The 56,226-nt window shown below is 56.6% G+C and carries 55 protein-coding genes and 1 pseudogene (1 of these 56 only partly in view); 24 read left to right on the top strand and 32 right to left on the bottom strand.

Annotation, left to right across the window (positions count from 1 at the left end):
- Positions 1-347, bottom strand: the beginning of a protein-coding gene (locus WKS99_RS12865) for an MATE family efflux transporter (protein WP_147573387.1). It extends 964 nt beyond the left edge of the window; 347 of the gene's 1,311 nt are visible here — the first part of the coding sequence; its start codon is at positions 345-347; its stop codon lies off the left edge, out of view.
- 334 nt (positions 348-681) lie between these two features.
- Here WKS99_RS12865 and WKS99_RS12860 point away from each other — a divergent pair, with 334 nt between their 5' ends.
- Positions 682-2,673, top strand: a complete 1,992-nt coding sequence (locus tag WKS99_RS12860) for a fructose-1,6-bisphosphatase (RefSeq protein ID WP_147573346.1) — start codon at positions 682-684, stop codon at positions 2,671-2,673.
- Positions 2,674-2,720: 47 nt separating this feature from the next.
- Here WKS99_RS12860 and WKS99_RS12855 read toward each other — a convergent pair whose 3' ends face one another.
- Positions 2,721-2,888: a hypothetical protein gene (locus tag WKS99_RS12855; RefSeq protein WP_340406390.1), complete on the bottom strand. Its 168-nt coding sequence runs from the start codon at positions 2,886-2,888 to the stop codon at positions 2,721-2,723.
- A 261-nt stretch (positions 2,889-3,149) separates the two neighbouring features.
- Between WKS99_RS12855 and WKS99_RS12850 the strand changes: the two genes are divergently transcribed.
- Entirely contained in the window at positions 3,150-3,956 is an 807-nt protein-coding gene (locus WKS99_RS12850) for an HAD-IIB family hydrolase (protein WP_186853143.1), read from the top strand.
- 40 nt (positions 3,957-3,996) lie between these two features.
- On the opposite strand, the gene WKS99_RS12845 is transcribed toward WKS99_RS12850, so the two are convergent.
- Positions 3,997-5,700: an S-layer homology domain-containing protein gene (locus WKS99_RS12845; RefSeq protein ID WP_340406388.1), complete on the bottom strand. Its 1,704-nt coding sequence runs from the start codon at positions 5,698-5,700 to the stop codon at positions 3,997-3,999.
- Between the two features lie 188 nt (positions 5,701-5,888).
- On the opposite strand from WKS99_RS12845, the gene WKS99_RS12840 reads away from it, so the two are divergent.
- On the top strand, positions 5,889-6,473 hold the full coding sequence (locus WKS99_RS12840) for a hydrolase (RefSeq protein ID WP_186853145.1): 585 nt from the start codon (positions 5,889-5,891) through the stop codon (positions 6,471-6,473).
- A gap of 159 nt (positions 6,474-6,632) precedes the next feature.
- On the opposite strand, the pseudogene tnpA reads toward WKS99_RS12840, so the two are convergent.
- The 3 genes and pseudogenes from tnpA to rplM form a co-directional block, all read right to left on the bottom strand.
- Positions 6,633-7,045, bottom strand: a pseudogene (gene tnpA, locus WKS99_RS12835) (IS200/IS605 family transposase).
- Between the two features lie 189 nt (positions 7,046-7,234).
- Entirely contained in the window at positions 7,235-7,639 is a 405-nt protein-coding gene (gene rpsI / locus WKS99_RS12830) for a 30S ribosomal protein S9 (RefSeq protein WP_147571081.1), read from the bottom strand.
- A 16-nt stretch (positions 7,640-7,655) separates the two neighbouring features.
- Positions 7,656-8,087, bottom strand: coding sequence for a 50S ribosomal protein L13 (gene rplM, locus WKS99_RS12825; RefSeq protein ID WP_147571082.1), 432 nt, complete (start codon positions 8,085-8,087; stop codon positions 7,656-7,658).
- Between the two features lie 276 nt (positions 8,088-8,363).
- On the opposite strand from rplM, the gene WKS99_RS12820 reads away from it, so the two are divergent.
- Entirely contained in the window at positions 8,364-9,128 is a 765-nt protein-coding gene (locus WKS99_RS12820) for a tRNA 2-thiocytidine biosynthesis TtcA family protein (RefSeq protein ID WP_262669948.1), read from the top strand.
- Positions 9,129-9,384: 256 nt separating this feature from the next.
- Here the strand turns inward: WKS99_RS12820 and WKS99_RS12815 are convergent, their stop codons facing one another.
- Positions 9,385-9,975: a DNA-3-methyladenine glycosylase I gene (locus WKS99_RS12815; protein ID WP_186853147.1), complete on the bottom strand. Its 591-nt coding sequence runs from the start codon at positions 9,973-9,975 to the stop codon at positions 9,385-9,387.
- A gap of 11 nt (positions 9,976-9,986) precedes the next feature.
- Positions 9,987-10,526, bottom strand: a complete 540-nt coding sequence (locus WKS99_RS12810) for a methylated-DNA--[protein]-cysteine S-methyltransferase (RefSeq protein ID WP_240286671.1) — start codon at positions 10,524-10,526, stop codon at positions 9,987-9,989.
- 298 nt (positions 10,527-10,824) lie between these two features.
- On the opposite strand from WKS99_RS12810, the gene ychF reads away from it, so the two are divergent.
- From ychF to WKS99_RS12790, 4 genes are all read left to right on the top strand, one after another.
- On the top strand, positions 10,825-11,913 hold the full coding sequence (gene ychF / locus WKS99_RS12805; protein WP_186853148.1) for a redox-regulated ATPase YchF: 1,089 nt from the start codon (positions 10,825-10,827) through the stop codon (positions 11,911-11,913).
- 119 nt (positions 11,914-12,032) lie between these two features.
- Positions 12,033-12,590 (top strand): chromate transporter, encoded by a 558-nt coding sequence (locus WKS99_RS12800; protein WP_147571088.1) that lies wholly within the window; start codon positions 12,033-12,035, stop codon positions 12,588-12,590.
- Positions 12,587-13,150, top strand: a complete 564-nt coding sequence (locus tag WKS99_RS12795; RefSeq protein WP_240286666.1) for a chromate transporter — start codon at positions 12,587-12,589, stop codon at positions 13,148-13,150. The genes WKS99_RS12800 and WKS99_RS12795 overlap by 4 nt, the downstream gene beginning before the upstream one ends.
- 79 nt (positions 13,151-13,229) lie before the next feature.
- Positions 13,230-13,793 (top strand): prolyl-tRNA synthetase associated domain-containing protein, encoded by a 564-nt coding sequence (locus WKS99_RS12790; RefSeq protein ID WP_147571090.1) that lies wholly within the window; start codon positions 13,230-13,232, stop codon positions 13,791-13,793.
- A 48-nt stretch (positions 13,794-13,841) separates the two neighbouring features.
- On the opposite strand, the gene WKS99_RS12785 is transcribed toward WKS99_RS12790, so the two are convergent.
- From WKS99_RS12785 to WKS99_RS12770, 4 genes are all read right to left on the bottom strand, one after another.
- Positions 13,842-14,546, bottom strand: coding sequence for a coenzyme F420-0:L-glutamate ligase (locus WKS99_RS12785; protein ID WP_340406379.1), 705 nt, complete (start codon positions 14,544-14,546; stop codon positions 13,842-13,844).
- 102 nt (positions 14,547-14,648) lie between these two features.
- Entirely contained in the window at positions 14,649-15,941 is a 1,293-nt protein-coding gene (gene mtaB / locus WKS99_RS12780) for a tRNA (N(6)-L-threonylcarbamoyladenosine(37)-C(2))-methylthiotransferase MtaB (protein ID WP_340406377.1), read from the bottom strand.
- Positions 15,938-16,273, bottom strand: coding sequence for a cupin domain-containing protein (locus tag WKS99_RS12775; protein WP_147571093.1), 336 nt, complete (start codon positions 16,271-16,273; stop codon positions 15,938-15,940). Before WKS99_RS12775 ends, mtaB begins: the two co-directional genes overlap by 4 nt.
- 56 nt (positions 16,274-16,329) lie before the next feature.
- Positions 16,330-17,748 carry an AAA family ATPase gene (locus tag WKS99_RS12770; RefSeq protein ID WP_340406374.1) on the bottom strand — a complete coding sequence of 473 codons (1,419 nt, stop codon included), beginning with the start codon at positions 17,746-17,748 and terminating at the stop codon, positions 16,330-16,332.
- Between the two features lie 243 nt (positions 17,749-17,991).
- On the opposite strand from WKS99_RS12770, the gene WKS99_RS12765 reads away from it, so the two are divergent.
- The 4 genes from WKS99_RS12765 (at position 17,992) to WKS99_RS12750 (ending at position 24,132) form a co-directional block, all read left to right on the top strand.
- A complete protein-coding gene (locus WKS99_RS12765; protein WP_340406372.1) occupies positions 17,992-18,993 on the top strand; it encodes an SH3 domain-containing protein in 1,002 nt (333 codons plus the stop codon).
- 104 nt (positions 18,994-19,097) lie between these two features.
- Positions 19,098-19,475 (top strand): BlaI/MecI/CopY family transcriptional regulator, encoded by a 378-nt coding sequence (locus WKS99_RS12760; RefSeq protein ID WP_340406370.1) that lies wholly within the window; start codon positions 19,098-19,100, stop codon positions 19,473-19,475.
- A 1-nt stretch (position 19,476) separates the two neighbouring features.
- Positions 19,477-22,065, top strand: coding sequence for a M56 family metallopeptidase (locus tag WKS99_RS12755; protein ID WP_340406368.1), 2,589 nt, complete (start codon positions 19,477-19,479; stop codon positions 22,063-22,065).
- Between the two features lie 144 nt (positions 22,066-22,209).
- Positions 22,210-24,132 carry an NAD(+) synthase gene (locus WKS99_RS12750; RefSeq protein ID WP_340406366.1) on the top strand — a complete coding sequence of 641 codons (1,923 nt, stop codon included), beginning with the start codon at positions 22,210-22,212 and terminating at the stop codon, positions 24,130-24,132.
- A gap of 96 nt (positions 24,133-24,228) precedes the next feature.
- Here WKS99_RS12750 and WKS99_RS12745 read toward each other — a convergent pair whose 3' ends face one another.
- Positions 24,229-25,158 (bottom strand): LysR family transcriptional regulator, encoded by a 930-nt coding sequence (locus WKS99_RS12745; RefSeq protein WP_186853155.1) that lies wholly within the window; start codon positions 25,156-25,158, stop codon positions 24,229-24,231.
- 200 nt (positions 25,159-25,358) lie between these two features.
- Here WKS99_RS12745 and WKS99_RS12740 point away from each other — a divergent pair, with 200 nt between their 5' ends.
- Entirely contained in the window at positions 25,359-26,300 is a 942-nt protein-coding gene (locus tag WKS99_RS12740) for a D-2-hydroxyacid dehydrogenase (RefSeq protein ID WP_147571100.1), read from the top strand.
- Between the two features lie 317 nt (positions 26,301-26,617).
- Here the strand turns inward: WKS99_RS12740 and ilvD are convergent, their stop codons facing one another.
- Positions 26,618-28,279 (bottom strand): dihydroxy-acid dehydratase, encoded by a 1,662-nt coding sequence (ilvD, locus tag WKS99_RS12735; protein WP_240286653.1) that lies wholly within the window; start codon positions 28,277-28,279, stop codon positions 26,618-26,620.
- Positions 28,280-28,386: 107 nt separating this feature from the next.
- Between ilvD and WKS99_RS12730 the strand changes: the two genes are divergently transcribed.
- From WKS99_RS12730 to WKS99_RS12715, 4 genes are all read left to right on the top strand, one after another.
- Positions 28,387-29,094 (top strand): FadR/GntR family transcriptional regulator, encoded by a 708-nt coding sequence (locus WKS99_RS12730; RefSeq protein WP_186853156.1) that lies wholly within the window; start codon positions 28,387-28,389, stop codon positions 29,092-29,094.
- A gap of 94 nt (positions 29,095-29,188) precedes the next feature.
- Positions 29,189-29,482: a zinc-ribbon domain-containing protein gene (locus tag WKS99_RS12725; protein ID WP_147571103.1), complete on the top strand. Its 294-nt coding sequence runs from the start codon at positions 29,189-29,191 to the stop codon at positions 29,480-29,482.
- Position 29,483: 1 nt separating this feature from the next.
- Positions 29,484-29,852, top strand: coding sequence for a DUF2085 domain-containing protein (locus WKS99_RS12720; protein WP_147571104.1), 369 nt, complete (start codon positions 29,484-29,486; stop codon positions 29,850-29,852).
- 625 nt (positions 29,853-30,477) lie between these two features.
- Positions 30,478-30,807 carry a hypothetical protein gene (locus tag WKS99_RS12715; RefSeq protein ID WP_147571106.1) on the top strand — a complete coding sequence of 110 codons (330 nt, stop codon included), beginning with the start codon at positions 30,478-30,480 and terminating at the stop codon, positions 30,805-30,807.
- 77 nt (positions 30,808-30,884) lie between these two features.
- On the opposite strand, the gene rpsR is transcribed toward WKS99_RS12715, so the two are convergent.
- The 4 genes from rpsR to WKS99_RS12695 all read right to left on the bottom strand — a co-directional run bounded on the left by rpsR (position 30,885) and on the right by WKS99_RS12695 (position 32,644).
- Positions 30,885-31,124: a 30S ribosomal protein S18 gene (rpsR, locus tag WKS99_RS12710; RefSeq protein ID WP_374740045.1), complete on the bottom strand. Its 240-nt coding sequence runs from the start codon at positions 31,122-31,124 to the stop codon at positions 30,885-30,887.
- Positions 31,125-31,168: 44 nt separating this feature from the next.
- Positions 31,169-31,651 (bottom strand): single-stranded DNA-binding protein, encoded by a 483-nt coding sequence (locus WKS99_RS12705; RefSeq protein ID WP_147571107.1) that lies wholly within the window; start codon positions 31,649-31,651, stop codon positions 31,169-31,171.
- Positions 31,652-31,663: 12 nt separating this feature from the next.
- The gene (gene rpsF / locus WKS99_RS12700) at positions 31,664-31,960 is read right to left on the bottom strand and encodes a 30S ribosomal protein S6 (protein ID WP_186853159.1); all 297 of its coding nucleotides are present in this window, start codon (positions 31,958-31,960) and stop codon (positions 31,664-31,666) included.
- Between the two features lie 198 nt (positions 31,961-32,158).
- Positions 32,159-32,644, bottom strand: coding sequence for a deoxycytidylate deaminase (locus tag WKS99_RS12695; protein WP_147571109.1), 486 nt, complete (start codon positions 32,642-32,644; stop codon positions 32,159-32,161).
- Between the two features lie 246 nt (positions 32,645-32,890).
- Here WKS99_RS12695 and WKS99_RS12690 point away from each other — a divergent pair, with 246 nt between their 5' ends.
- Positions 32,891-33,286: a hypothetical protein gene (locus WKS99_RS12690; protein WP_147571110.1), complete on the top strand. Its 396-nt coding sequence runs from the start codon at positions 32,891-32,893 to the stop codon at positions 33,284-33,286.
- A gap of 524 nt (positions 33,287-33,810) precedes the next feature.
- Here the strand turns inward: WKS99_RS12690 and WKS99_RS12685 are convergent.
- The 7 genes from WKS99_RS12685 to WKS99_RS12655 form a co-directional block, all read right to left on the bottom strand.
- Positions 33,811-34,767, bottom strand: a complete 957-nt coding sequence (locus tag WKS99_RS12685) for a hydroxymethylglutaryl-CoA lyase (RefSeq protein WP_340406355.1) — start codon at positions 34,765-34,767, stop codon at positions 33,811-33,813.
- A gap of 31 nt (positions 34,768-34,798) precedes the next feature.
- Entirely contained in the window at positions 34,799-36,097 is a 1,299-nt protein-coding gene (locus WKS99_RS12680; RefSeq protein WP_186853161.1) for a TRAP transporter large permease, read from the bottom strand.
- The gene (locus WKS99_RS12675; RefSeq protein WP_186853162.1) at positions 36,097-36,606 is read right to left on the bottom strand and encodes a TRAP transporter small permease; all 510 of its coding nucleotides are present in this window, start codon (positions 36,604-36,606) and stop codon (positions 36,097-36,099) included. The genes WKS99_RS12680 and WKS99_RS12675 overlap by 1 nt, the downstream gene beginning before the upstream one ends.
- Before the next feature lie 105 nt (positions 36,607-36,711).
- A complete protein-coding gene (locus WKS99_RS12670; RefSeq protein WP_340406352.1) occupies positions 36,712-37,794 on the bottom strand; it encodes a TRAP transporter substrate-binding protein in 1,083 nt (360 codons plus the stop codon).
- Entirely contained in the window at positions 37,785-38,714 is a 930-nt protein-coding gene (locus WKS99_RS12665) for a transketolase family protein (protein ID WP_186853164.1), read from the bottom strand. The genes WKS99_RS12670 and WKS99_RS12665 overlap by 10 nt, the downstream gene beginning before the upstream one ends.
- 22 nt (positions 38,715-38,736) lie before the next feature.
- Positions 38,737-39,552: a transketolase gene (locus tag WKS99_RS12660; RefSeq protein ID WP_186853165.1), complete on the bottom strand. Its 816-nt coding sequence runs from the start codon at positions 39,550-39,552 to the stop codon at positions 38,737-38,739.
- Between the two features lie 47 nt (positions 39,553-39,599).
- A complete protein-coding gene (locus WKS99_RS12655; RefSeq protein WP_186853166.1) occupies positions 39,600-41,036 on the bottom strand; it encodes an aldehyde dehydrogenase family protein in 1,437 nt (478 codons plus the stop codon).
- A gap of 267 nt (positions 41,037-41,303) precedes the next feature.
- On the opposite strand from WKS99_RS12655, the gene WKS99_RS12650 reads away from it, so the two are divergent.
- Positions 41,304-42,194 carry a LysR family transcriptional regulator gene (locus WKS99_RS12650; RefSeq protein WP_147571114.1) on the top strand — a complete coding sequence of 297 codons (891 nt, stop codon included), beginning with the start codon at positions 41,304-41,306 and terminating at the stop codon, positions 42,192-42,194.
- Positions 42,195-42,972: 778 nt separating this feature from the next.
- Positions 42,973-43,353 (top strand): hypothetical protein, encoded by a 381-nt coding sequence (locus WKS99_RS12645; RefSeq protein ID WP_340406348.1) that lies wholly within the window; start codon positions 42,973-42,975, stop codon positions 43,351-43,353.
- Between the two features lie 45 nt (positions 43,354-43,398).
- Here WKS99_RS12645 and WKS99_RS12640 read toward each other — a convergent pair whose 3' ends face one another.
- The 3 genes from WKS99_RS12640 to WKS99_RS12630 form a co-directional block, all read right to left on the bottom strand.
- A complete protein-coding gene (locus WKS99_RS12640) occupies positions 43,399-44,457 on the bottom strand; it encodes a PTS transporter subunit IIC (RefSeq protein WP_240286642.1) in 1,059 nt (352 codons plus the stop codon).
- A 122-nt stretch (positions 44,458-44,579) separates the two neighbouring features.
- Complete coding sequence (locus WKS99_RS12635) at positions 44,580-45,995, bottom strand: GH25 family lysozyme (RefSeq protein ID WP_240286640.1); 1,416 nt, start codon at positions 45,993-45,995, stop codon at positions 44,580-44,582.
- A 207-nt stretch (positions 45,996-46,202) separates the two neighbouring features.
- Positions 46,203-46,715 carry a transcription repressor NadR gene (locus WKS99_RS12630; RefSeq protein WP_240286638.1) on the bottom strand — a complete coding sequence of 171 codons (513 nt, stop codon included), beginning with the start codon at positions 46,713-46,715 and terminating at the stop codon, positions 46,203-46,205.
- A 185-nt stretch (positions 46,716-46,900) separates the two neighbouring features.
- Between WKS99_RS12630 and proS the strand changes: the two genes are divergently transcribed.
- Positions 46,901-48,346 carry a proline--tRNA ligase gene (gene proS / locus WKS99_RS12625; RefSeq protein WP_340406344.1) on the top strand — a complete coding sequence of 482 codons (1,446 nt, stop codon included), beginning with the start codon at positions 46,901-46,903 and terminating at the stop codon, positions 48,344-48,346.
- Positions 48,347-48,446: 100 nt separating this feature from the next.
- Here proS and WKS99_RS12620 read toward each other — a convergent pair whose 3' ends face one another.
- From WKS99_RS12620 to WKS99_RS12605, 4 genes are read right to left on the bottom strand one after another with little or no spacing between them, the layout of a single operon-like run.
- Positions 48,447-49,856 carry a DUF4340 domain-containing protein gene (locus WKS99_RS12620; protein WP_340406342.1) on the bottom strand — a complete coding sequence of 470 codons (1,410 nt, stop codon included), beginning with the start codon at positions 49,854-49,856 and terminating at the stop codon, positions 48,447-48,449.
- The gene (locus tag WKS99_RS12615; RefSeq protein ID WP_340406340.1) at positions 49,843-51,297 is read right to left on the bottom strand and encodes a GldG family protein; all 1,455 of its coding nucleotides are present in this window, start codon (positions 51,295-51,297) and stop codon (positions 49,843-49,845) included. The genes WKS99_RS12620 and WKS99_RS12615 overlap by 14 nt, the downstream gene beginning before the upstream one ends.
- Positions 51,297-52,160, bottom strand: coding sequence for an ABC transporter permease (locus WKS99_RS12610; protein WP_147571122.1), 864 nt, complete (start codon positions 52,158-52,160; stop codon positions 51,297-51,299). Before WKS99_RS12610 ends, WKS99_RS12615 begins: the two co-directional genes overlap by 1 nt.
- Positions 52,157-53,137, bottom strand: a complete 981-nt coding sequence (locus WKS99_RS12605) for an ABC transporter ATP-binding protein (RefSeq protein ID WP_262669895.1) — start codon at positions 53,135-53,137, stop codon at positions 52,157-52,159. The genes WKS99_RS12610 and WKS99_RS12605 overlap by 4 nt, the downstream gene beginning before the upstream one ends.
- Before the next feature lie 161 nt (positions 53,138-53,298).
- On the opposite strand from WKS99_RS12605, the gene WKS99_RS12600 reads away from it, so the two are divergent.
- The 3 genes from WKS99_RS12600 to WKS99_RS12590 all read left to right on the top strand — a co-directional run bounded on the left by WKS99_RS12600 (position 53,299) and on the right by WKS99_RS12590 (position 55,840).
- Positions 53,299-53,808 carry a hypothetical protein gene (locus tag WKS99_RS12600; RefSeq protein WP_340406335.1) on the top strand — a complete coding sequence of 170 codons (510 nt, stop codon included), beginning with the start codon at positions 53,299-53,301 and terminating at the stop codon, positions 53,806-53,808.
- A 98-nt stretch (positions 53,809-53,906) separates the two neighbouring features.
- Positions 53,907-54,581 (top strand): response regulator transcription factor, encoded by a 675-nt coding sequence (locus WKS99_RS12595; protein ID WP_147571125.1) that lies wholly within the window; start codon positions 53,907-53,909, stop codon positions 54,579-54,581.
- Positions 54,578-55,840 (top strand): sensor histidine kinase, encoded by a 1,263-nt coding sequence (locus tag WKS99_RS12590; protein WP_147571126.1) that lies wholly within the window; start codon positions 54,578-54,580, stop codon positions 55,838-55,840. The genes WKS99_RS12595 and WKS99_RS12590 overlap by 4 nt, the downstream gene beginning before the upstream one ends.
- Positions 55,841-56,226: the final 386 nt, after the last annotated feature.

Here is a 56,226-nt window from a genome sequence, read left to right as displayed (position 1 = left end):
GTGTCCTCCGAGGCGCCAAAGGCCATCAGGAGAGGCCGCTTAAACAGGGAGAAAAATACCGTCAGCACCGCGGCGGTGCCCAGCAGAAGGGTGGTAGAATTTCCAAGGATCTGTTCAGCCCCCTTCCGGTCGCCGGCCCCCAGCCGAATGGAGGCCAGTGGAGCCCCGCCCATGCCGGAAAAGGCGGCGAAGGCGGACACCAGCATCAGAATGGGGAAAGAAACCCCAAGACCGGTCAAAGCGGTTTTACCCACCACAGGGATATGGCCGATATAGATTCGGTCCACGATGTTATACAGCATATTGATGAGCTGGGCGGCGACTGCCGGGACTGCCAGCCGAAGCATCAATCCACCGATAGGGGCAGCGGCCAGAGCTTCCTCGCCCCTGTAATTACTAGACACGGGGACACTTCCTTTCTTGTTTCAAAGCACACATGATAAAGTTAAGAAAGCCGTAATAATTAGTATATCATGCCAGCCAAAAAAAGAAAAGAAACTTTCTGTGAACTTCGGCTCGGGACGCCATAGGAAATCAGATCGTCTCACTTAATTTGGATAATTTCCGCATACTATTTTGGTTTCTCTCTCTTTTTTTTCTGCCGCCTGGGGTGTAAAATGGGGGAGAATTTGAATATCCGGCTAATAAGTAGCCGGACGGGCAGAAAAAGGAGGCCGTTTTATGAAAACCAAAAAGACCTTCAAGCCAGATGAGCTGCGCTATCTTCGGCTCCTGGCCAGACAGTATCCCACGGTGCAGGCAGCCAGCACCGAGATCATCAATCTTCAGGCTATTTTGAACCTTCCCAAAGGGACAGAGCACTTTATTTCTGATATCCACGGGGAGTATGAGGCGTTCAACCATATCCTCAATTCCTGCTCCGGTGTGGTGAAGGAAAAGCTGGATGAGCTGTTTGGCACCAGCCTGCCCCGGTCTGAGCGGGATGAGCTGTCCACCTTGATCTACTACCCGGAGGAGAAGCTGGCCCTCATCGCCAAGCAGACCTCTGATCTGAATGAGTGGTACCGCATCACCCTACATCGTCTCATCGAGGTATGCCGCTGGGTATCCTCCAAATATACCCGGTCCAAGGTCCGGAAAGCTCTGCCCAAGGACTACGCCTATATCATCGATGAACTGCTCCATACCCATTATGACGAGGCGGACAAACGGGACTACTATGAAAATATCATCAACACCATCATCGACATCGACCAGGCCCCCAGCTTTATTGAGGCCGTGTGCGAGGTCATTAAGCGGATGGCGGTGGATCATCTCCATATTGTGGGCGATATCTTCGACCGGGGGCCACGGGCAGACGTGGTAATGGACGCCCTGTTGAACTACCACAGCGTGGACATCCAGTGGGGCAACCATGATATCCTTTGGATGGGGGCCGCCTCTGGCTCCCGGACTCTGGTGGCTACCGTGTTGGCTAACTCCATCCACTATAATAACTTGGATGTCATCGAAACTGGGTACGGCATCTCCCTGCGCCCCCTGTCCATCTTCGCTAACGAGGTATACAAGGACTGCGACACCCACCGCTTCGCTGTCAAGCTTACCGGCCCAGACGCCGACCAGTACAGCGAGAAGGACAAGTTGCTGTCCGCCCGGATGCACAAGGCCATCACCATTATCCTCTTCAAGTTGGAGGGACAGAAACTGGTCCGCTGTCCGGAATTTAATATGTCCGACCGTTTGCTGCTGGACAAAATCGACTATGACACCAAGTCTATTACCATTTCTGGCGTGACCTATCCTTTAGAGGACTGTGACTTTCCTACTGTGGACCCAGCCGATCCCTATGCCCTGACACCAGAGGAGAGCCAGGTCATTGACCAGCTCACCGCCTCCTTCCAACGCAGCGAGAAGCTGCAGCAGCACATCCGCTTCCTCTACTCCAAGGGCGGGCTGTACAAGGTGTTCAATGGCAATCTCCTGTTTCACGGCTGCATCCCCATGGCCGAGGATGGCTCCTTCCTGAAATTCACCATCGGCGGAAAAGAGCGCTCTGGCAGGGAGTTTTTGGACTACGCCGAGAAGACCGCCCGCAAGGCTTATTATGACAAGCCCGGTTCCCCGGAGCGGCAGTTCGGCATGGACTTCCTGTGGTGGCTCTGGGCGGGCCGGAACAGCCCCATCTTCGGCCGGGACCGAATGACCACCTTTGAGCGGCGGCTCATCAAGGATGAGGGCGCCTGGACCGAGCCCAAAAACTGCTACTACACCCTTTATAACGACCCGGAGGTGTGCGAGCGCATCCTGAAGGAGTTTGGCCTGGAGGGTCCCCATTGCCATATCATCAACGGCCATATCCCCGTCAAGGCCAAGAAGGGCGAGAGCCCCATCAAGGGCGGCGGCAGGCTCATCGTCATCGACGGCGGGTTCTGCAAGGCCTATCAGCCCACCAGCGGCATCGCTGGCTATACGCTGATCTACAATTCCCGGAATATCCGCATCGTGTCCCACCAGCCCTTTGAGGGCCGGCTGGAGGCCATTCGCTATAATCACGATATTGCCAACAACTCCCTCATTTTTGAGAGGATGGACGCCCGGGTTAAAATTGCCGAAACGGACATCGGTAAAAAGCTCCAGGCCCAGGCCAATGACCTTCGTCGGCTGCTGGAGGCCTACCGTGCCGGTGCGGTCACCGAGGACCACAAGGATTGACCCCTCTGTTTGAACTGGGACTGTCACGCTGTGACAGCCCCAGTTTTCTATTTTTTCACAAAGATGTAATAATACAGGTGGTCCACCGCCCCGGTGCCCTCAACCACGGACATCTCCTCATACCCCTCCTGAACCGCCTGGGACACCATGGCCTGGCCCTGCTCCATCCCATCCTGGGACAGGACAGGCTTCCGCCCTGTTTCCTCCTCCCCCACTCCTTCCCCTACCGGCGTCCAGCCTTGACAAGCGTGGCCCCATAGCATACAATATTTTCAGCCATGCACATCTAGGCGCAGACACGGCTGGATGTGCATTCCCCCAAAATAGAGGGGCGGCGGGTCCTCCTAATTGGGCCGCGCCGGTATAGGGCCTGAATGGTCTTTTCTCTGCTCTTGATCCCGCGCCTCTTTGGTTGTAGCGCGGTATTTTTATGGCGCTCCCATCAATGCCCCAATAGGGCGGAAAGGAAGTCCCCCATGGGAAAATTTGACGGTCTGCTGCTGGTCAGTGATTTCGACGATACGCTCTATGACTCCCACCACCGGGTGCCGGAACGGAACCTGAAGGCCCTGGACTACTTCCGCAGACAGGGTGGCCGCTTCACCGTGGCCACTGGAAGAGCCCACAGGACCTTCTCCCCCCACGTCCATCTGGTCCCGATCGACGTCCCCGTGGTGCTGTCCAACGGCTCCGCCCTGTACGACTTTCACCAGGGCCGGATGCTAGTCCAGACGCTCCTGTCCCCTACCGCCCCCCAGGATTTTGGGGCGCTGATGGATGCCTTTCCCTCCCTGGGCATCGAAACTTATCACGACGAGGATATCTTTGTCTACAACCCCAATCCCATCACAGACGCCCATATGAAAAAGGTAGGCACAGACTATGAGGTCAGACCCGTCAGCCAGATGCCCGTCCCCTGGACCAAGGCCATCCTCCAGCAGGATCACCCACTTCTTCTTGAGGTCCAGCGGTGGCTGTTGGAGCGGTACGGCCACCTGTACGAGGCCATCTTCTCCAATCCCTACTACCTGGAGATTACCAAAAAGGGAAGCACCAAGGGCGGTATGGTGGACCATCTAGTGTCTCTGCTGGGCATCGACCCCGGAAAGGTGTATTGTGTGGGGGACAACCAGAACGACATTCCTATGCTGGCCCGGTCGGCCATCCCCTTCGCCCCCGCCAACTGTGCCCAAGAGGTCCGGGACTGGGGTGCGCGGGTCCTGTGCCACTGTGATGACGGGGTCATCGGCGATATCGTGGAGATACTGGACAAGCTCTATTAAAGATAAAAAGCGCGCGGAGCTAGGCCCCGCGCGCTTTTTCCTAATGTTCCTTCTGTAACAATAAGCCGGCCAGTTTCTCCCCTTCCGTCCGTGTCATGGGGTCCAGCGGGCGGAACGCTCCGCCCCGAAGCTCCATCAGATCAAGGGAAAGGGCCTGCATAACTCCTTCCTGGGCCCACAGGGCAATCTGATCTCCATCCGCAGGCTCAGTAAACTCCCCCTGTCCGGCCCGGCCGGACAGCTGGGCAGCCTTGACCGCCATTACAGCCGCCTCCTGACGGGTGATGGGTCGGGCGGCCTGGAATCCGCCCTCCCCAGTGCCAGCGGCCACACCGCTCTCAACGGCCCAGTAAATCGCTGGAAGATACCACTCGATGCCGAGAACATCCGCAATCTCCACGCTCTGTGCGTCCGGACTTCCAGCTGCCTGCCACAGCAGAGCCACGAACCGTCCGCGAGTCAGTGGAGCACCAGGGTATTCCTTTTGCTCCAGCCGCTGGGGATTGGCCAGCAGCCACTCCACCGCGGTGTCGCGGCCCTCCAGCGTGTCCTCCATGGTCTGGGGTACCAGTACATCGGGTTCCAGCGATTCCACGCCCCGCCCGGCGTCAGCGTCTAGCAGTGTCCCCAGATCAATATACTTCCGGGAGCAGCCCACCTGTAGCCCGGAGTTGGGCAGGCGGAAGGAGCCCACTGACCCAAAGTGGTCCACGCTGCCGCTGGTCAGGTCGCCCACCAGCGCCGCTCCCATCTCCTGAAGCTCTACGGCATTGATGATAGCGGACGAAAAAGTGGTCTCCCCGATCAGACCTACCACCTCGGTTCCCCTGTCCATCTCCTGGCGGAGCACCTCCAGGAGAGGCCAGATGACCCCGTCGGAGCCGCCTCCATTATTGCGTAAATCGAGGAGGATGCGGCGATAATCCCCAGCCTCCAGTTCGGCCTGCACCTGACCGGAAAATCGCTCCATAGGTAGGTCCGGGTCCTCCATGCAGCTGTTATATTGGATATAATAGGCGCTGTCATTCAGTGGAAAGGCCAGATAATTCTGGTCCCGGCCAGCCGTCGCGGGCTGGGGCAAAGAAGCGCCCATCTGGACAAGATCTGTCCGGCCCAGCTCCTCCGCGGCCACAGGAGCGATCTCCAGGCTCTCCCCGCCGGTGAGCGTCAAGATCAAAGGCTTCCCCTTCTCCACCAGGCCCAAATATTCGTAGAAGTCCGCCACATTACAGGTCTGCCGGTACTGCCGCCGCAGTTTTACCTGGTTGTCCGCGCTGAGGACCACCCCAAAGGCCTCCACGACCCGCTCCATAGTCCTGCCGTTAACCGCGGTGACCTGCCGCCCCAGCATATCCTTCCCTGCAGCGGGGGCTGTAGTCAGATACCACTTCCCATCCCTCCAAGTGAGGGCTATGGGATAATAGCGCATGGTCTGGGCCAGGCTGCCCAGAGCTATCGTAGTGTGGGAATCTCCCACCATAGCAACCAGGCTTTGCAGATCCAGCGCAAAGGTCTGGTCGCTGGCCGAAGCCAGCGACTTCTCTATCTCCCCCCTCCGAGCCAGGAACTCCTCTTCCGGCGTGTTGGCAAACAGGTCCGGATGGCCCCGTTTCAGTGTGTCATACAGGAAATCCAGGTCCTCCTGTCGCTGCTGGGCCACAGTGTCCTCCACCGGAGCGGCACAGACTGGGACTGTCAGGCACAAGGCCAGTGTCCCAGCTAAAATTCCTCTCCACAGGCGCATCACATCTCCTCCTAATCTCAATCAAGTTTTATGGTAGGTCTATCATAGCAGAACCGCTCCGCCTGTTCCATTGAAATAAAATTAAATTTAGGGGCGCCGCCCATTCTGGCATTTCAAGCCCCTGTATGATATAATAGAATAAATGCCAGCTCCGCCTTCCAGCGTGGCTGAGATCAGGGAGGAACACCATGTCCTGCAAAGAGGAATTTATCGACATTTTCAAGTCCACCATCACCCGGGAGGGGGCCGACAAGCTGCTGGATTTTCTGGAAAATAAAAGCGACTTCTTCACGGCGCCCGCCTCCGCCCGGTATCACGGGGCCTATGAAGGCGGTCTGTGTGAGCACAGCCTGAACGTATATCACTGTCTGGCGGACTATCTCCAGCGTGAGCGGGTCCAGGAGCTCTATGGCCTGGAGTACGGCGAGGAGTCGGTGGCTATTGTGGCCCTGCTCCACGACCTGTGCAAAGTGGGGTGCTATAAAAAGGGGTTCCGCAACGTGAAGAACGACGCCACCGGTCAATGGGAGAAAGTGCCCTCTTACACCTTTGACGACCCCCTGCCCTATGGTCACGGGGAGAAGAGCGTATACATCGCCAACGGCTACATCCGTCTGACCAGGGAGGAGGCTATGGCCATCCGCTGGCACATGGGCTTTTCCGGGCCCGAGGATAACCGCACCGTGGGCCAGGCCTTGCAGAAGTATCCCCTGGCGTTTGCCTTGGCTGTGGCCGACATGGAGGCCTCCTACTTTCTGGAGGGGGAGGACTGACACAAATAGGAACCCCCCCGGCATAGCCGGAGGTTCTTCATATGCGGGCAAAGCCCTATGTTACTAGCAGCGCCTGCTGGCGCTTTGTACGGTCTGTCAGCTGCGAGGGGCTTGTTACTTGCTACCCTTAAAAGGGTCTACAAATTCTTTCATTGTAATTTAATCCTGTATTTTATCTTCGTCCAGCTGGTGTTTGATATACTTTGCTATCGCTTTTGCGTTTTTTCCGGCCGTGTCCACATAATATCCTCTGCACTAGAATTGTCGATTCCCATATTTGTACTTCAGATTTGCATGCCTTTCATAAATTATCAGAGTACTTTTTCCCTTAGGAATCCCACAAATCCAGACACACTAATTTTTGGCGGTATGCTTACCAACATATGGATGTAATCTGGGCATACTTCCGCTTCTATAATCTCAACTTGTTTCCACTCGCATAACCTTCTCAATATTTCCCCGATTTCTTGCTTCTTTTCCTGATAAAATAGCTTCCTACGATACTTGGGGGCAAACGCTATGTGATATTTACAGTTCCATCTTGTAGGTGATAAACTACTGCTGTCATTCATTTTGGATGACCTCCCTTTGCTTCTTTGGCGCAGTTGCCAGACCGCACTTCAAATATAGCAAAGGGAGTTTTTATTGCATGCTCTCCGCTAAAGCTTTTACGGAACTCCCCGGCATAGCCGGGGGTTTTCGGAATACAAAAAGGTCCGGAAATTTTGAATTTCCGAACCTTCGATATATTTTTCTTTGCTTTAACGTTTGCTGAACTGAGGCGCGCGACGGGCGGCTTTGAGGCCGTACTTCTTGCGCTCCTTCATTCTGGGGTCGCGGGTCAGGAACCCGGCGGCCTTCAGAGCAGGGCGGTACTCCTCGTTGACCAGCAGCAGAGCGCGGGCAATACCGTGACGGATAGCGCCGGCCTGGCCGGTGACGCCGCCGCCGGTAACGGTGGCCACGATGTCCACCTTACCCACAGTCTCCGTGGTGACCAGGGGCTGACGGACAATGAGCTTCAGGGTCTCCAGACCAAAGTAGTCGTCGATGTCACGGCCATTGATGGTGATGGCTCCGGTGCCGTTCTCGAACAGGTGCACGCGGGCCACGGAGGACTTCCGGCGGCCGGTGCCGTAGAAATAAGGCTTCTTGCTCTTATACATGATCTAAATCCTCCTCTTACTCAGCGTCCCAGACCTGGGGCTTCTGGGCAGCGTGCTCATGCTCGCCGCCGCGGTAAATGTGCAGGCGAGTCAGGGAGTCCTTGGCGATGATGTTCTTGGGCAGCATCCCGCGGATGGCCAGCTTCATGGCCAGCTCGGGCTTAGTCTGCATCAGGGTGCGGTACTTGACTTCCTTCAGGCCGCCCACCCAGCCGGAGTGGGAGCGGTAATACTTCTGGTCCAGCTTCTTGCCGGTCAGAACAGCCTTCTCAGCATTGATGACGATAACGAAATCGCCGCAGTCGGCGTTGGGGGTAAACTCGGGCTTGCGCTTACCGCGCAGCAGATCAGCGGCCAGAGCGGCTGTCTTGCCCAGAGGCTTGCCAGCAGCGTCCAGGACGTACCAGCTACGCACGATGTTCCCCTTGTTTGCCATAAAAGTGGACATAGGTGAAACCTCCATTTTCCTCTACTTATCTCAACCATTTTGGTCAATGATAAAAACATTTTGCCCAACTCTGTACAAGCGGAGCGTTTTGTATTATAGTACGGGAGTAAGCGGGTGTCAACTGATATTTCATGTTTTTTTAGCAAAAGATTAGATATCTTTTATTTTCTCTTATATTCTTCCGATATCTCTTGATATCTCATTTTTAATTTTTGTTTTTATTCAGTCAAAACTTCAGTTTTTGTAACAGTTTTACTCAAATGGAGGAGATCCCCCATGAACAAGATTCTATCCCTGACTCGCCGGTGTGTAGAGGACTATCATATGATACAGCCCGGCGACCGGGTAGCCGTCGGTGTATCCGGCGGAAAGGACTCCTTGGTCCTGTTGATGGCGCTGGCCAAGCTGCGTGAGTTTTACCCTATCCCCTTCACGGTAGAGGCTTTTACCTTGGATATGGGTCATTCCGATGGGAGGGACGGGATGGACTTCTCCCCCATCACCCGTCTGTGCGGGGAACTAGGTGTTCCCTACACCATACTGAGCAGTGAGATCCAGCACATCATTTTCGATATCCGCCGGGAGAAGAACCCTTGCTCCATGTGCGCGAAAATGCGCCGTGGGGCTCTTCACCAGGCCATTCTGGACCGGGGCATCACCAAAATAGCCCTGGGCCACCACTATGATGACGCCATTGAGACCTTTTTCATGTCTTTGATCTTTGAGGGGCGGCTGTCATGTTTTCAGCCTGTCACCTTCTTAGATCGGACCGGCATCACCCAGATTCGCCCTCTCCTCTATTGTGGCGAAAATCTGATTCAGCACACGGCTCAGAGGCTGGGATTGCCCGTAGTCAAAAATCCCTGTCCAGCCAATGGGAACACCAAACGGCAGGAGATCAAGGAGCTCATCTACGAACTTCAGGGACGCTACCCTGGGCTGAAAGCCCGCGCCTTCGGCGCCATGCAGCGCCTTCCCTTGCCGGAGTGGGGACCAGTGGAGCACCGGAGGCGGCCTTTGCCGGAGGAGCTTGGCGAATAACAGGACGGTGTGCTACTACTAGATACAATATACTCAGTTATACCAGAGGTACCGTCGGGAGACATAAAAACGGCCGCCTGTGCAGAAATGCACAGGCGGCTTTCTGATTTCTCTCTATTCTTTCGCCAGCAAGTGTTCCAAGCTCTGGCGCACCTTTTCTAGGTCCCGGTCGCAGAGCAGCGGCAAGACAGATACCAGCGCCTCTCCCTCCAGTTCCCACCACCGGAACCGGAGGAGTAATTCAGTCAAACTCTCGTCAAAGCGCCGCTTCAGAAAGCGGGCCGGGTCCGGGACGGTGCTCCAGAAAGCAGCCCTCCTCATGGGACCAAATGACCCCTACGGCCTGGAGGTAGGCGTAGATGATGACTGTCCCCACAAAAGTCATTCCCCGTTTTTTCAGATCCTTGGATACCCGGTCGGACAGCGGGGAGCTGGCCTTCCCCTGCTCACAGACCACCTGGCCCTCCGTCCAGTGCCACAGATAGCGGTCGAAGCTGCCCCATTCCCTCTGGATCTCTCGGAACACCCGGGCGTTCTGGACGGCGGCAGCGATCTTCCTCCCGTTGCGGATGATGCCTGGGTCACTTTTCAAGCGGGCCTGCTCCTCCGGTCCATAGGAGCACACTTTCTCCAGGTTGAAGCCGTCAAAGGCCCTGGAAAAAGCCTCCCACTTATTGAGGACACACTCCCAGGACAGTCCAGCCTGAAAATTCTCCAAGATCAGCATTTCAAAGAGCTTTTGGTCGTCGTGGACGGGGACCCCCCACTCCTTATCGTGGTATTGGAGGTACCGGGGGTTGTTGGGGTTAGCCCACGGGCACCTTGTCTTTCTATCTGGCCAGTCCATGCTCCCCCTCCTCACAGCGCCGTTCCCCGTGTAGGGGTGCTGAGTGTTGTCACATCAATCCCCTCCAAAGAGAGGAGATACCTTTTCTTTTCCAATCCTCCGGCATAGCCGGTCAAGCTGCTGTCGCTCCCCACCACCCGGTGGCAGGGAATGATGATGGAGATGGGATTATGCCCCACCGCGCCGCCCACTGCCTGGGCCGACATGGAGGCTCTGCCCAGGCGAGCCGCCATCTCTTTCGCCAGGTGACCATAGGTCGTCAGCTCTCCATATGGAATCTGGCACAGCAGCTCCCACACCGCTTGGCGGAACTCTCCGCCCCGCGGCGCCAAGGGGAGCTCCGACGGGTCAGGCCTCTCCCTTGCAAAGTACCGCTCCAGCCATGTTCGGGTCATAGCAAAGACAGGCAGGTCATCCCTTTGGACCAGTTCCTCCCGGATGGCGCCGCCAAAATATTTCTGGCCCTCCATCCACAGGCCTGTCAGACTGGTCCCATCGCTGGCCAGCATAAGAGGGCCGACGGGTGAATCATAGCCGGTCCGGTAGTACATCGTTTTTCCTCCTCTACTCTATGTTTCAAACCGCCCAGGTACGCTCCCGCCTGAAATTGGCTTCTGGCGGTGGGGGAAGGGACAAGGCGGTTAGATTCTTTCATAGAACTATTATACCATATTTCTCTAAAAATCGCCCCGTTTTTTTATCCACTGGACCGGCCTTTTGGGCCACTCCACAGGGAAAATCCAAGCCTCCCCGTCGGATTTCTGCCTGTCACCCCTTGCATCCCCGGATTAAAACAGATATAATATTTGGGCTGATTCATAAAAATACCATTTGGAAAGAGGGATCGCCTTGAAATTGGGCATCGTGGGGCTTCCAAACGTTGGAAAGAGCACCCTGTTCAACGCCATCACCAACGCTGGCGCCGAGAGCGCCAACTACCCCTTCTGCACCATCGACCCCAACGTGGGCATGGTGGCTGTCCCTGACTACCGGCTGGATAAGCTGTCCGAGATGTACCACCCCAAGAAGACCACACCAGCGGTCATCGAATTTGTGGACATCGCCGGTCTGGTGAAGGGAGCCAGCAAGGGAGAGGGCCTGGGCAACAAATTCCTGGGCAACATCCGCATGACCGACGCCATTGTCCATGTAGTCCGGTGCTTTGATGACGACAACGTCATCCATGTGGAGGGATCCACTGATCCCGTCCGGGACATGGACACCATCGACCTGGAACTGGTAATGGCTGATTTGGAGATGGTAGAGCGGCGCATTGACAAGGCCAAAAAGATGGCCAAGGGGGACAAGAAGTTCCTTCAGGAGGCGGCCGACTTTGAGGGCCTGCGGGACTGGCTCAACGACGGCAAATCCGCCCGCTCCTATGAAGCGGTGGATATCGCCGCCGAATATCCCGACTGTGAGTTGCTGTCCTTAAAGCCCGTCATCTACGCCGCCAATTTGGACGAGGAGGGATTCTCAGATCCTCACTCCGTCCCCTACTACCAGCAGGTGGAGGAGCGCGCCGCCGCTCAGGGGGCCCAGGTCATCCCCGTGTGCGCTAAGCTGGAGGCGGAGATCGCCCAGCTGGACGGCGAGGAGAAGAAGATGTTTCTGGACGACCTGGGGGTAGCCGAGTCCGGCCTGGACCGGCTGGTGAAGGCCAGCTACACCCTGCTGGGCCTGATTTCCTACTTGACCTCCGGCGAGGACGAGTGCCGGGCCTGGACCATCGTGAAGGGGACCAAGGCCCCCCAGGCCGCTGGCAAGATACACTCCGATTTTGAACGGGGTTTCATCCGGGCTGAAGTGGTCTCTTACGAGGACCTGATGGCCTGTGGCACCATGGCCGCCGCCAGGGAGAAGGGCCTGATCCGCTCTGAGGGCAAGGAGTATGTCGTCCAGGACGGCGATATCATCCTCTTCCGATTTAATGTATAGGACCTGTCCGCCTAGCCAGGAGCACCCCGCGCCCCACCGACACGCCGCGTTGAAGGCGGGGGCCGCCGTCCTGTCTGGGCTCTATATCTGAATATTGATCGCTGAGAGGTAGCTGCTACATGAATATTATGGTCGATCTGTTCGTCACCTTCGCCAAGGTGGGGGTATGCACCTTTGGCGGCGGCTATGCCATGCTTCCCATCCTTCAGCGGGAGGTGGTGGAGAAAAAGGGCTGGGCCACCGAGGAGGAGCTCACCGACTACTTCGCCGTGGGACAGTGCACCCCCGGTATTATCGCGGTAAATACCGCCACCTTCATCGGATACAAGTACAGGGGAATCCCTGGCGGTGTGCTGGCCACCCTGGGCCTGGTCTTTCCCTCCCTTGTCATCATCACCTTGATCGCCGCCTTCCTGTCCAACTTTGCGGATATCCCTGTGGTCCAGCACGCGTTGGCGGGCATCAACGCCGCTGTGGTGGCCCTGATTGCCGCCAGTGTGGTCAAGCTGGGCAAGTCCAACTTGAAGGACGCCCTGTCTGTATGTATTTTCCTGGCTGTCCTGCTGCTGGCCTTCTTTGTGGACCTGTCCCCCGTCATTCTTATTGTGTGCTCCGGCGTGGTTGGCTATGTGGCCCGTATGATAGCCGGTATGAAGAAGGGAGGGGCTGACCAATGATCTTACTGCGCCTGTTTTTTGAATTTGCCAAGGTGGGCCTCTTTGCCGTGGGCGGTGGACTGGCCACCATCCCCTTCCTCCAGGACATGGGGACCCGCACTGGCTGGTTCACCGACGTGGAGCTGACCACCATGATCGCCGTGTCCGAGTCCACCCCCGGTCCCATGGGTGTCAACATGGCCACCTATGTGGGCTTTGAGATCTTCGGTCTACCCGGCGCTGTGGTTGCCACTCTGGGGCTCATCTTCCCCTCCATCGTAGTTATCATCATCATCGCCGGCTTCCTCCAGAAATTCCGCCAGTCCAAGGCGGTGGACGCCGTCTTTTACGGCCTGCGCCCCGCCTCTACCGGGCTGATTGCCTCCGCTGGGTTGAGCGTGGCTGTTTCGGTATTCCTGCTGGTGGGCGGCACTGCGGAGCACACCTTTGCCCTCCACTGGCCCTCTATCGCCCTGGCCGTAGCTATCTTCCTGTGTATGCAGACCAAGAAGCTGAAGAAGCTCCATCCCATTGTCTTTATCGCCGCTGCCGCCGTAATCGGCGCTATATTCCAGTTTTAAAGCGGACAGCGCCCGCCCCACGGAGGGGCAGGCGCTCTCTTTTCACGTTCCACTACCATCTAAATTACGAGGGACCGATATGTACATAGATAAAAACCGCTATACCACCCGCCCCACTGACGACCGCATCCCCCAGGAATTTGCCATCTATGACCGGCTGGAGGAGCTGTCCATTCCCTTTGTCCGGGTTGACCATGACCACGCCGACACCATTGAGTTCTGCCAGGAGGTAGAGGCGGTCCTGGGCTCTAAGATCTGCAAAAATCTGTTTCTCTGCAACCGCCAGCAGACGGAGTTCTATCTGTTGATGATGCCGGGCGACAAGCCCTTTAAAACCAAATTCCTGTCCGCCCAACTGGGGTGCGCCCGGTTGTCCTTCGCCGATGACGGCCATATGCGAGACTTCCTTCAGACCGTTCCCGGCTCCGTATCCGCTCTGGAGCTGCTCTTTGACGCCCAACATCAGGTCCAGTTGGTCATTGACCGGGATCTGCTGGCCGACGAATTCATCAGTGGCCACCCTGGCCGCTCCACCTCTACCCTCCAGTTGAAGCGGGAGGATCTGCTGAGATTTGTGGAGTCCACCGGCCACAGCCCCATCTATGTGGATCTGCCCGACCCCCGTATGGAGGATCAGGCATGAAAAAGCCTCCGGCCCCTTGCTAACGGGCCGGAGGCTTTTGTTTTCCTGTTATGCCCGGCGGATGATGCCCATGGGCGTACATTCCTCTCCCTGGCCCAGGGGGTTATCCCCCAGGATCTTGGCGATCTGGTCCATAGAGGGCTGTTTTTCCGAGAAGCCTAAAATATTGGCCCCCAGGTCGTTGATGTCCACGATGGCCACCGGGTGTCCAAGGGCCTTCGCCAGACTCTTGGCCGTCCCCATGGGGTCGGCCGGAGTGAGGACCACATAGTGGTCATAGGGCGGAATGGTGCCCTCCGTAGGGCCGTCGATGCCTCTGGCTTTCGGTCCGGCCACAATGTAGAACCACCCCTTCTTTCCCAGCAGCTTGCCGATGACCGAGCAGAAGGCGGCGAAGAGGATGCGCAAGGTACCGCACTCCTGAAGGGCCATCTCCATAGTCTCCGGAATCCCCAGGCCAATGCCCGCCGGGGTCTTAGTGACATAGCGGCTCAAGGTGACGGCCAGCTTACGGGGCTTAATATCCTCCATGGGGATGGCACGGCACTGGGTACAGGCCACTGCCTTCTCCGAAATGAAGAGAATATCTCCCTCCCTCATCAGGTCCTGGGGATATTTTTTCACCACGTCCGCCATATCGTCATCCTTTGTGATCAAGTGTGTCTTGACCGGGATACGCATATAGTCCACCCCATCCACCGTACGGATCAGGTTTTTCCCCGGATTGGGGGTAAAGTTCATCTCTTCGCTCATTTGTGAAGCGCTCCTCTCAACGGGCAGCGTGATGCCCTAAACATTATCGCCCAGCAGCGGCTCCTATTATAACACCGGCGGCCTTCGAGAGCCACATTTTTTTCAATCCGCCTCCCGCCCCAGCAGGACGCTGCCCTCCACGGCGGTGAAAGTTACCTGCCTGATCTGATTGTGCAGGTTCTCCCCGCTTTGGAGTGCAACCTCTGTATACCGGGTGGTGTGGCCCCGCCACAGGCCGTCCCGCTCCTCCTCAAAGAGGACAGGCAGGGTCCGCCCCACAAACCGCTCCAGGTATTCCCGCTCCATCTGGGCGGCCACAGCCGCTCCCCGCCGAGCCCGCTCCTCCTTGATGGCCTTAGGCACCTGGCCCGCCATCTGGGCCGCCGGAGTGCCCGGCCGCCTGGAGTAAGGGAAAATGTGCATGGCGGAAAAGGCGCACCGCTGGATAAAGTCCATTGTCTGCCCAAATTCCGCCTCCGTCTCCCCCGGAAAGCCCACGATCATATCCGTAGTGATGGCCGAGTCCTCGAAGTGGTCCCGCAGCAGGGCCACGCTCTCATAAAACCGCTCTGTGTCATATTTCCGGTTCATCCGCTTCAGGGTGGCGTCGCAGCCGCTCTGCATGGACAGGTGGAAGTGGGGACACAGGTTGTCCAGCCGGGCCGCCCTGGTACAGAACTCTCTGGTGACAGTCCGGGGTTCCAGAGAGCCCAGCCGGACCCGGCAGCCGGGGGCCGCCTGACACACCCCTTCGACCAGGTCGATGAGAGCAGTGCCGTCCTTTCGCTCCTGTCCCCATGAGGAAATTTCGATGCCGGTGAGGACCAGTTCCTGGTAGCCCTCCGCCGCCAGTTGGGCGGCCTGTTCCTTCGCTTTTTCCAAAGGCAGGGACCGGATTGGGCCTCTGGCGTATGGGATGATACAGTAAGTACAGAAGTTGACGCAGCCGTCCTCCACCTTCAGCATGGCCCTGGTGCGGCCCTCCAGCCCGCCGGCGGGCAGGACCTCAAAGGCCCGCCTTTTCAGCGCGTCGTCCAGGGCGGTGATGGGCTGGCGCTCCCGCCAGGTCCGCTCCAGCAGGTCTACAAAGCCGGCCCGGTCCCCGGTGCCGGACACCAGGTCAATGGACAGCCCCTCCAGCTCCGCCGGATGCGTCTGGGGATAGCAGCCGCACACGGCAATGACGGCGTCCGGGGCGCGCTTTCTGGCCCGGCGGATCACCTGTCTGGACTTCTTGTCACTTACTGCGGTGACCGTGCAGGTGTTGATGATGTAGGTGTCTGCCTCTCCCTCAAAGGGCACCAGAAGATGGCCCCGGGCAGTCACGATCTGCTCCAGGGCCTGTGTCTCGTACTGGTTGACCTTGCATCCAAGGGTGTAAAAGGCGATTCTCATGCGCCGTGGTTGGGAATGATGGCCACCAGGACCAGATCCTCGGTGCCGTCATTCATCAGGCGGTGGCCATGGCCCTTGGGGCAGTAATGAAAGCTGCCGGGAGCCAGCGGCTCGTCCACTCCGTCACACAGTACCTTTCCGGTCCCGGACAGGATATAGAACGCCTCGCTGTCCACCTCATGGGTGTGCATCCCCAGGTGGCTGCCGGGGGTCAGGCGGATCTGCATGATCTTGTTATTTTCGTCCTGGAAGGTCCGGGTGTACATCTCCCCCTCCCCGCCTCGAGGCTTGGGGACCAGGTTCTCCTGCAGCTTTTCAAACTCTATGAGCATAATTTTTCCTCCTTATGTTGCGCTCTTTCCCTCTGTCTTTCAGGGGAGAGCAGTTCTTACGGCTTGATATCCTGGGGCAGCAGCTCCATCAGCTGCTCCCTGGTGGGGCCGTCCAGCTGGGCCACCCGGTCCGCCTGACGAGCCACCGCCTTCTCAAAGAGGTTGCGTACCTCTCTGGCGTTGCCAAAGTTCTCGTCCCGGTTCCGGTACAGCTCCTCCAGTTCCCTTCGAGCCAGCCCCTCCCCCTCTCCGGACAGGGCATAGCCGTTCTTACGGCACATGGACACGAAAATATCCATAAGCTGGGCGGCGTCGTAGTCCTCAAAGAAGAAATACTTGTTGAATCGGGACTCCAGTCCCGGATTGGCGTGGATGAATCGCTCCATCCGGTCCGTGTAACCGGCCACGATGACGATCAGGTCCTTTCGGTGGTCCTCCATGTTTTTCAGCAGCACCTCGATGGCCTCATGTCCGAAGTCGTTGGCGCTGTCCGTACCGGCCAGGGCGTAGGCCTCATCGATAAACAGCACGCCGCCCACCGCCTTCTGTACCGCCTCCTGGGTCTTCAGGGCCGTCTGGCCCACAAAGCCGGCCACCAGTCCGGACCGGTCCACCTCCACCATCTGCCCGGTAGACAGCACCCCTATCGCCTGGTATATCTTGGCCAGCAGCCGGGCTACCGTGGTCTTGCCAGTCCCCGGATTTCCCATGAATACCAGGTGGAGGGACATGGGCGGGACGGGCAGGCCCGCCTCCTCCCGAAGCCTGCGCACCTTCACCAGATTGATGAGGCTCTTCACATCGGACTTCACCTTGTCCAGGCCGCATAGCCCGTCCAGCTCGGCCAGCAGCTCCTCCAACTTGGGACGTTCAGCGGCAGGCCCTTCCTCTTTCTTTTCCGCGGGCTCCTCCCTCTGCGGCTGGGCAGGGGACGGAGGCGGGACAGGCCGCCGGGCGATGAAGTCGTCCGCCTTCAAGGGGGGACGGTCAGCACGCAGCCCCTCCTGGTCGCACAGGTGGAGGAGAGTGTCGTTACAGGAGTTGACAAACCCCGCCTCGCTCTCGCTCACCACATCGTCCACAGCGGCCAGCAGGAGTAGGACCAGGGTAAGCTGGTCAGCAAATCGCCGGGCCAGAGTGGTTCCCTTCATCCGGTCGTACCGGAGCAGGTCCTGGAAAAAGGCGGGGGGCTGAAACAGGTCAAAGCCGGCCACCCCTGTGGCCACCTCCCAGTACAGGGCGGAGGGCACCGGATTCCCGGCAGAATAGACCGCATTATAAAATTCCACATGTCGGGGAGTGATGGCGCTGGCGTTGTCCGCCTGCCACACCCCCAGGGCATATTGGCGCATATAGCCGTCCACCTGACGGCTGAACGTCAGGCGCAGAGCCGGGTCCGGAATCAATTTGCGGAAGGCGGTGACGATTTCGTTGTACTGCTTATGCACCTCGCCGGCGGTCATAGTCCCCTTCATCGCGCACCCCTCTCTTCCCGCGCCAGCGGCACGGGGGCTTTGTTCCTTTTATTATAAAAGAAAGGGGGGCGGCGGTCAAGGATACACGCCTCCCTTTCTCTCCTTCTCACGAAATTCCGACATAAGATTATGAACATTTTGTTATTTCGACATTTTTCGTTGACGACACTATAAAATCCTTGTACAATGGACTATATCCCCTTGTTGACGCAAGGATATCCTAGCTTGTGGAGGAACTCGATCATGGCAGAAAAACAGGCCCCCTCCCGCCGCGGCGGAGCCAGCACCCAGAATGCTCCCCGGCGCAACGATGTGATACGCTGTGACAAATGCGGCGAGTACTACGCAACTACTTATAAACGCTGTCCCTTCTGTGACGAGCGCCCTGGACGTGGCGGAGGCAGTGGACGGCGTGTGGCCAATACCCGAGGCGGCGGCTACGGAGGACCGGTGAATCCGGTCCAGGTGGTAGCTCTGGTCATCTCTCTGGTCTTGATCATCGCCGCGCTGTTTATCGTCTTTACCAAACTGCTCCCCCTGTTTACCCAGGACAAGGACGGTGGCTCCTCCTCGGCGGGTACCAGCCAGAGCACCTCCATCGGCGGCTCCACCTCTACAAGCTCCCCTGACGGCAGCTCCCCCAATTCCAGCCAGAGTGGCGGAGACCAGTCAGAGCAGCCGGATCCCCAGCCCGACCCCGAACCTGTGGCTGTGTCCAGCCTGACGCTGAATAAGTCCGACATCACCCTCCAGGCCAATGAAACATTTGAATTTGTGGTCAAGGTGGACCCCGCCGACGCCACAGTTGCCTGGTCCAGCAGCGATGAGTCGGCCCTGACCGTCACCCAGGACGGTATGATCACCAATGTGAATACCACCGGTGATCTGGTCAAGGTCACGGTCACCGCCACCGCCGGAGACAAGACCGCCCAGTGTACTGTTTACTGCAGGGGTTCTGGCACCTCCTCCAGCGGCAGCACCGGCGGCCAGAGTGGAAATACTGGCTCTACCGGTGGGAGCACTGGAACTACCGGCACCATCGCCCCTAACACGCCCGCCACCATTGTAAACGCTGAGAACGGTTTGAATATCCGCTCCGGCCCAGGCAAGGAGTACGACGTGGTGGCCAGTGCTTCCAACGGCGCCAAGATCACCGTCTTGGAGGAAACCAACGGCTGGTGCAAATTTGACTACGGCGGAGGCAAAATCGGCTACATATCCAAGGACTATGTCTCGGTAGGCTGATATTCATTGAAAGCTGGGGCCCGCTGGGCCCCAGTTTTCCTTGACATTCCAATTAGACAGTTGTAAAATATAGATAGACAAACGTCTAATAAGGAGGTGCCGATATGACCGACGCGCTGACCCGACTTCCCGACGCGGAGCTTGAGGTGATGCAGGCCCTGTGGGCCCTGGACACCTACCCTGCCCACACGGCGGACATCGCCGCCCGGCTGGAGCGGGACTGGAAGGCCCCCACCCTGCTCAAGCTGCTCTCCCGGTTGGAGGAACGGGGCTTCGTCCGAGGGGAGAAGGCCGGCAGAGCGAACCTGTATACCCCGCTGGTCGCCCAAAAGGACTATCTGAAGGCCGAGAGCCGCTCCTTTCTGGACCGGCTCCACGGCGGCTCGCTGCCCAGTCTGGTGGCCGCCCTGCTGCCCGACGCCAAGCTGACCCAGGAGGACGTGGCCGCGCTGGAGGCGCTGCTGGAAAAAGGAGATCGCTGATATGGCAGAAAATCTGACCCATCTTCTGGCCACCAGCCTGGGCTTCGGGGCCCTGATCGCCCTGCTTCTGTTCCTGCGCCGGCGGCTGGAGGGGCGGTTTGCCCCAACCTGGTGGCGGCAGGTGTGGACCTGGCTGATGGTGGTCATGTTCCTGTACCTGCCCGCCCGGTCCTTTCTGGCCGTCTGGGTACCCTCCCTCGTTGATGTGGCCACCCCCCAGGCGGTGGTGGAGGGGGCTTACGACCGGGTGAACGGCTATTCGCGGGACCACGAGCGGATCGTGGAGGCCGGGAGCGGCGGGGCCGGCGGAGCCATGGCGACCATTGATGGAGAAAATATCTGGTTCCGACACCATGTCCACTATGAGGATGCCGCGGGCCGGGATGTGCTGATCCGGGACAACGACTACCTGCGCACGGTCACCATAGACGGCGCCACCACCTATACCGTCCACTGGACTGGAATGGCCTATCTTGTTTACTGGCTGACCGCCGCCGCCCTCTTTTTCGGGGGGCTGGTCCGCTATGGGCTGTTCCGCCGCCGGGCTCTCCGGCAGAGCACCCTCGCCGGGGAGGAGGATCTGGCCGCCCTGGCGGAGCAGAGGAGGGTGGTGGGCTGTGACCGCCCGGTGGAGCTGTACCGCTGCACCCTGGTCCACACTCCGCTGCTCATGGGATTTCTCCACCCGGTCATTCTGCTGCCCCAGGGCCAGACCGGCGGCAGTCTGGGGACCGCCCTGGCTCACGAGCTGACCCACCTGAAGCACCGGGACACCGGCTATCTGCTTCTGATCTCTCTGGCCCGCAGTCTTCACTGGTTCAACCCTCTGGTGTGGCTCATGGCCCGCCGGGCACAGCAGGACGTGGAGCTGTGCTGTGACTACGAGCTGCTGAAGGCCCGGGACGAGGCGGGCCGCCGGGCCTATGGCCGGACCCTTCTGGACCAGATGACCGCCGGGGAGCATGGCCTGTCCCGGCTGACCACCGGCTTTTCCGGGGACAAGAGGGAGGTCTTTGCCCGCTTCCGGGCCATCATGGACAGCTCCCCCAAGCGCCGGGGCCGGGCGGCGATGGCGGCGGCGATGGCCGCCGCTGTGCTGGCAGGCAGCCTGGTTGGCTGTCAGGCCGAGGCAGATAGGCCGGAGGGGGATGGAGCCTGGATCACCGCCCTGGACCCGGAGACGGGCACAGTCGCCTATGTCCCCCTGACCCGGGAGCAGCTGTCCGACCCCGACGCCCTGTGGGATGAGGTATTTTCCGGAGATCTCCTGTCCCGTGAGCGCACAGCGGAGCTGGCGGAGGGGGCGTCTCTGCTCCACACTTGGGAGGGGGAGGCCTACTCCCTCAACCCCGTTACCATTCAGCACACCGTTGGCATGTCCCAGGCCGGCGTCCCCGGCGAGGTGGTGCTGGACGGAGCGGGGCGGGCGGTCCGGGTCCAGCTCTCTGACAGCGCCCACTTGGCTTTGGACGGGGCCGGCCTGGACTTTACTGGCTGGTGCGGCCGGATAGAGCTTCCGGGGCCGGGGGCCGCCCTTCTCTCCTCCATTCCTGTGGAGCCGGGCAGCATCTTTTTCTACGACGGCGGGGATAGTGTAACCATCGACCCGCAGAGCAGACAGGGCGCTGACAGCGACCACACTCAATATACCCTGCCGGTGTCAGCGGAGGCCGCCCAGGCCTGGGCAGAACTGGAAAACGCCGATTGGACCTATGGGTATACCCTCACAGTGGTGGACGGCACAGTTACTCAAATTGAGGCGAGGCCCTCGCCGGGGGCCTATCTTCCGTTGTCTCCCTCTGACGCGCTGGAGGCCATGTCGGACCTTCAGGGCGGGGATATTGCGGATATCTCCTTCTCCGGCGGCCCAGTGACCGTCGGCTGGGCGGAGGGGTTGGACCGGGATGAACTGGCCCGTATGATCCGTCAAGCCGCCGGACAGCCTCAGGTTCCGAAGGCGGGCACGCACAGCGACGAGGGCTTTCTGGACTATGGGCTTTGGACACTGAACCTCTATCTCAAAGACGGCAGCGTTCTTTCCCTCTACGCAGGGCGGTCAGAGGAACAGGTCAGCATCTCGGAGACCGTCCATCTGGGCGAATGCCCGGAGCTGTACCGCCTGATCCGTTCCGCCTCAGACAGCACCCAGCACATCGCCGTCACAGACCCTGCCATCCTGGAGGTAATGGATCAGGTGCTGACAGATACCCTGGCCCTGTGGAATACGCCGGACCACGGCGGCGAATACAGGGCGTCCTATCTAGACGCTCAACTCACCGCCCTCTCCCTGCTGGAACCTCCGGAACCCCTGGGGGACAGCGTGGCGCTGTACGGTTATGACCTGGGCTTTGTGGTGGATGACCTATTCAATGCCCCATGGGCGGACAGCTCCTGGGTAGACAGCCAGCTTCGCTATCATACCGGACCTAACGCTTATCTGGTGGCAGAGCGGGGAGGGGATGGCTCTGTCCTCCGCTGGGGTACCTTTCTGCACAAGTGCTCTCCGCCCTTTGGCAGTTGGGATGAAGAAATGCGGAGCGCCTTTTCCACCAGCGCCGCCCACGCCCTAGAGCGGGGCGGGGTGGAATAGCACCCCAACGACAGTGCGTGAGGCCGGCGGCAGAAAGCCGCCGGCCTCTTGAAATTTCCCATAAATTACGGTAAGATAACAAAAGAAACTGGGCGGCGGGGCCGCTCTTGTCAACGAGATTCACTCCATAGGAGGTTTTTTATCATGCGGGACGGATTTATCAAAGTGGCCGCCGGTACCCCGGAGATCCGGGTGGCCGACTGTGCCTATAACGCCCGACAGTGCATCGCCCTGATCCGGGAGGCTCAGGAGCAGGGCGTCAAAGTCCTGGCCCTTCCGGAATTATGTCTGACCGGCTATACCTGTGGCGACCTGTTTTTCCAGGACACCCTGCTCCGCGGCGCCGAAGATGCGCTGGGGCAGGTGCTGGAGGCCACCCGTCCCGTGGATATGCTGGTGGCCCTGGGGCTTCCGGTGCGGGCGGAGGGCAAGCTTTACAACTGCGCCGCCGTGCTCTGCCGGGGGAAGCTGCTGGGGCTGATTCCCAAAACCTGCCTGCCCAACTACGGGGAATTCTATGAGAAGCGGTGGTTTGAGCCCGGGCCGGAGGAGGAATTTCTCTCTCTGACCCTGTGCGGACAGGAGGTCTTTCTGGGCAAGCGCCACCTGTTCCGGTGCGACACTCTGCCCGATCTGGTTGTTGGCGTGGAGATCTGCGAGGATCTGTGGTCCTCCGCCCCCCCCTCCGTTTTTCTGGCCCAGTCCGGCGCCACTCTGATCCTAAATCTGTCGGCTTCCAACGAGACGGTGGGCAAGGCGGACTATCGACGGGCTCTGGTTGCCGGTCAGTCCGGGCGTCTGATGTGCGGCTATGTCTACGCCGACGCCGGCGAGGGGGAGTCCACCACCGATCTGGTCTTTGCCGGCCACAATCTGATTGCGGAAAACGGGACCGTCCTGGCGGAGCGCCGCTTTGCGGATGGACTGACTGTCAGCGAGGTGGATGTGGCCCGGATCGCCTTCGAGCGCCGCCGCATCACTACCTTCCCCCCCGCCAGACAGGAGCGGATGGACTGGTCCGAATTCTCGCTGGAGCCGGTGGAAACCTCCCTCACACGCCCCATTGGGACAAATCCCTTTGTCCCCGACGACAGCGGTGACCGGGACCGGCGCTGCCGGGAGATCCTGCATATCGCCGCTCTAGGCTTAAAAAAGCGGCTGGCTCATACTGGGGCCAAAAGCGCCGTGGTGGGGCTGTCCGGTGGGCTGGACTCTACCTTGGCCCTGCTCATCACCGCCAGGGCCATGGATTTGCTAGGCCGGCCCCGCACGGACATCACCGCTGTCACCATGCCCTGCTTTGGCACCACCAGCCGTACCAAGTCTAACGCCCAGCTGCTGGCCGAGCGAATCGGGACCACATTCCAGACCATCGATATCGGCGAGGCGGTGCGAGTCCACTTCCGGGATATCGGCCAGTCTATGGACGACCTATCCGTCACCTTTGAAAATGGCCAGGCCCGGGAGCGTACCCAGGTTCTGATGGATGTAGCCAACCACCAGGGTGGGCTGGTCATCGGTACAGGCGACCTCTCCGAGCTGGCTCTGGGCTGGGCCACCTACAACGGAGACCATATGTCCATGTACGGCGTGAACGGCTCTATTCCTAAAACTCTGGTACGCCATCTGGTGGCCTACTCCGCAGATACGGTGGAGCCCTCCGACCCCGAACTGGCCGCCGTGCTGCGGGATATCCTGGACACTCCCGTCTCTCCAGAGCTGCTCCCCCCCAAGGAGGGGGAAATCGCCCAACGGACCGAGGATCTGGTTGGACCCTACGAGCTGCACGACTTTTTCCTTTACTACGCTGTCCGCTGGGGCTTCTCCCCCCGCAAGGTGTTCCGGCTGGCCTTGTACGCCCTGGGGAACTACTATGACCGGGCGGCCATCCTGAAGTGGCTCCAAAATTTCTACCGCCGCTTCTTTGCCCAGCAGTTCAAACGCTCCTGCCTGCCCGACGGGCCCAAGGTGGGCTCCCTGACTCTGTCTCCCCGTGGAGACTGGCGGATGCCCAGCGACGCGGTGAACTCCCTCTGGATGGAGGAGCTGGATCAGCTTCAAAGCTGACCGGAAATAGGCTATCAGCCGCTTTTGAGACCCAGCCCAGATCCGCCTGCAACAGAAAAGGCAAACCGCGGCCCCGGTGTTTCGGGGCCGCGGTTTTTACTGCAGCACTTCCTTTGTAATCTCTATAAACCGCTCGCCAAAATGGGACAAATATCGGTCCTGACGAAATCCAGCTACCAGCTTGCTGAAGGTGGAGGGGTCCGTGAGGGGAAACAGGTCTACCCCACCCGCCGATGCCGTGGGGGATGGAATGGCCCGTAGAAACAGCTCCGGACAAATGGTAATCCCGATGCCAGATTGCGCCATCGCTAAGGTGGTAACCGTATTTTCTGTTTCCAAAATCAGCTTTGGCTTGAAGTAATACCGGCTGAAATACTGATCAATAATATTCCGTGTCCGGTTTCCCCGCTTAATGAGGATAAAAGGCACCTGCTGGAACGCTCCGATATCCGCTCCCTGTGCAAACTGGGCCCGGACCTCCTCCGCTCGCTCGCCAAATAACTCGTCGGTGAAGGCTCTGGGCACCACCATGACTAATCTTTGCTCCGTCAGAGGTTCGGTTCGCACACCATCCATCATGATGGGCTGAAAGCAGATAATCAGGTCCACTCGGCCGTGGGACAGCTCGTCCTCCAACTGGGTAGAGTTTCCCTCAAAAAGAGAAAATTCCACCAAAGGGAACTCCTGTCGAAATTTTGGCAGGATATCCGGCATAAGCGCCAGACCGCAGGTATGGGAGATCCCGACCCTCAGCATTCCTAAGTAGTGGCGGTTGATATCTCCTACTTTGGTCTGATATTGGCTGTACAGGTCCAGGATCTGGGTAGCCGTTTCCACCAGCAGACCGCCGGCATAAGTCAGAGACAGTTTGGGGGAGCGGGTAAAGAGCTTAACATCCAGTTCCCGCTCCATATTGCTGATGTGATTGGACAAGGACTGTTGGGAGATATACAGCCGCTCTGCGGCCCGAGTAATGTTTAGTTCTTCAGCTACCATCAAAAAATATTTTAGATGCAGAAAATTCATACTTAGCCTCCTTGACTTTGACGGAGTTCCTTCACTTTTTTTGTGGTATGCAACTATTTTATCACAGTCAAACAGTTGTGGCAACCATAACCAAAAAAGTGATATTCTTGGCAAAGATTTTGTGGCATAATAGGGATAGTGAAAAAGGAAATCAACAAAAGGTATGTCCAAACATATTTTTAAGGAAGGATTGATCATTTATGAAGTGCCTCATCATTGACGCAGTCCATAGCTCTATTGCCGAGGAGCTCGGCAAGTACATGCAGGTCGATACGAAGATGCTCCCCACCCAGGAGGAGCTGGTCGCTCTGATTCCTGACTATGACGTACTCATCATGCGGGTGGACCCCGCCATTAACAAGGAGATTTTGGACGCTGCCAAGAATCTAAAGGTCATCGGAGTCTGCTCCGTGGGTCTGAACCACATTGATATGGACACGGCGAAGGAGAAGGGCATCCAGGTCATCAACGCCCCCGGCTTGAACGGAAACGCCGTTGCCGAGCTGACCATTGCCAAAATGCTGGATATCGCGCGTCATACCATCCCTGCCTGCTATGACGTGAAGGTAAACAAGAACTGGGACAAGTATAAGTTCGTAGGCTCTGAGCTGCGTGGCAAGACTCTGGGCGTGCTGGGCTTCGGCCGCATTGGTCAGCGCGTGGGTGAACTGGGCCGTGCCTTCCTGATGAACGTGGTCGCTTATGATCCCTATCTGCCCGCCCATGTGTTTGAGGAGCAGAAGGCCACCAGCATGACCATCGATGAGGTGTTGAAGGTGTCTGATTATGTAACGATTCATATGCCTCTCACCGACGAAACCAAAAATCTGTTCAATGCTAAGTCCATCGCCGAGATGAAGGACGGCGCTGTGGTTCTGAATATGGCTCGCGGCGGCATCGTCAACGAGAAGGATATGTATGAGGCCCTGAAGTCCGGTAAGCTGGGTGGCTACGGCTCGGATGTCATGGAGAACGAGCTGGCTGCTGGCGGTTTGACTGAGGGTGCCGGCTTTGACTCCCCCCTGTTTGAGTGTGATAACTTTATCGTCACCCCCCACCTGGGTGCCCAGACAGTGGACGCCTCCCGTGACATCGGCGCTCACATTATCGCCAAGGTGAAAGAGGCCCTGTCCCTAACCTAATCTTCCCTATTTTATTTAAGCTCTCCGGCCAAGCTGGAGAGCTTATTTTTGCCCTGTTTAGGTGAGCAGCAGCTGCTCACCACCGGGGCTGTTTCAATCTCTGTGTTGTCTTTGTTGAAGTCCTTCAGGTTCCATTGTCTGAGCCTGTTCTGGGTGATCCATCTTGTGACGATTCCTTTCATGAAGCGCCGAAAACCGTCCGCAGTGGGACGGTTTCACGTGATTTCCCAAAATGATATGCAAGGCGACTTTTTAACAAAACACTGGGGCTCCCATATAGGTGGGAGCCCCCTCTTTGTTTCTATCAGACGCACTGTTTATTCCAAAATAGCGCCCCTGTCAGCGGACGACACCAGCTTGGCGTACCGGGCTAGATAGCCGGTCCTGATCTTGGGTTCGGGGCAGGACCACTTGGCCTTCCGGGCAGCCAGCTCCTGGTCAGGCACCTTCAGAGTGATGGAGTGGTTGGGGATATCGATGGCAATTCGATCCCCCTCCTCCACCAGTCCGATGGGACCACCGCTGGCCGCCTCCGGGGACACATGGCCGATGGAGGCGCCCCGGGTGGCGCCGGAGAAGCGGCCGTCGGTGATGAGAGCCACGTCCTTGTCCAGTCCCATTCCGGCGATGGCGGACGTGGGGTTGAGCATCTCACGCATGCCAGGTCCGCCCTTGGGTCCCTCATAGCGGATGACCACCACGTCCCCGGCCGCGATCTTGCCATCATAGATGGCCTGGATGGCATCGTCCTCACAGTCAAACACCCGGGCGGGGCCTTCATGAACCATCATCTCAGGGGCCACGGCGGACTGCTTCACCACACAGCCGTCGGGGGCCAGGTTGCCCTTCAAGACGGCGATGCCGCCGGTCTTGGAGTAGGGATTGTCAATGGGCCGGATGATTTCGGTATTCCGGTTGACCACACCCGCCAGATTTTCCGCCACTGTCTTGCCGGTGCAGGTCATCAGGCTGGTGTCCAACAGACCGGCTCCGGCCAGCTCCGCCATCACGGCGTAGACGCCCCCTGCCCGCTCCAGATCCTCCATATAGGTGTCCCCGGCGGGAGCCAGATGGCACAGGTTGGGGGTCTTGGAACTGATCTCGTTGGCCATGTCAAAGGACAGCTCAATACCGCACTCGTGTGCGATAGCGGGCAGGTGGAGCATGGTGTTGGTGGAGCAGCCCAAGGCCATGTCGATGGTCTCGGCATTGTGGAAAGCCGCCTCGGTCATAATATCCCGTGGGCGAATGTCCTTGGCTACCAGGTCCATGATCTGCATTCCGGCGTGCTTGGCCAGCCGCAGACGGGCGGACCAAACAGCTGGAATGGTACCGTTGCCCCGCAGTCCCATACCGATGGCCTCGGTCAGACAGTTCATGGAGTTGGCGGTATACATGCCAGAGCAGGAGCCACAGGTGGGACAGGCGTTGTTCTCATACTCCTCCACCCCGGCCTCGTCCAGCTTGCCGGCGTAGTAGGCGCCTACCGCCTCGAACATATGGGACAGGCAGGTGCGGCGTCCGTCATTTAGAGTTCCGGCCAGCATGGGGCCGCCGGACACGAAGATGGTGGGGATATTTACCCGGGCGGCGGCCATAAGCAGGCCGGGCACGTTCTTGTCGCAGTTGGGGATCATCACCAAGCCGTCAAACTGGTGGGCCATAGCCATGGCCTCGGTAGAGTCAGCGATGAGGTCCCGGGTGACCAGGGAGTATTTCATGCCCACATGGCCCATGGCGATGCCGTCACACACGGCAATGGCTGGGAACTCCACTGGAGTTCCCCCGGCGGCCCGGATTCCGGCCTTCACAGCCTCGGCGATCTTATCCAGGTTCATGTGGCCGGGGACAATCTCATTGTAGGAGCAGACTACGCCGATCAGGGGCCGCTCCAGCTCCTCCTTAGTATAGCCCAGGGCATAGAGCAGAGAGCGGTTCGGGGCGGCAGGCACGCCTTTTTTTACAACATCAGAGCGCATACAGTAAGCCTCCTTAAAAATCAAGCCATCAGTTGTCTGATAACTATTGAATTGTCTGACCATATAGTATATCATGGGGGAAAGGATGTCAAGAGGAGGCGGACACAATGGGCTCAAATTTATCCCAGCAGACTGCAGAACGGCTCTATAACCAGATCGTGGCCGAGGGGCGGCTGTCCCCAGGAGACAAGCTGCCCAACGAGGTAGACCTGTCCCATGAGCTGGGGGTCAGCCGGGCCACCCTGCGGGAAGCCATCCGGGCGCTCACCGTCCAAGGGGTGTTGGAGGTCCAGCGGGGCCGCGGTACCTTTGTGTCCCGGCAGGTGGCTGAGATTGAGGATTTTGGCTTTGGCCGCCTGGAAGAAATCAGGGGCCGACTGCGGGACCTGTTCGAGCTGCGGGCTATCTTTGAGCCCCAGGCCGCCCGTCTGGCCTGCGTCCGGGCCACGGAGCAGGAGCTGGCTGAAATTTTGACCCAGGGAGAGCGGGTGGCTGCCCGCATTCAGGCGGGCGAGGATCGGACCCAGGCCGACCTGGAATTCCACGGGGCCATCGTCCGTGCCACCCACAACGCTTTTATGATGCGCCTGCTGCCCATCATCAGCCAGGCAGTGGAAACGGCCATCGGATCCGCCGGAGAAGGCCAGGAGAATCTGGCCCAGGCCACTCTGCGGGACCACGCCCTGCTGCTGGAGTTTTTTGCCCGAAGGGACGGAGTAGGGGCGGAGCACGCCATGGCCATCCACATGGCTCACGCCATGGACGAGATGGGGTTGGAAGCCGGGCAGCATTCCGGATCCGGGTGTCATAGTTGAGAAAATGAGCGCTTTTTCTTGCCTTTTCAGGAAGAATCGTCTACAATGACTTTGAAATATCCGTATTATGCAGTTTGAAAAAGGAGGAATCCAAATGGCATATTGCAGACATTGCGGCGCTCCCATAGCGGATGGAACCATCACCTGCCCCCAGTGCGGTGCCTCTCAGTCGTCCCTTCCCCCGGTGGTAGACAATGGCGGCCTTGGATGGGGGATTCTGGGCTGCTGTATCCCCATTGTCGGCCTGGTGCTGTGGCTGGTCTGGAAGGACCAGAAGCCCCGGACAGCCAAGGCCGCCGGTATTGGAGCACTGGTCGCTGTGGGCCTTGGCGCGCTGTACTATGTGCTGATATTCATGCTTGGGATCGGGATCGTCCTGGGCAGTTGAAATGCTGGACTGGTTTGACAAGTGGCTGCCAATTCTGTTTGGCTGCCACCAACGGGCAGACCGCTCCTTTCACTTCCACGGAAGACAGTTCCCAATCTGTGCCCGGTGTACCGGTGAGCTTGCAGGCATCCTGGCTAGTGGACTCACCTTTGCCCTCTGGCACCCTGGCTGGAAGCCCGCCCTGCTCTTGCTTGTCCCACTGGTGCTGGACGGCGGACTTCAGGCGCTGACCCCTTATGAGAGCGGCAATGGGCGCAGGCTGGTGACCGGGACGCTCTTTGGATACGGACTGACCTGCCTGTTTTTTCTCTCATCCCTGTGGGTACTGGAATTGGGGATGGCATTTGGGACAGGCTGGATGGACAGATAGGGAAATTGGTGTTTGTAAGAAATGCCAGTTCGATTGGAATAGGAAGTCGGTCATCAATGAAAGAAATCGCAAAAAGGCCCAGAATGGGGATCCTTCTTCTGCTGGCTGGTTGCGTCCTTTTCATCGGAGCATTGGGATTTGTATTCTTTCGCCCTGTCGGGATCGCAGACGGTCAGGACGGGCATTTTCAGCGTGGACATCCTGTATTTCCCCCAATGGAACGTATCTGACGGGGGAATAAGCTATCAGTCCAGTGCGGAGGAAACGGCCCTTCTGTACCGGGCCTTGTCTGAAACCAAATTCCGCCGCAGCTGTTTTCTGGCCCCTATACCCCTCCAGAAGAGGCACCCTACTGTTTTGTGGCCATGACGGGAGAGAGGGAGCATTTTTTCCTGGACCTGTATTGCACGGAGGACAAGGTGACCCTCCAGGTCCAGACCTCCTCCGGAACCTACCAGGCCATTGATCCGGAGAAAATTTATGATGTCCTTGCCCCCCATTTCCCTATAGAATGACCGTCAGGCAATCGCGCTTCCGCACAGCGGTCGTTCCTATCTCTCCCCTTCACAGCAGAGAGCATCACGCAGGCTCAGTGGAGTATAGCCTTTATTCAGGGGGAATTGGCATGAAAAAGTTGTATTATAAGCTTCTATGTCTTGGAAACTGGGGTCTGAGCCTCTATTTACTTCTGATTTCCTTTCACTCTGCGGCTCCCCTGCTTGGAGCGAGCGCATTAGAGCATATTCTTTCCTCCATCTCTTGGTATCTGTTGATACTGCTCATCCTTCTTGGTGTACCTGCGCTGTATTGCTGGTATAAGCTCCGCTCCAGCCGGTCGGATGATATTCCGCCTGAGTATGTGAAACGCTCCCAACAGCTCCTAAAAATCGTGATAATCCTGGCTCTTGTATCTGCCTTTGCTATTTTTCTTCTCAGGATAAAGGCGGGAATTTGACCGGGCCGCGTGTATCATACAGCTACAACAAAAAGCCGCCCATGGATGAACCATGGGCGGCTTTTTAATAGACACGATCAATCGGTCACATAGGGCAGCAGAGCGATCTGACGGGCCCGCTTGATGGCCTCGGTCAGCTGACGCTGATGCATAGCGCAGGTGCCGGTGGTGCGGCGGGGCAGGATCTTGGCCCGCTCGGAAGTGAACCGGCGCAGCTTGGCGGCGTCCTTGTAATCGATGCACTCCACCTTGTCCACGCAGAAAGCGCAGACCTTACGGCGCTTGCGGCCGCGGGGAGCTCTGTTATCACGTTCCATAGCCATGGGATTGACCTCCTTTTTACGACCATACATGGTCAAAGTTAGAACGGCAACCGGCCGTCATCATCAGAGAGATCGGCAAACTGGTCCCCGTCCGCGGGCGGAGCGCCATAGCCGGAGTTGGAAGCGGGAGCGGACCAGCCGCCGGCGGCAGAGCCGCCCTGGCTATACCCGGAGGAGAAGCCCCCTCCGTCCCCATCCCGCTTGGAGTCGCCGAAGTAGACCTGGTCGGCCACCACCTCGGCGGAGCGGCGCTTATTGCCGTCCTTATCCGTCCAGTCACGGATCTGCAAACGGCCTTCCACCACGGCCATACGGCCCTTGGTGAAGTAGCGGCTGACGAACTCGCCAGTCTGACGCCAGGCCACCACGTCGATAAAGTCAGTGGTCCGCTCGCCGGTGGACTTGTCCTTGAAATCCCGGTCTACGGCCAGGGAGAAGGAGGCCACGGGCGTGCCAGTCTGGGTGCGCCGAAGCTCGGGGTCACGGGTCAGACGACCCATGATGAAGATTTTGTTGAGCATATCCGCTCCCCCTTACTGGTCTTTGCAGACAATCATGGAGCGCATCACACCATCGGTGATCCGGAAAATACGGTCCAGTTCAGCGGGGATAGCGGCGGCGGCAGTAAAGGTCATCAGGACGTAGTAGCCCTCCATCAGATCGTTGATGGGATAGGCCAGACGGCGCTTGCCCCACTCGTCGATCTCGGACACGGTACCATTGGCCTCGACCACGGCCTTGAACTTTGCCACCAGGGCGGAGATCTGCTCCTCGCTCAGGTCGGGCTGCAGGATATAGACCGCCTCGTAGTTCGCGTTGATTTTTGCCATGTTTTGCACCTCCTTATGGACATATGGCCCCTGAAGTCTTATGCCAGGGGCAAGGATGTTGTCTGACGACATCGGCAGACCTAATTATTATACACGCTGCCGTGTAAATGTCAAGACAAAATACAAATTTTGTCCATAAAAATGCCGCCTTCATGTTCCATAGGCGGCATTTCCCTACAAACAATGGGGCAAAGGGGATCAGCCCTGCTTTTCCGGGAGAGAATCATCCTCCCGAATCCAGTCCTCCACATGGACCACGGAGTAATCCTTATCTGTGTTGCGGATAACCACCCGGTCGATACCCGCGTTGATGATGGTCCGGCGGCACATGGAGCAGGAAGTGGCGTCATGGAGCAGCTCGCCGGTAGACGCCTCCCGCCCCGCCAGGTAGAGGGTGGAACCCAGGGTGTCCCGCCGGGCAGCGGAGATGATGGCGTTCATCTCCGCATGGACGGAGCGGCACAGCTCATACCGCTGACCAGATGGGATATTCATGGCCTCCCGGGTACAGTAGCCCAAGTCCATACAGTTCTTCCTCCCACGGGGAGCCCCATTGTAGCCCGTGGACACGATCTCGTCATTTTTCACGATGATAGCGCCGTAACACCGGCGCAGGCAGGTGGACCGCTCCAGCACGGTCTCGGCAATGTCCAGATAATAATTTTCCTTATCGATGCGCTTCATACGAGGTCCCCCTGTCCTCTGTTTGGATGGTGACAGTATATCCTATTTTTCGCCCGGACGCAAGAGTCTTCGGCCTGATACTGGGTCGTCAGGCGCAAAAAGGCGCCGGAGGGTGGCAAAGGGCTACGGAATTTACATTTTGTTTACGAATGGTGCCTTGACGATTACATGGAGAAAGACTATCATAATATCGTACATTGGCAGGCGGACACGCCTGCCTCCTGTTTCCTAAGGGGGCACACATTTATGATCCGCAACGCGATCCAACGGTTTATGTATGGCCGGTATGGTAACGACCAGCTGAACGTCTTTTTGATTGGCACATATCTTGTCCTATACCTTTTGTTCCTGCTCACCAGGTTCGAGATTCTCTATTGGGTTTGCTGTGTGCTGATAGTATTCTCCCTGTTCCGCCTTCTCTCCCGGAACCTGCCCCGGAGGCGGGAGGAAAACGCGCGGTTTTTGAAGCTGGCCGGTCCAACCATCCAGTGGCTTCGCCTGCGCAGGACCATCGCCCGTGATAAGGAGCATCGGTATTTCAAATGTCCCAACTGTGGACAGCAGCTCCGGGTCCCCCGAGGCAAGGGGAAGATCACAGTCACCTGCCGGGGATGCGGAGCCAGTTTCCAGGAAAAAAGCTGATATAAAGCCGTGGAACTTGAGGGATACCCCTGGTAAGGGCACCAGGATATTCCATCAGAGTGTATTTAAAAAGGGTCATCTGTCTTGATATCAAGGCAGATGACCCTTTTTAAATATCTGATTATTAATGTGGGAATTCAAACTACTGATCTCATTCTTCTAGTAGAAATTCAACCCTCTTTTAAATATTTTGTCTGTCATATAGAGCAGATAAGAACACTTAGGGGTTGGTGTCGATCTGTATATTACTCTTTTTTCTTCGAAGTGCTTTTCCAAATCCGAGTATAGCGCGCATAATAGATACCCACAATTACCGCGCAGAACATAGTCCACAAGGTACCTATACCCTCATGGATAGGGATAAAATAGAACAACCCGGCGCAAATGCCTGCTACACTCACTGTACAGCCTGCAATGGCTTGCGCGGCAGGAGAGGGGCTTTTCCGATAAAATCGCTTTCTCATATCGTTCCCTTTCGCTTGAATAACCCAAAAGCATTCTGTCTCAGCCGGAACACTTTTGTTTTATTTTAATGTCTGATTTCTAAGCTGTCCAGTGGGCAGTTCAGAAATCAGATCACTGGACTTTCCGGCCCGCAGCAGATAGCTGTCGGTTCCATGGTTCAGCAGTTGGATGAGCTGGCGGCTGACCTTCATAGCCTGATCCAAATCCACGCCGGTTTTAATCCCTATTTCATCGCACATGTGGACCACGTCTTCCGTAGCCACGTTGCCTGCTGCACCCGGCACAAAGGGGCAGCCGCCCACGCCTGCAAAAGCGGAATCGTACCGGGTGAAGCCCGCCTGCATTCCAGCCATGATGTTGGCGATCCCCAGCCCCCGGGTATTGTGGAAGTGGAGCCACCAGGCTACCTGGGGATAGGTCTTTGCCATATCGGTACAGATTTGATATACCTGTGTGGGGTAAGCCTGACCAGAGGCGTCGGACAGGGAGATCTCCGTCACGCCCACGGCCAGATAGGCGTCCACAATTTCCTTTACGTCGGACAGAGGGATCTCCCGGTCCCAAGGGGAGCCGAAGGCCATAGAGATCGAGCCGGAGACCTCAATTCCCACAGACCTTGCCGCGTCCATACAGCCGTAGAAACCCTCCACTGTCTCCGCCGGAGTCCGATTTAGGTTGGCCAGATTGTGCGCTTTACTGGCGGAGACATTCAGCTTGACCTTTTTGCAACCGCAGGCGGCGGCCCGCTCCACACCTTTTAAATTAGCGACCAACGCGCGGTACTCCACACCTTCTTTGCGCTTCAAATTTTGAAATACCTCATCGGTATTGGCCATCTGAGGGACCGCTTTAGGGCTCATAAAGGATCCCACTTCAATTACGGAGAAACCTGCTTGTACAACACCTTCGATCAGCACTAACTTTTCCTCTGTGGTCAAAATCCTCTTTTCATTTTGCAGGCCGTCGCGAGGTCCAACTTCACAAATTTTGATTTCTTCCACCAGATTCAATGGCATAGAAACCCTTCCTTATCCTGTATCGTTGTTTTTATCCGTTCATCATATTAGGAATAAATGTAATCAGCTGCGGGAACACAACCAAAATGGCAACATCGACCAGCGTAATTAGGACAAACGGGATAATTTCGCGGATAATCCCCTCTACCTTGGCGTTAGAGGAATTGGCCGCTACATACAGACAAACGCCGACGGGAGGAGTCAGGTTGCCTACGGCTATATTGCAGATTACGGTAACACCAAAGGCAACTGTATCAATTCCGGCTGCCTGAACAATGGGCAGTAGAACAGGGATAAACATAATCTGCATGGCGGTGCCCTCCAGAAAGAACCCCCCGATAAAGAACACCAAGTTGACAATAAACATGACCCAGATTTTATTGCTGACCGAATCACCGAACAGATTTAAAATAACTTGCTGGAAGTTATTGCTCTGCAAAATCCAAGCAAAGAGGCTGGATGTGCCAATGATAAACATGACATTTGAGGCACCAATTATTGATTCCACAAACATCTCTGGGAGGTCCTTTATCCTGATAGTCCGATAGACCACCATCGCAACAATCAAGGTATAAGCCACTGCTGTGATGGCAGATTCAGTAGCGGTTACAATGCCAGTCAGGATGCCACCTACGATAATGACCGGAGCGAAAATCGGAAGCAGGGCATGCCGCAACGTCTTCAGAACCTGGGTAACAGAGAAATGGTTGCAGTGGTTTTTATCATAGCCGCGTACATAGCAGGTAATCCCGCAGACCAGCATAAAAGAAACACCAATCATGATACCGGGGATAATACCACCTAGAAATAGTTTCCCAACTGAAATACCAGTAATACTGGCCAATACAATCATGGGCATACTGGGGGGAATAATGATTCCTAGCGTACCAGAACTGGCCATCAGGGCCGCGGAGTATTCTCTTGGATAGCCGCTGCGCTCCATACTCGGCACCATAATAGAACTCAAAGCCGCGGTATCGGCGGGAGCGGACCCGGAAATACCGCCCATCAGGATGCCGGTAAGAACACCTACATAGCACAGGCCACCGCGCAGCCAGCCAACCAGCGAGTTGGCAAAATCAATCAGTTTTTGGGTAATTCCACTGCGCTCCATAATAGAGCCCACCAGCATAAAGAAGGGAATGCCCATCAGTGTCACACTATTTACGCCGTTAAAGATACGCTGGGGCGCAATCATCAGCGGGACCTCTCCCTGCATAACCAGTTCAGCGATTGCGGACAGCCCCAAAGCTACCGCAATGGGAGTACCAGTAAAGATGACTAGGATCAGGAAGAGAACAATCATCAAAATCAACAGGGTAGAAACCATTATTTGCTGCCCTCCCCCTTCTCCTCGTCACCATACAGGTCGTTTATGATCCCGGCAATACTATAAAATAAGCTGAATGCGCCACACAGAGGAATACAGAGATAAACCAATCCATAAGGGATAGACATAATTGGAGAATACATTCTCATGGTACTGGCAGAGTACTTAAAACCATAAATGGTCAATACCAGAAACAGCAGAATAGTCAAAATCTCACTGATTATGGAAAAAGCCCGTTTCAGCTTGGGCGGATATTTTTCCACCAGAAATTCCACACCTAGATGCTTTTTCCGGTACACACCGATGGCAATTCCCAGAAACATGATCCATGTAAAAATAAATCTACTTCCTTCTTCAATAGACGCGACCGCACCGTTGAGAAAGTTTCTAGAAAATACATTGATTAGGAGAATTACAAGCAGTACGGCAAAACTAACTGTAGCAAAGACAAAAAAAACCTTATAAATGCCGCGGGAGATTTTTTGTAGTTTTCGGTTGAACGAATGCATAAAATATCTCCTTTCGATCTTATTGATTTTCAATTCTAACATTGGGAACCGCGGAGCTTCTGGCCTGAACCAGAAGCTCCGCAATCTGGAAGAAAGGAGCACACATTAATACTGGAAGTTCTTGATTTGGTCAATCAGATCTGCGCCATAGGTATCAGCGAACTGATCATATACACTGGCAGTTGCCACACGCCAAGCCTCTTTATCGGGGTTCTCATTAATTGTCATTCCCTTTTCCTTTAAAAACTCAATCTGTTCAGCCTCGCTCTGGCGAATTCCATTCTTTTCCACCAGGCCTGCGTCCTTTGCAGCCTGCATTACAATTTCTTGGTCCTCATCGGTCAACTTTTCCCAGACATTTCCATTCATCAGCAGGCCCATAACTGTGTAAATGTGGCCATCCAGAACCATATACTTCTGCACTTCGTAAAAGTTATCATCACAGAAAGCAAAAATAGGGCCTTCCTGACCGTCTACAGTATTGTTGGAACAAGCCAGATAGACTTCTTTATAGCCCAACGTAGAAGTAGACGCACCCAGAGCGGCAGCTGTGGCAGCCTGAATGGGGTTATCAGGAATACGAATCAGCTGTCCAGCCATATCCTCGGGACCATTGATTTCTCCCTTGTTAGTTGAGTAATGACGGAAGCCGGAATCCCAGTAATCTAGGATCATAACATGATTGCTGTTCCAGATATTGTCTCGGAAAAGCTGCCCTGGTTCACCTGCAAAGACAGCGTCTACATGGTCACTGTCAATAAAAAGATAAGGCAAGCTAAACACATTAAAATTAGAATCCAGTTTTGCTACTGAGCTGGAGCCTACCAGACAAGCGTCTACTGTGCCCATGGCCACACCCTCAGCCATCTCACCCTCGGTGCCCAGAGCCTCATCAGCAAAGACCTCGACCTGAACCGCCCCCTTGGTATTCTCCTCAACCAGCCGTTCAAACTCAGCCAAGCCAGCATAGAAAAAAGATTCCGCATTGTGGCTGGTACCAACCTTGAACGTCACATAGGTTTCACGGCTTCCATCCGCATTGATAGCAGAGGATGAATTGTTATCGCTGTTATTGTTGTTACCTCCGCAGGCTGTCAGTGACAGTAGAAGGACAGCTGCTAACATTGCGCTTATAGTTTTTTTCATTTTTGCGCTCCTTTCTATCGCATATCTTTTGATTACTTCCATTCCATTGCCGCTTTTACGATGTCTCCAGTGTCAATTCCAAGGCACTGGCGAAGGTAAGCACGATTGCCCACCTCACCAAACCGGTCCCGAATGCCAATGCGGCGCATAGGGGCCGGATAGTTTTCCGCCAGTACCTCAGCTACCGCGCTTCCCAGGCCACCGATAATATTGTGGTTTTCCACTGTAATGATCCCTCTAGTTTCGCGGGCAGCCTGAATGATTGCCTCCTGATCTATCGGCTTAATGGTATGCATATTTAGAACCCGTGCCTCAATCCCATTCTCCTTCAGAATTTGGGCCGCTTCCAGGCACTGAGTCAGCATAATACCGGAAGAAATCAGAGTGACATCACTGCCCTTACGCAGTATATCAGCCCTACCAAGCTGATAGCGGTAGTCATCACCGTAAAAACAAGGAGCCACAGCCCGGTCATAGCGAAGATACACCGGGCCGTCCAGATCCAATAGGGCTGGAATCATCTGACGAAGCTGCATACCATCAAAGGGCTCCACAATGGTAGTATTTGCGATTCCTCGTACAGCGGCAATATCGTCGTAGCTCTGATGGGTCCCGCCATTAATTTCAGCGACAATTCCGGGAGACAGGCCTACCAAAACCGCATTCAGTTTACTATACGCCAGAGAAATCGTCAATTGATCCAAAACCCTGCGCGTCATAAAGGGACCAAACGCATGGACAAATGGACGTTTTCCACTGACAGCCAGCCCGGCCGCCACGCCCACCATGTTGGCTTCCGCAATTCCTACATTAAACGCACGGTCAGGATAGGCCTGTTCAAAGTCCCGTGTACCGGAGATCTGTCGGGAATCTGAGTTGACGATACAGATGCGTTCATCCGCTTTTGCCAAGTCGATCAGGGTATCGCAAAAAATTTTTCTCATTTCAACTTTGCTTTCCATGATTTCACCTCCTGATCACCGTTTACTGCAGGTCCTGCAGAGCATCTTTTAGATCTTCCGCAGTCACCGGCATACTATGGGACTTGGTCGTCCCCTCTATTTTTTTCCAGCCTTTTCCTTTTATGGTGTGGAGCACAATCATATTGGGCTTGTCCATACAGGTTTTTGCCTGCTCAATAGCGTCATAGATGGCCTGGAGGTTATGGCCGTCGATTTCCTGAACGTTCCAGCCAAATGCGCGCCACTTAGCTGCCGCATCAATCATGGAGTTGACCTCATCTACCGGGGCGTCAATCTGTTGGCCGTTCAGGTCTAGAAAGCAGGTCAATGAGCCTAGTTTGGCCTGTGCTGCATACATACCAGCCTCCCAGATCTGGCCTTCCTGACTTTCGCCGTCACCAATGATACAATACACTCTGGCGCCGTTCCCATCGATTCGGTCAGCCAGCGCCATGCCTACGGCGGCAGATAGGCCTTGCCCCAGAGAGCCGGTGGTCATATCAATTCCAGGAGTCAAAAGCCGGTCACAATGACTGGGTAGCATAGTACCTGGCTTATTCAGGGTATATATTTCCTTCCGATCAAAATAACCCTTCATGGCCAGAATGGAATAAACTCCGGGACCTCCATGTCCTTTAGAAAGCACAAAGCGGTCTCTCCCAGGCATTTGGGGATTTTTCGGATCGATATTCATTTCCTCATAATAGAGTACAGTAAGTACGTCCACAATATCCAATGCGCCGCCAACATGACCTTTCCCCAGGCTAGCAATCATTTCCATTGTGGTCCGACGAGCCTCCTTCGCCAGTTCAGTCAGCTCCTGAATACTATGTTGCATCACAAAGCTCCTTTCAACAGTTAGATGACCACAGGAAAATAGTCGGATCACTCCTCATCCATGCCATCTTTATAAAATTTACCGAACAGCTCCTGAAGAGAGGGCATATCCTCGGGGATAGGACGGGCCACCCAAGTGGTATTCATATAGTGTTTCAGGGCAATGTTCTCGGAAACGATGTTGCCGCCCCAGGTCCCGCAGCCCATGGAGGACGTGGGAGGCATACCGTTGGTGGCGGATCCGGCATTACCTTTGTTATTGGGCTGGCGCACCATGATGCGGGAGACAGGGGCCGCCTTACCCAGACGGTCAATGTGGCCGTCATCCCAAGAGTAAATACCGCAGGAGTGGCCCTTGCCGCCTACTTCGAAGATGGCCCGCATCATGTCCAGGGCATTTTCAAACTCTCCCTCATACTTGAACAAAGCCAGCAGAGTGGTCAGCTTCTCAGAGGAGAAGAAGTATTCTTTGCCAATCTGATCAATACCACCACCCGTGACCATAATAAATTTCCGGTCCTCGGGGATCTCAAACCCGGCAGCCTCAGCCAGCTTCTGAGGGCTGATGGCCACAGTGCCGGGAAGTCGGTGCCCCATCTCGTCCCACATGACACTCTTGAGCTTCTCCGCCTCTTCTTCGTTAGCTAGATAGCCGCCCTCGGCCTTAAGCGCGTCTACCATTTTGTCATAGATAGATTCGTGGATGACCAGGTTTCCGTCACAGGAACAACCGGAACCGAAATCAGAGGTCTTGGAGATGCGGGTGTTCTGCGCTGCCTCACGCTGGCGTTCAGGAGTATCAGCAGTATTATCGATAATCACAGTAGCATTGCCCGCACCGGATCCATAGGCGGGCGTGCCGGAGGAGTAAGCGGACTTGACCATGGGCCGGCCACCGGTGGCGATAACCAAATCGCAGCGTTTCATCAGTTCCTGAGTCAGAGCGATAGAGGGTTGCTGAATACCCTGGATGATGTCGGCGGGGGCACCCTCACGGAGCAGGACTTCACGAATGATGTCAATACACTTGTTGGTCACCACTTTGGCCCGTGGATGAGGGCTGCAGATGATAACGTCTCGTGCCTTGATAGCGTAGATTACCTGGCCGGCAGGTGTCAGACAAGGATTGGTAGTAGGTACCAGAGAGGCAATTACCCCCACTGGCTTGGCATATTTGACCAGCCCCTTCTCCGGGATTTCTTCAATAGCGCCGACGCTTCTGCTCCGCATACAGTCGCGCAGGATCAGCTTCAGCTTGTTGCGTTTGTTGCGCTTCGTCACCTTATCGCCCAAGTTGGTCTCATCCACGGCCTCATCGCTGAGCTGCGCCCAGACCTTCAGATCATAAAGAGCCGCCGCAACTGCCTGGCACAGGTGATCTACTCTGTCCTGATCGTAAGTCTCAATGATTGCCGCAGCCTTACGGGCTCTGGCAACCATTTCTTCCAACATTTCAATCTGTTCTGTAGTGATCTCTTTTGCCATAGTATTCAACACTCCTTTGATAATTTTGCTGTAAATAACTCTTTTATCTAACCTAAATTTAACATTTAGCACAACCTTATGTCTAATACTTGTTTTGAATTGGATTTATAGAGAAAAATCTATAATTATTTCACCTCTGCCTGTCAGGAGCAGTCCCAACACCAGTGATCTTTAACTACTCTTTGCCTGATCCAAGCTTGACAATTTCCCATCTATCCAATATTCTTTATGTATTAATAGATTCTTTTTATAGAAAGGTGGGTTACTATGACGCTGCTCCAGCTGCAATATTTTCAGGTTTTGTCACACAACCTGCACTATACACGCACTGCTGAGCAGTTGTGTATTTCTCAGCCCAGCTTGAGTTACGCCATCAATGAGTTGGAGAAGGAATTGGGGGTCAAGCTGTTCCAGAAGGAAAACCGGAAGGTTACTCAGACAGTCTATGGGCAGCAGTTTCTTCCCTATGTGGAGCAAGCTCTTACTCTTCTGCAGGACGGTTCTAATGTGCTGCGGCAGATGGCCAACAACGCCCCCCAGATTGTCCGATTAGGATATTTTCACAGCGTTTCCGCCTCCATGATCCCCGCTCTGGTGGACGGATTTTATCAGCAGGAGGAAAACCGCCAGATTCGCTTTCATTTTACAGAAAGCGCTTCCTATGATATCCTGAACCAGATCCGTTCTGGCGCACTGGATCTGGGATTCAGCCTTCATCAGGCCGAGTGGGCGGAGTCGGTAGGGGTTATCCGTCAGCCACTTTATCTGGCAGTCCCCGCCAACCATCCTCTTTCCGGCCACAGTTTTGTTTCCTTTGATGATTTTGCTCACGAGCCGCAGATTATGCTGGAACACAGCAGCAACCTGCGGTCCAATATGGATCAGGTCTTTTCTCAGCATGGGATCATTCCTAATATTGTGTTTGAAGTGCGGGAGTGCAATGCCGCGTTGCAGTATGTCGGGTTGGGATTTGGCGTGTCCGTATTGCCGCAGGTACCGGCCATGGATACGGATAAGGTCTATATCGTTCCTATTTCTGATCAGGAGAAGGAGTTCGTGCGTACCATTTACCTTACCTATCCTAAGATCCATCCCATCTCTCCTGCCGCCCAGAAGGTGCGCGATTATATCATTCAAAATTGCGCGCTCAACACTTGATATTCTGACCCCTATGCCGCCTGCGGGCAGATTTTTTCGACGAGTCACGGAAAGATGGCACTCTCTATCTCCGTCTGAGGAAAAAGAGGACTTTCGGCAATGTTGCCGAAAGTCCTCTTTCTGTATTAAGGTTTATTAAATGTTCAGAAGGAGGATCCATTTGCAAACCGGATCATCTTGAACGCAAAACGTCAACGCAGGAATCCAACTCACTGAGGCACAAATGTCCCACAACAGAGTCATCCGGGTAGCGTCTGCGTTTCCACCTAGGCCCACAAAGCTCCGAAGGGCAAGCTGAAAACCTGTATTCCAAAAGAAAATACTGGAGCAGTACGCCGCTGAACGCTACTTACCCAATCCGAAGTTCTGTGTGGATGATGGATACTCCAGATTCGTTTAACCGCCTGGGCTGAAACCCACTGAACATTGGGGAAAGGTCTCCATATTCGGCGTCCGATACACCGCCATTCATGACAATGTGGATACGGACAGACGCAAGGACTGCACGGCCCATCACATCCGGTCGTGTATATCCTGGATAAGATAGTGCCGGATGAGACACAAAGCATAGCAGAACCCGCATAGACGGAAAAACCTTGTAGATACTTCTGATGTAATATCTGTCGGGGCTCCAGATACCTAAGAAGTTATCCCAACTAAGGGAGTCACAACAGTCACGCAGCCTTTTAATGGAAAAATTTTTCTTAGCGTGAAACAAACCCCTTCTATTTTCGTCTAATAAAACAGATGGTATTCCTGCGTAGAGGAGGAAAGAACATTGAAAAGGGCGCTGAAAGGTTTGCTGGCTTCCCTGCTGGTACTGGCCTGTCTGGGGATTGCCGCGGTTGGCGTTTTGCAGGCCACAGGCTGGAACCTGATATGGGGTCAGTATCTCCAAGCTGGTGACGGTTCTCATATTATGATTGACCGGCACGGTGATCCCATCATTTTGGGAGACCGCTCTAGAACCGGGAACCTGTTCCATGGATCAAGGGATGGAGACACGGTACTATTCCTCTGTTCTGACATTCAGGAGAGCTATCCTGCCCGCTCACGGGCCTATTGGTGCTTCCGCCTGGAGCGTGGCACTGCCTCCAATCTCCCAGTGGATACGCTGGGCCAGCTGAAGGAACTGGGCTGGCTGCCAGCTACATTTTAAAAAAAGAGGGCAGGCCCCACCGGGGCCTGCCCTCTTTTTTTGCCATCACTGAGGCAATACCAGGTCTCCCTCGCGGATCCAGCCGATCTTCCGCAGCATCTCACAGAAGAACCAGGACAGGATGGCAGGGAGAATAAAGCAGATCAGAGCCATACCCAGCCAGTCAAAGGGGGTGATGGCCGCCTTAACTCCTAGAGCCACATCGTTGACCCAGCCCGACCATACGCCGATCTGTCCCACGAAACCGCAGGTCCCCATGCCAGAGGCCACGCCGCCAGCGGGGTCGTTCATCTGGAGGTGAAATACACAGGTGGCGATGGGGCCGGTGATGGCGGAGGCCAACGTGGGGGGAATCCAGATTCGGGGATTCTTCACGATGTTTGGCATCTGGAGCATAGAGGTACCGATGCCCTGGCTGATCAAACCGCCCCAGCGGTTCTCTTTAAAGGACATGACGGCAAAGCCCACCATCTGGGCACAGCAGCCGGCCACCGCCGCGCCTCCGGCCAGGCCGGTGAGGGTAAAGGCGGCGCAAATAGCGGCGGAAGAGATGGGCAGAGTGAGGGCAATCCCCACCAGTACGGCTACGACAATCCCCATCCAGAAGGGCTGGAGAACAGTAGCGTCCTGGATGAGTTGACCAAAAGCTTTGGCCGCGGCGCCGATGGGCGGGGCGATGAGCAGGGACAGGCCCGCGCCTACGAATACGGTGACGGCGGGGGTGACCAGGATATCCACCTTGGTTTCTTTGGATACCATTTTGCCAATCTCAGCGGCGATGATGGCAATGAACAGAACAGCCAGGGGGCCGCCCGCGCCACCCAGTTTGTTGGCGGACCAGCCCACAGCAGTCAGGGAAAAGAGGACCATCGGATCGGCTTTCAGGGCGTAACCGATGGCCACCGCCATAGCGGGACCGGACATATCAAAGGCAAACTGTCCCACATCCACCAAAAAGGAGAGGGACAACTGCTGGCCCAGGGTCTTGATAATGGTGCCGATGAGCAGGGAGCAGAACAGGCCCTGGGCCATGGCCCCCAGGGCGTCGATACCGTACCGTTTGGCGGATATCTCGATGTTTTTCCGTTTTAGAAACTCTCTCATTCGTAACGCGCCTTTCCCACACAAAATAAAAAAGCTGTACAGGTGTCAAGACACCTGTACAGCCCATTATAGCGCGTGAACTCAGTTTGTCAAGAAAATTCCTCCGGCTGGGGATCCAGGCTTCAGTTCTTTCCCCAGTCCGACCAATCAGTGAGGCACAGGTTCAGATCCACCTTTACCGGGATGCCGGGGACCGTGCCGCTGCTAGAATACTGCCACATATGGTAGTGGTAGCGGAAGCTGGTGGGCACCCAGCCGGTGGTGTAGTGGGCCAGCCAGAAGGGCCAGTCCTGGAGCTGGGCCAGGTCCAGGCCGCCAGCATAGATCTTGGAGGGGCTGCCGTAGGTCATGGGGATATAGCCGGCCTCCTCGATGATGTCACAGAAGACTTTGGCGCATTTGGTCACCGTTTCTCCGTCGGTGTCCTTTGTCCGGGAGTCGGAATCACTGACCTCCTCCCAGTCGAAGACCACGGGGTAGGTGATATCATAGCCCTCGATCCACTCCAGAAGCTGGAGGGCCTCCTCCCGCGCCTCCTCCTCCGTGGTAGCCTGGGAGAAGAAGTAAACGCCCACTTCCAGGCCGTTCCTCAGGGCATTTTGGATGTTGTAGTCAAAATAGGCGTCCTTGTTGATGCTGCCCACAGTATAGCCCCGGTAACCCGCCCGGATCATGGCGAAGTCCACCCCGGCACCGGCCACCTGGGTCCAATCGATCTGCTTCTGGTGAGAAGACACATCCACCCCAATGTAGCTGGGGGCGTCCCCCGTATAGGTCAAAAAGCCGTTCTTGACCACAAATCTGCCGCTGTCATAGTCGTTGCTTGGAATGGGGCCAGGCTCCGTTTCCGGTACATGGATGAAGGACAGGTCGTAATTCATTAGGATGACCGCCCCCTGGGCCCGGGTAGCGGTGCCGGTGGGGTCAAACAGGTTGCCCGGCTTGCCGGAGATGAGACCCACGGACCAGGCCCACTCTACCGCGTCGATGGACCAGCTGGCGATGGATTTCCGGTCCGCGAAGGGGGCGGCCACCTGGGACAGCGGCTCCCCCAAGGTGTGCCAGAGAATGACAGCAAGCTGCTCCCGGGTCACCTTGTCGTCGGGACCGAACCGGCCGTCATCATAGCCGGTGACTAGCCCCTCCTGCCAGGCCCAGAGGATGGCGTCGGCATCGGGGTCGTCCAGGTCCACATCGGAGAAGGGACTGGTCAGTGCCTGGTCCTGTTGGTCCAGGTCCTCGTCCTCCTCCGTCCCGCTCTCGAACTCCTCCCGCTCCAGGGACACCTGGGGCCGGTCATAGATCTGATAGAGGGCGGCGGCCACCATGGCACGGGTTAGAGGAGCCTCCGGCAGGAACTCCAGCGCGTCGGTGGCCTCCATCATCCCCTTCTCCCAGCAGTACTCCACCGCGGCGGTGTACCAGGAGTTCTCGGGCACGTCGGAGAGCTTCGTCCCGGCTGCCGAGGCGGGCAGAGGCAGGGTCATGGCCATGGCCAGCAGGCCGGCGGCAAGGGATCTCAGAGTCTTGTGTTTCATAGCGTTCCTTTCTGTCTGTCGTAGAGTGTGGTGAGTGTTGGGTTAGGTGCAGTATACTCAGCTTGTCGAAAGAGCCCTCCCGCAAGGAATTCCGGTGCCCGCAGGCGGCGGAATAAATTTTGAGGCCGTCATTTCCGGCCACTTTTCGACAGTCTCAGTATACTACGGCAGAGCCAGGCTCTGCCAATGGTATCTTTTGGATGGAGCTCACCGCTCCAGCAGGATGCCCTGCCAAGCCAGCGCCTCTCGTACCCGCTCATAGGCCCCCTGGTCCGGGCAGGCCAGGGTGTGAAGGTGGATCCCCTCGGTTAGCTGGGAAAGGGGGGCAGCGGCCTGACTCCGGCACCGGGCGATGAACTGCCCCACCTGATACCGGTCGGATAGCTGGAGCGGTCCGGTGAGCTGGCCGTAGATCGGATGGTCCACGATGACGTCCAGCACCGTGCAGCCCTGGTCTACCATGGCGTTCAATTCCGCCTCCATGGCCTGTCCGTCGTGCTTCACAGCAATCTGCCGCACCAGGCCGGAAGGCGCGTTCTGTACCATATAGCCTCTTGGGGTGGCGGTGATTCCCTGGCCCCCGGCCCGCAAGATGGCCACATCCCCTACAATAATCTGACGGCTGACCGAAAACTCTCTGGCCAGAGCAGTGGCGCTGACCGGGCTCCGGGCCCGCTCCAGCCGTCGGGCAATGGCCTGTCTTCTCTCCTGGGCGTCCATAGCCCTCCCTCCCCTGTCTTGTCATATGCAGTAAGTATATCACTGAGAGGAGAGGTACGCAACGGCACAGACACAGATTTTTCCGGGAACTTTCCGGGAAACCTTGACTTTTCCGCTTGGAATCCATACAATGGACAAGATAAGTCTTCCAATCTCATATCATGATATAAAAGGACTGAAACGACATGGCTCAGAACCCCAACAAAAAGCAGGTGGAACAAATCACCGACATGGAGGTAGACTTCGCCCAGTGGTACACTGACGTGTGTAAAAAGGCGGAGCTGATCGACTACTCATCCATCAAGGGCATGTTCATCTACCGCCCCTACGGCTACGCTATCTGGGAGAACATCCAGCGAGAGATGGACCGGCGCTTCAAGGAGACCGGGCACGAAAACGTATATCTTCCCATGCTCATCCCCGAATCCCTGCTCCAGAAGGAGAAGGACCATGTGGAGGGCTTCGCTCCTGAGTGCGCCTGGGTGACCATGGGGGGAAGCGAGAAGCTGGAGGAGCGCTACTGCATCCGTCCCACCTCCGAAACCCTGTTCTGTGAGCACTACAAAAATGTCATCCACTCCCACCGGGACCTGCCCAAGCTGTATAACCAGTGGTGCTCCGTCCTACGCTGGGAGAAGACCAGCCGCCCCTTCCTGCGCCACCGGGAGTTCCTGTGGCAGGAGGGCCACACCATGCACGCCACCCCGGAAGAAGCCCGGGAAGAGACCATGCGGATGCTCAACGTATACGCCGACTTTATGGAGAATGTGCTGGCCATGCCTGTGGTCCGGGGCCGTAAGACGGACAAGGAGAAATTCAACGGCGCCGAGGAGACCTACACTGTGGAGTGCATGATGCACGACCGAAAGGCCCTTCAGGCGGGCACCAGCCATTACTTCGGCGACGGCTTCGCCCGTGCCTTTGACATCACCTTCACCGGCAAGGACAACCAGCTCCACTACCCCCATCAGACCAGTTGGGGCGTGTCCACCCGGATGATCGGCGGCATCATCATGACCCATGGCGACAACAACGGTTTGGTCCTGCCCCCCCGCGTCGCCCCCATCCAGGCGATGGTCATCCCCGTAGCCCAGCACAAGGAGGGCGTGCTGGAGGCGGCCAACGCCCTGCTGGACCGGCTGAAGGCCGCCGGCATCCGGGCAGGCCTGGACGACAGTGACCAGTCCATGGGCTGGAAGGCCGCCCAGTACGAGATGAAGGGCGTGCCCCTGCGGGTGGAAATCGGCCCCAAGGATATGGAGAAGGACCAATGCTGCGTCTGCCGCCGGGACTCTGGGGAGAAGGTCTTTGTCCCCCTGGCTCAGTTGGAGGACAAGGTGAAGGAGCTGCTGGACTCGGTCCACGACGGACTATTTGCCCGGGCCCAGAAGAACCTGGAGGACCACACCAAGGTGTGCCACACCCTGGAGGATGTCAAGGCCTTTATGGAGTCTGAGGGCGGCTTCGCCAAAACCATGTGGTGCGGCGAGCTGGACTGCGAGCTGAAGATGAAGGAACAGGCCGGGGTCAGCTCCCGGTGTATGCCCTTGAAGCAGGAGAAGGTGGGCGACGTATGCGTCTGCTGCGGCAAGCCCGCCAAGCACTCCATCCTCTGGGGCGTGGCCTATTGATCGCTGGCATGCAGAAAAACAGGGCCGCCGTTTTTCAGAACGGCGGCCCTGTTTTATGCCTTTTGCCCCATGGGGCGCGGTCTGTCCGGCGGACGGAGCTTCAGTTCAGCACGATGGCCTGGACCGCCTCGATGAGGTCCACGGCCCCGGAACGGGCCACCAGGGAGACCGGCTCCCCGTCCACCACCGCCAGGCAGTGCTCGCCGTCCCAGCGGTACAGCTCCACCGCCACCTGCGGGAATGCGTCGTTGTCCAGATAGACGGTCAGGGCAATCTCCTGCCGCTGGGAAGGCCGCTCGTCAGTAAAGCTGTCGGCACTCAGGCTCTCCAGCGCCTCCTGGAACGCGGAGATATCCACTTCCTCCCCCTGGTAGAGCCAGGTCCGGTCCTCGCCCTCGCCCTGGGCGGTAAGGGTATGGCTGGCCCCCTCCAGAGTAACTTCGATCTGCCAGATATCCCCAAAGTCGGCGGACAGCACCTCCTGGTGCCGCAAGTCATTGTAGGAAGCGGCCATCAGCTCCTGGTAATCCTCCGACGTAATTTGATAGACGATCTGGGAATCTCCCACTCGCAGATAGGCGGTAATCGTCTCCTCTTCCTCCGTTTCCCCGGTATCTGCCGCCTCCTGGGCGGCCAAGCGCTCCTCCGGGTCCCGGCTGATGTGGAGTATAAGAGTACCGGAGGCCTTTTCCTCTGCCCTGTCCTCGGCTGTATAGTCCACGGTCACCGTCAGCTCCGGCTCATCCAGGCCATAACTGGCCAGTTCCTCCTCAGTAGCATGATAGGTCACATAGTTGTTGGGGGCCAAGTAGCTGATATTATGCAGGTAATCCTCTACCCGCCCAGTGTCCAGCGGGAGCGTCTTTCCATCCCGCTGGGTAAAGTAAATGTCCTCCTCGCACCAGCTTGCGGAGTTGTCCTCCTCATAGGTGACTGTATAGTTCTCCACCCCGTCAAACCGCAGCCGGGTCACCTGATCCAGCTCCGGGATGTCGTCGTGGTTTATCATGTCGCGGAGCCCCGCGTCAAACTGGTCCAGGGGGTCGCTGGCGGCCAGATACACCTTTCCATCCCCAATGGACACATATCGCTGGGAATCCATGGCGCTGAAGTCGCCGAGCAGTATCTCGTAGTTGTTCTCACCTGTACCCAGCGTAATGGTGCATACTGGGTCATCCAGGCCGTACTGGCTCGGATCCTCCACCTCCTCAATGACGAAGGCCGCCGCGAAGGATTGGAACGTCTCCAGCAGCTCGCCTACCTTTTCTCCGTCCACGGGGAACGTCTCATCTCCATCATAGAGCCAGTCCCCATCCCGGTGAAACGACAGTGTCTCCCCCTCATAGGTCCAGGAGAGGGTCTGGACCGCGTCACTGTCGATCTCCAGGACGACCTCTCCGCTGGTTTCAATCCGCTCCTGGCGCTCTTGTACCTGGAGGGCGGCAAATGCCGCAACGCAGCACACCGCCAGGACAGCTAGTAAAATCACGATCCGTTTAGACCGGTACATTTTGCGCACGCCTCCTCTTCAAGACCACCCAGATCCCGATGCCCAGATACAGCAGGGGGAACACGCCGATCATCACCACCTGAAGCAGAGAGGACACAGCGTCGTTGATAGTCAGATAATTGTAATTCAGGGATTTGCTCCGGATGGCCATGGCCTCGCTCTCTCCAATCAGAGAGGACACCGCGTTCATCGCCAGGTCCCCGTTGGCCCCGGAGGAATAGGCGTTGTACATATCATCCAGGAACGCGGAGGAGGAAAACCAGATGATCTGACCTCTATTCCCACAGTCGATGGATACCGCCAGAGCAAAGGGGCCGTCGATATCCCCCTCCTCCTTCTCGTAGGTGTCCAGGTCATAACCGGCGGCCTTGCTGAAGGAGGCGGCCGAGGTGGTGAGCAGGGAAGTCACCCCGCTCCCCTCCCCGTCAGCCGACACCGTCAGTCCCTGGGCGATGGGCATGATGGCCAGGTAATTCTCCTCGATCAGCGAATCGGTAATCCCGTGGCTGTTCATGTCGGGCAGCAGGATATAGGGGACCTGGAAGGCGTAGTGCTCCCGGTCGCCCTCCACCACTACGCCCTCATTGGGTGTCACACCGTAGCTGGCAATCAGCCCGTACAGCTCATCCAGAGGGTCTTCCTGGGTGGGGCCCGCCATGACCAGCAGCTTGCCGCCGCCGCTGGTATACTCGTCCAGCATCTCCACCTCCTTCTGGGACAGGTCGCTATCCGGGCCGTAGATCATGACACAGCCGGCATCCTCCGGCACTGCGTCCACGGTGAGCAGGGAGAGAGGATCGACTTGGATGTTTTCTTTCTCCAGCTGTTCCTGGAAGGTGGCGGGCAGCTCCGCCTCCCCGTGTCCCTCCAGTAGATAGAGCTGGGGCAGCTCCTCCGCGGTCACATAGTCGATGGCGGAGGTGATGGCCCCCTCACCGTCAAAGGAGGTATTGTAGGAGTAAGAGTATATGTCCGCCTCCTGGATATAGATATCGTTGTAGCTGATATAGCGGCTCCGATCCCCACACTCCACGATCAGGCTGTTGTTAGTCACCGTCTCGTCGGTGTACTGCTGGGCGAAGGTGGGGAATACGTCCGGGTTCTTTTTCACGACCTGGATATGGTCAGAGAGGCTCTCATACTTATTGAGTAGGTTTTCGATTACGTCGTCCTCTTTTCCTGACTGGACCACCCAGTAGATCGTTACATCCTCCTCCAGCGCGTTGACCACCACCTTGGTGTTGCTGGTGATGGAGTAGAGCTTGGTGGCGCTCATGTCGTACTTGGTCAGGTTGGAGGGGAGGGCGGAGACAAAGACATTGACTGCCACCAGAATGGCCAGCACCACCGCGGTGACGACAATGGAATAGGCGCCGCCCCGAAAGGCGTTCTGGTTTCCCTCTCTCTGTGGGGCCGATTGGAAAAGTTTTGGCTTGCGCATCAGTTATACCTCCTCTTCTCCAGGGACTGGACCGACAGGAACAGGAAAAATACGATCACAGCAGCATAGTAGACAATGGCTGTCATATCGAAAACTCCGTTGACAAAGACATAGAAGCGTTCGAACAGTGACAGCTGTGTCATGATTTTGGGGAGCAGCCCCTCAAAGGAGGCCGCATCCATCTGATAGGCGACCACGGTGACCGCCAGAAGGAGAAAGCTGACGCCGTAAGCCAGCGTCTCATTTTTGGTGAGGTATCTTATGATCCCCCACAGGGCCAGTATCAGTACACAGATGGCCACCATAGACCCGAATGCGGTGGAGGATACATACTCAGACAGGCTCACGCTATAATAGTTGAACAGGATGACCGCAATGCCGATGCCGGCGGCAAAGCCCTGGTTATCCGTAAGGGAGGAGAGGAACATCCCCAGTGCGATCAGCGCGGCCCCCAGGACCAAAAAGGCCAGGATAGAGCCGTAGGAGGTGGGCAGGTATACGTCCCCGTATTGGGAGAAGATCAGCGGGTACAGGGAGATCAGACACAGGGGGACGGCATAGACCACCAGCAGAGCCAGATACTTGCCCAGGACCACCTGCACCGTGGTAATGGGCAGGGAGTAAAGCAGCTGATCCGTCTTTTGTCTGCGCTCCTCCGCAATGACCCGCATGGTCAGGATAGGCACGATGACCACGAAGATCAGGCAGCCATAGCTGAGTACGAACTCAAAATTGCTGACCGCGGCCTGAATGTTGTAGCGCAGAGCGCCCAACCCAATAAAGGCCAACAGAAAAGCGCCGAAGATATAGGCTGTCAGCGAGTGAAAATAGTTCTTCAGCTCATGTTTCCATACTGCTATCATCCCTGCTCCACCTCCCCTTCCGCTCCATTTTCATCATGAGGAGATGCCTCCGTTAGCTCCAGGAACACGTCCTCTAGGCTGGCTTTTTTCAGGCTCATCTCCAGCAGGGGGATTCTCCTGTCGGCAAAGGCAAAAAAGATAGCCCTAGATGCCTCGTGGATGCGCTCCAGCCCGGTGTGGATGCAGGCTGTGACCAAGCCCTGCTCTCCCTCTCTCCAGTCGATGTCCGTGATTCCAGGAACCCCAGACAGGGCGGCCTTGACCTCGTCCTCGGGCGCCTCCGCCGTGATGGTGATCTCGTTTGGCGTCATCAGAGTACGCTCCAGGTGTTCCGGAGTGTCGAAGGCCACCAGCTTTCCGTGGGCGATCATGATGATCTGGTCACAGATGGTCTGGACCTCGGAAAGGATGTGAGAGCTGAAGATCACCGTGTGGGTCCGTCCCAGCTCACGGATCAGGTCGCGGATCTCAATGATTTGGAGCGGATCCAGCCCCACCGTGGGCTCATCCAGGACAATGACCTGCGGGTTTCCCAGCAGCGCCTGGGCAATACCCACCCGCTGCCGGTAGCCCTTGGACAGAGCGGAGATCCGGCGGCCCCTCATCTGCTCTATTCCAGTCTGCTCCATGACCTCCTCTATTTGGTTCTTCAGCTCCAGACCATGCAGCCCTTTGGCCTCCCCCACGAAACGCAGGTACTCCTCCGGGGTTTCGTTCATATACAGAGGCGGCTGCTCCGGAAGATAGCCAATGAGCCGTTTGGCCTGATTCGGCTGCTCAAAAATGTCGTATCCTCCGATTCTCACATGACCCTCCGTCGCTGACAGGCAGCCGGTCATCATGTTCATCGTAGTAGACTTCCCCGCTCCGTTGGGCCCCAGGAATCCATAGATCTGTCCGCTCTCGATCCTAATGCTTAGATCAGAAACCGCGGTGATATCCCCATATCGTTTGGTGAGATGTTCGATCTCGATCAAGGACGTTTCCTCCTTTTCTTTCAATGGAGCCATTATAAAGACAGAACTTAAAACCAAGTTAAAAAAGGTCCGCCACCTTTTTTAAGTAGATTTTGAGTTTGACTTTTACAATGGCAGGCAGAAACCCGCCTACACGGCGGGCTGACAGGAGGTATGAAAAATTGAAATCGATCTATCGCACGGCATATGTCTTGTTGTTCACATTTTTGCTCTTGTTTTCCGGAGGGTGTACTGATACAGTAGAGGCAGACCATTCCTCCTCATCCTCCGCGCCTCCCCTCGCTTCCTCCGGCGACACCGGGGAAGGAAGCCTTACCATCCTCGCCAGCTTTCAGCGGGAGGACGGCAGTCCCCTGACCGAGCAGTCCATCCGGCTCTCCGCGGGTGACAAAAGCGCGGAATATCCCCTGGATGAGTGGGGGGAGCTGCGGGTTTCCGGCCTTCCGCGGAAAATGACTCTGGAGGTGACCGTTCTGGATAAGGAGTCGGGTCCTCTGGGTACCATCACCATCTTCTTCTCCGAGGGCACTGTCATTGACGCCTCTACCGATCAGGAGGGGGCGGGGTATGTGGTGGTCAAAGAGGACACGGAAGCGGTTGATCTGCTCTTTGTCCTCTGTGACGATGGCTCCATCCAATGTGATCTGGACCTGGGCCGGGACATCGCCTGACTGGACAGCATGCGCAGGGGGATGGCCGCTCCGTATCGAGGTAATTTAGCCGGGGAGCGTATCACTTTGGGCTTTTCTGCCCAAAAGGAGGGATCTGAATGCGGATCTTGGTCGCCGATGATGAAACAGAGATGACAGACGTTCTGGAGGCTCTCTTGAGTCGGGAGCACTATGCGGTGGATATCGTCCATGACGGGCAGGACGCCTTGGACTATGGGCTGACCGGGAATTACGACTGTCTGGTCCTGGATATCATGATGCCGAAGCTGGATGGGCTCCAGGTCCTCCGGGCACTCCGGGACCGGGGCATCTCAACTCCTGTACTCCTACTTACCGCGAAAAGTCAAGTGGCCGACCGGATCGCCGGATTGGACAGCGGTGCGGACGACTATCTCCCCAAGCCCTTTCACCCCGGCGAGTTTACGGCCAGGGTGCGGGCTCTGACCCGCCGGGGCACGGAGTACACCCCCGACCTGCTCTCCGCTGGGAACATCACCCTGGACCGCACCACCTTCGAGCTGCGCCGCGGTCCCTCCTCCATCCGTCTGGGCAGCAAGGAATTCCAGATGCTTGAGCTTCTGATGTGTCATATCGGTTGCCCCATCTCCACAGAGCGGTTCATGGAGCGGATCTGGGGCTATGACAGCGAGGCGGAGATCAATGTGGTCTGGGCCTATATCTCCTATCTTCGGCGGAAGCTGGAGTCTCTGGGCGCTAATGTCCGCATCGTAGCCCGCCGTGGGCAGGGATACCTGCTGGAGGAGATCTCATGATCCGCTCTTTGCGCCGGAGGTTCCTCCTCATCGCCATGCTCTCTCTGCTGGGGACGCTGGCCGTCCTGTGCACTGCCATTGGCCTTGGCGCCCACTACACCGCCACGAGCCGGGCGGACCGCGCCATCACACTGCTTTATGAGAACGACGGCGTATTCCCTGCCCCGGCGGAGACTCACGACCCGGCTGCGGCCTTTGGGTTCCACATTACCCAGGAGACTCCCTTCGAGACCCGCTATTTCATCGTGGAATTGACCGCCGACCAGGAAGTACGGGGCGTCGATATCGACCATATCGCCGCCGTCGACCGACAGGCCGTAGTAGAGAGCATCAACGAGATCCTCTCCTCTGACCGGCCTCGGGGCTATGCCAACTACTACCGCTATGGCATATTTCATCATGAGGATGGAGGAAGCACTATTGTCGTGCTGGACTGCTTTCTCCAGCTCCAGTTCGCCTATAACGCCCTCCGTATCACTGTCATCGTGGCCATCTCCTGCGCCGTAATCGTCTTTCTGCTGCTGATGCTACTGTCCAAACGAGCGGTGAGACCCTTCGTGGAGAATCTGGAGCGGCAGAAACGGTTTGTCACCGACGCCTCCCATGAGCTGAAAACGCCGCTGGCTATTCTGGCGGCGGACGTGGAGCTGCTGCGTCAGCCGAATACCGAACAAAAGTGGATCGACAGCGCCCAGGCACAGATTACCCGGATGGACAAGCTGATTAAAAACTTGGTGGAATTGGCCCGGACAGAGGAAACCATAGAGGACAGCGCCGTTACCTCCTTTTCTCTCAGCGAGGTGGCTCAGGCCAGCGCAGAAGGCTTTCAGCCGCTGGCAGAGGCGGAGGGCAAACGCCTGGAGGCCCACATCCCACCCGCTGTCGAGCTCCGTGGGGTGCAGGAAAATATGTTTCGTCTGTTTTCCATTCTGCTGGACAACGCGGTCAAATACTGTGATCCAGGGGGAACGATCCGTCTCTCCCTGGGCCAGCGGGGACGGAATATATATCTCTCTGTCTCCAACCCCTGCGCGGGGGCGGATACCGCCCAGTTGCCCCGCTGGTTCGACCGCTTTTACCGGGCGGACTCCTCCCGCGCCCGCGCTACCGGCGGCTATGGGATCGGCCTGTCCACTGCGAGGGCAATCGTGTCCCGGCACCGCGGCCGGATTACCAACCGCTGTGAAAACGGCCAAGTCACTTTCTCTGTCGTGATCCCACAGTTTCCAAAGGTTAGAAAAAGCGCAGTACATAGATGAGCATCTGCTCTCCGAGACATAAGGAACAGGGACTTTGATATGCGTGACATATGTATTTTAGGGCGCAGAAACAGTATCACGCCCTCCGGTGGGGCAAGGGCCACATCGGAGGGCGTGAAGGCCATATTTTACGTTTTCTTTCTCAAGTCAGTTGGCATCCATTTTTATCACTAAACATAACTTATATCCTCTCCATTTCAGCAATACCAAGCTCCTCCATGGTATGTGCATCTTGACCGCATCAAGACGACAAATGCATGGAGTATGCGAAACGCTATGATGCTGCCCCTAGAGATCACGATAGTTCTTCTCTATCAATGGAAGTTATCTTTAGCGTATTGAAGCAGTTCCTCCCGGAAGTCAGGGTGAGCAATAGCGGCCATGGC

It is taken from the genome of Flintibacter sp. HCN-6482 (genome assembly GCF_037892565.1).
In the GTDB taxonomy this organism is placed as follows: Bacteria; Bacillota; Clostridia; order Oscillospirales; family Oscillospiraceae; genus Lawsonibacter; species Lawsonibacter aceti.
The sequence above is the reverse complement of the archived record's forward strand: the minus strand, read 5'-3'. Positions and strand labels throughout refer to the sequence as shown.

Coding starts and splice junctions, on each gene's coding strand:
- WKS99_RS12860 (WP_147573346.1), top strand. CDS start 682: ATGAAAACCAAAAAGACCTTCAAGCCAGATGAGCTGCGCTATCTTCGG.
- WKS99_RS12850 (WP_186853143.1), top strand. CDS start 3,150: ATGGGAAAATTTGACGGTCTGCTGCTGGTCAGTGATTTCGACGATACG.
- WKS99_RS12845 (WP_340406388.1), bottom strand. CDS start 5,700: ATGCGCCTGTGGAGAGGAATTTTAGCTGGGACACTGGCCTTGTGCCTG.
- WKS99_RS12840 (WP_186853145.1), top strand. CDS start 5,889: ATGTCCTGCAAAGAGGAATTTATCGACATTTTCAAGTCCACCATCACC.
- rpsI (WP_147571081.1), bottom strand. CDS start 7,639: ATGTATAAGAGCAAGAAGCCTTATTTCTACGGCACCGGCCGCCGGAAG.
- rplM (WP_147571082.1), bottom strand. CDS start 8,087: ATGTCCACTTTTATGGCAAACAAGGGGAACATCGTGCGTAGCTGGTAC.
- WKS99_RS12820 (WP_262669948.1), top strand. CDS start 8,364: ATGAACAAGATTCTATCCCTGACTCGCCGGTGTGTAGAGGACTATCAT.
- WKS99_RS12815 (WP_186853147.1), bottom strand. CDS start 9,975: ATGGACTGGCCAGATAGAAAGACAAGGTGCCCGTGGGCTAACCCCAAC.
- WKS99_RS12810 (WP_240286671.1), bottom strand. CDS start 10,526: ATGTACTACCGGACCGGCTATGATTCACCCGTCGGCCCTCTTATGCTG.
- WKS99_RS12800 (WP_147571088.1), top strand. CDS start 12,033: ATGAATATTATGGTCGATCTGTTCGTCACCTTCGCCAAGGTGGGGGTA.
- WKS99_RS12795 (WP_240286666.1), top strand. CDS start 12,587: ATGATCTTACTGCGCCTGTTTTTTGAATTTGCCAAGGTGGGCCTCTTT.
- WKS99_RS12790 (WP_147571090.1), top strand. CDS start 13,230: ATGTACATAGATAAAAACCGCTATACCACCCGCCCCACTGACGACCGC.
- WKS99_RS12785 (WP_340406379.1), bottom strand. CDS start 14,546: ATGAGCGAAGAGATGAACTTTACCCCCAATCCGGGGAAAAACCTGATC.
- mtaB (WP_340406377.1), bottom strand. CDS start 15,941: ATGAGAATCGCCTTTTACACCCTTGGATGCAAGGTCAACCAGTACGAG.
- WKS99_RS12775 (WP_147571093.1), bottom strand. CDS start 16,273: ATGCTCATAGAGTTTGAAAAGCTGCAGGAGAACCTGGTCCCCAAGCCT.
- WKS99_RS12770 (WP_340406374.1), bottom strand. CDS start 17,748: ATGAAGGGGACTATGACCGCCGGCGAGGTGCATAAGCAGTACAACGAA.
- WKS99_RS12765 (WP_340406372.1), top strand. CDS start 17,992: ATGGCAGAAAAACAGGCCCCCTCCCGCCGCGGCGGAGCCAGCACCCAG.
- WKS99_RS12760 (WP_340406370.1), top strand. CDS start 19,098: ATGACCGACGCGCTGACCCGACTTCCCGACGCGGAGCTTGAGGTGATG.
- WKS99_RS12755 (WP_340406368.1), top strand. CDS start 19,477: ATGGCAGAAAATCTGACCCATCTTCTGGCCACCAGCCTGGGCTTCGGG.
- WKS99_RS12750 (WP_340406366.1), top strand. CDS start 22,210: ATGCGGGACGGATTTATCAAAGTGGCCGCCGGTACCCCGGAGATCCGG.
- WKS99_RS12745 (WP_186853155.1), bottom strand. CDS start 25,158: ATGAATTTTCTGCATCTAAAATATTTTTTGATGGTAGCTGAAGAACTA.
- WKS99_RS12740 (WP_147571100.1), top strand. CDS start 25,359: ATGAAGTGCCTCATCATTGACGCAGTCCATAGCTCTATTGCCGAGGAG.
- ilvD (WP_240286653.1), bottom strand. CDS start 28,279: ATGCGCTCTGATGTTGTAAAAAAAGGCGTGCCTGCCGCCCCGAACCGC.
- WKS99_RS12730 (WP_186853156.1), top strand. CDS start 28,387: ATGGGCTCAAATTTATCCCAGCAGACTGCAGAACGGCTCTATAACCAG.
- WKS99_RS12725 (WP_147571103.1), top strand. CDS start 29,189: ATGGCATATTGCAGACATTGCGGCGCTCCCATAGCGGATGGAACCATC.
- WKS99_RS12720 (WP_147571104.1), top strand. CDS start 29,484: ATGCTGGACTGGTTTGACAAGTGGCTGCCAATTCTGTTTGGCTGCCAC.
- WKS99_RS12715 (WP_147571106.1), top strand. CDS start 30,478: ATGAAAAAGTTGTATTATAAGCTTCTATGTCTTGGAAACTGGGGTCTG.
- rpsR (WP_374740045.1), bottom strand. CDS start 31,124: ATGGAACGTGATAACAGAGCTCCCCGCGGCCGCAAGCGCCGTAAGGTC.
- WKS99_RS12705 (WP_147571107.1), bottom strand. CDS start 31,651: ATGCTCAACAAAATCTTCATCATGGGTCGTCTGACCCGTGACCCCGAG.
- rpsF (WP_186853159.1), bottom strand. CDS start 31,960: ATGGCAAAAATCAACGCGAACTACGAGGCGGTCTATATCCTGCAGCCC.
- WKS99_RS12695 (WP_147571109.1), bottom strand. CDS start 32,644: ATGAAGCGCATCGATAAGGAAAATTATTATCTGGACATTGCCGAGACC.
- WKS99_RS12690 (WP_147571110.1), top strand. CDS start 32,891: ATGATCCGCAACGCGATCCAACGGTTTATGTATGGCCGGTATGGTAAC.
- WKS99_RS12685 (WP_340406355.1), bottom strand. CDS start 34,767: ATGCCATTGAATCTGGTGGAAGAAATCAAAATTTGTGAAGTTGGACCT.
- WKS99_RS12680 (WP_186853161.1), bottom strand. CDS start 36,097: ATGGTTTCTACCCTGTTGATTTTGATGATTGTTCTCTTCCTGATCCTA.
- WKS99_RS12675 (WP_186853162.1), bottom strand. CDS start 36,606: ATGCATTCGTTCAACCGAAAACTACAAAAAATCTCCCGCGGCATTTAT.
- WKS99_RS12670 (WP_340406352.1), bottom strand. CDS start 37,794: ATGGAAGTAATCAAAAGATATGCGATAGAAAGGAGCGCAAAAATGAAA.
- WKS99_RS12665 (WP_186853164.1), bottom strand. CDS start 38,714: ATGGAAAGCAAAGTTGAAATGAGAAAAATTTTTTGCGATACCCTGATC.
- WKS99_RS12660 (WP_186853165.1), bottom strand. CDS start 39,552: ATGCAACATAGTATTCAGGAGCTGACTGAACTGGCGAAGGAGGCTCGT.
- WKS99_RS12655 (WP_186853166.1), bottom strand. CDS start 41,036: ATGGCAAAAGAGATCACTACAGAACAGATTGAAATGTTGGAAGAAATG.
- WKS99_RS12650 (WP_147571114.1), top strand. CDS start 41,304: ATGACGCTGCTCCAGCTGCAATATTTTCAGGTTTTGTCACACAACCTG.
- WKS99_RS12640 (WP_240286642.1), bottom strand. CDS start 44,457: ATGAGAGAGTTTCTAAAACGGAAAAACATCGAGATATCCGCCAAACGG.
- WKS99_RS12635 (WP_240286640.1), bottom strand. CDS start 45,995: ATGAAACACAAGACTCTGAGATCCCTTGCCGCCGGCCTGCTGGCCATG.
- WKS99_RS12630 (WP_240286638.1), bottom strand. CDS start 46,715: ATGGACGCCCAGGAGAGAAGACAGGCCATTGCCCGACGGCTGGAGCGG.
- proS (WP_340406344.1), top strand. CDS start 46,901: ATGGCTCAGAACCCCAACAAAAAGCAGGTGGAACAAATCACCGACATG.
- WKS99_RS12620 (WP_340406342.1), bottom strand. CDS start 49,856: ATGTACCGGTCTAAACGGATCGTGATTTTACTAGCTGTCCTGGCGGTG.
- WKS99_RS12615 (WP_340406340.1), bottom strand. CDS start 51,297: ATGCGCAAGCCAAAACTTTTCCAATCGGCCCCACAGAGAGAGGGAAAC.
- WKS99_RS12610 (WP_147571122.1), bottom strand. CDS start 52,160: ATGATAGCAGTATGGAAACATGAGCTGAAGAACTATTTTCACTCGCTG.
- WKS99_RS12595 (WP_147571125.1), top strand. CDS start 53,907: ATGCGGATCTTGGTCGCCGATGATGAAACAGAGATGACAGACGTTCTG.
- WKS99_RS12590 (WP_147571126.1), top strand. CDS start 54,578: ATGATCCGCTCTTTGCGCCGGAGGTTCCTCCTCATCGCCATGCTCTCT.